The organism is Roseovarius sp., assembly GCF_040219995.1.
Classification (GTDB): Bacteria; Pseudomonadota; Alphaproteobacteria; order Rhodobacterales; family Rhodobacteraceae; genus Roseovarius.
The window spans coordinates 1-57,671 of the sequence record NZ_JAVJUC010000017.1 but is presented as its reverse complement, the minus strand read 5'-3'; the positions used below and the strand labels follow the sequence as shown (position 1 = coordinate 57,671).

Here is a 57,671-nt window from a genome sequence, read left to right as displayed (position 1 = left end):
ACGATCAGGATACGGGGGGTGCTGCTCATGCCGCGCTCAAATCCTCCTCGATCCCCTCTTGCGGTATCTCGATCCGGAACATCGCCCCGCCTTCGGCAAGGTTATCGGCGCTGAACCGGCCCTGATGCGCCTTGACGATATTCGCCGAAATCGCAAGGCCCAGCCCCATGCCGCGCCCGCTCTCGCGCGTCGTCACGAACGGCTCCTGCAACTCGTCTAGGCGCGCCTGTCCCAGCCCGTGCCCGGTATCGCGCACCTCGACCCAGCCCGCGCCATCGCCCTGCCCCAGCGTGATGTCGATCCGCCGTTCGGCACAATCCTCCACCGCATCGACGGCATTGCGCAACACATTGGTCAGCACCTGTTCCAACCGCAACTGATTGCCGCGCACCAGCACCGGCTCCTCTGGCGCATCGACCGATGTCGTGGCCCCCACCTTGACGATATTCGGCTCTACCAGCGCCAGCGCCGCCTGCACCACCGCCCCCAGATCGACCGGCCCGAACTCCTCCCGATCATTTCGTGCAAAGAACTTCAACTGCCGCGTGATCCCCTCCATCCGGTCCACGATCCCGGTGATCCTCGGGATGATCCGCGCCGCAGGTTGCCCGCCGATCTCGGCCGCTGTCAGATGGTTGCGCATCGCTGCGATCGGCTGCCCCAATTCATGCGTGACAGACGCCGCCAATTGCCCGAGTGCCGCCAGTCGGCTCGCGCGCTCCAACTCGTCCTGCGTCCGCTTCAACCGGCGCTCAGCGGTGCGGCGCTCCTCGATCTCCACTGCCAGCCGTTCATTGGCCTCGCGCAGCTGCGCCTCTTCCGCTTCGGACCGGCGCAAGGCCGCCCCGATGCGCTGTGTCCGCCGCACCTGCGACACCAGAAACCCCGCGCCTGCAAGGATCATCACCAGCCCGGTCAACAGCCAGCTGCGCGTCACCGCCGCGCTGTCATCCGCAAAGTAATGCAACACCCAGTCATGCGGCGCGACCGAGGCTGCGAGGTGAATCCGCTCCGTCCCGTCGATCATCGCCCGCGCAGCGTCCACGGGCTGCCAGTCCAGCGGCGCAAGATCCTGCCCCGGAAACTGCCGGTCCTGCGCGATCCGGGCCCGCTGATCGGCGCTCAGATCCGCAAGGCTGCGATACCGCCAGTCCGGGTCCGAGGACAACAGCACCACACCATCCCGATTGGCCAGCAAGACCTGCTCCCCTGCGCGCCGCCATGACTCCTCCAGATCGGTGAGATCGAGCTTGATCGCAATCACCCCGGCCAGCCCGCCCTCCGAATCGCGCACCGCGTCGGCGATGAAATAGCCGGGCAATCCCGTGGTTGCACCGATGCCGTAGAACCGCCCCTGCAGACCGGCACGCGCCGCCTGAAAATAGGGGCGAAAGGAATAATCCTGCCCCACGAAGGTGCCCGGTCGCCCGGCGTTCGAGGCGGCAATCGTCATCCCGTCAGGTCGCATCAGATAAATCGCATCCAGCCCCGACTGTGCCGCAAACGCTGCCAGCCTGCGATCCAGCCGCCCGGTCGACCCACCCGTCGCGGTGTCGATCACATGACTGTCGCGCGCCAGCACATAGGTCAGGTGCGAAAACCGCTCCAGTTCCGACCGCACCGTGCTGTGATACAGCGACAACCGCCCGCGCGCCTTGGCCTCTTCCTCGGATTGGAAAAAGCTGAGCGAGAGCCAGAACACGCCGATCATCACGCAAAGCGCGGTCACGGCGGCAAGGGCGGTGGTGGTCAGTCGCATGGGAAACAGGTATCGGTATCTTTGCGGGTTCACGCAAGCGAAAGCATGGCCCGGACGCGCAACGCCGGAGGAGCAATGACCGACCATCTGACACGCGCCCTGAAAAACGCCCGCATCGTTCCGGTGATCCGCCACGACGACACGGCCATCGCCGAAACCGCCTGTCACCTGCTCGCCCAAGAAGGCGCGCGCGCCCTCGAAATCACCATGACCGTGCCCGACGCAAGCGGGCTCTTGCAGCGCCTAGGCGCGGCATATCCCAAGGTCATTCTCGGGGCGGGCACCGTTCTTGATGCCGCACAGGCGCAGACGGCCATCGCCTCGGGCGCGCAATTCGTCGTCTCGCCCTGTTGGTGCGACACGGTGGCAGCAGCCTGTCGCGCCGCACAAATCCCCTATCTGCCCGGCGCCATGACACCCGGCGAAGTGCTCCATCACGCGCAGGCGGGTGCGCGTGTGGTCAAGGTCTTTCCCGCCGATGCCGCAGGCGGGCCCGGGTTTCTCAAGGCGCTTCGGGCGGTTTTTCCGGACATCGCGCTCATGCCCACCGGCGGCATCACACCGGGGAACGCCGCCGACTATCTCGCCGCCGGGGCGCTCTGCGTCGGCATGGGCGGCAACCTGCTGCCCGCCGCCGCCCTTGAGGCGGGCGACGAGGCCACGGCGCGCGATCTCATCCGCGCGGCCTTGAATGGGGCGCGCTGATGGCGGTCGATCTTCTCTGCCTCGGCGAGCCGATCCTCGAATTCAACCAGCAGCCCGACGGGCGCTATTTGCCGGGCCATGGCGGCGACACCTCGAATTGCGCCATCGCCGCCGCGCGGCAGGGCGCGCATGTGGGCTATCTCACCCATGTCGGGGCCGATGCCTTTGGCCGCTCCTTCATCGACCTGTGGCAGGCCGAAGGCGTGGACACCACCACCGTGCGCGCGGTCGAGGGCGGCCAGACCGGTATCTATTTCGTCACTCACGGGGCGGACGGGCACGAGTTCAGCTATTTTCGGGACGGGTCTGCCGCCAGCCGCATGACCCCCGCAGACCTGCCTCGCGCCGCTCTTGAGACCGCGCAAATCCTGCATGTCTCGGGCATCAGCCAGGCCATATCCCAAAGCGCCGCCGATACCGTATTCGCCGCGATGGAGATCGTGCGCGCGGCGGGCGGGCGCGTGTCCTATGACAGCAACCTGCGGCTCAAGCTCTGGCCGCTCGACCGCGCCCGGGCGATCATCCATGCAGGCATGGCAATGGCCGATATCGCCCTGCCGGGGCTCGAGGATGCCGAGGCGCTGACCGGGCTCACCGACCCCGACAGGATCGCCGATTTTTACCTCGGGCTCGGGGCAGGGATCGTCGCACTGACACTCGGGGCCGAGGGCACGTTGGTGGCCACCCCTGAAAAACGGAGGCGCGTGCCGGGACGACCGGTTTCCGTTGTAGACGCCACCGGCGCAGGCGACACGTTCGACGGCGCATTTCTGGCGCGGATCATCGCCGGGGACGATCCCTTCACCGCCGCCGCCTATGCCAACGCAGCGGCGTCTATCGCAGTGCAGGGCTACGGTGCCGTTGCCCCGATCCCCAGGCGTGCGGACGTGGAGGCGTTTCTTGCCACGCCCTAGGTGGCGAGTTCCGAAATGCGGGGCGAAGGAGCGTGAGTGACCTGAAGTGGACCTTTGGTGTCGACGAGATGAGTCGCGCGGTGCCCGGCCGCCGGGTGGGCGCAGCAACCTTGGTGGACCGCACTTTATGCCAGCCAAACACCTCCGCGTTTTCAATGGCTTGAAACGTTGCAAAAGCGCCCGCCCGAGGGGGCGGTCGGGCGCGGCGCGGCGGTGCCTGCGGCACCTCGATTCCGCGCATTGGCCCTAGATGTCAACGGCAGCTCCAGACAAAAACCCGCATATCCTCTGATCCCAAAATCACCCCACAGGCCGGTCATCCTCGATATACGCCCGCACATTCTCCTCAAAGCTGCCATCCGCCTCCAGCCCCAGCGCAAGCGCCCGGTCGGCATGGATATCGAACCGCCATCCCCCCACGATCCGCCGCACCGCCTCTTCCGGCTGCCAGGTGATCAGCGTCGCAGGCTGCGGCCCGGCCACGGCCGTCATCGCGTCGATCATCTGCCGGATCGACAGGGTCCGCCCGGGCATCTGCAGGATGCGGTTGCCCCCCAGATCCCCGGCGGAAATCTCCGCCACCCGGATCAGGTTCTCGACGCATTTGCGCGGGCTCAGATAATAGTGCTGGAAATCCTCATCCACCGGGCAATTGGCCGTCTGACCATTGAGCGGCTCGCGCAGGATCGACGACATGAAACTCGATGCCGCACGATTCGGCTTGCCCGGGCGGATCGAGATCGTCGGCAGCCGCACACCACGCCCGTCGATATAACCCTTGCGCGCATAATCGTTGACCAGCAACTCCCCCACCGCCTTCTGCGTGCCATAGGAGTTCTGCGGATTGAGCAGCGACACCTCGGTGATCGGGTCCGGCACCTCGCCACCATAAACCGCCAGCGACGAGGTGAAGACCAGCAGCGGCACCGTGGCCAGCGCCCGGCACCGCTCCAATATGTTGAGCGTGCCATGCAGGTTGATCTGCATCCCGTCCTCGAACGCCTCCTCGGCATGCGAGGACACCACAGCGGCGAGGTGATAGATCACCTCCGTCTCACCGGTGATAACCCGCGCCACCGAGGCCGGATCGGTGATGTCACACTGCACCGTATCCACCGGCACCGCGGCCCCCTCGATCCCCGCCGGATCGGTTACATCCGCAAAGGTGATGCGACGTACCGGCTGACCATTCAGCCTGCCCCGCGCAACCAGCGCACGCGCCAACTTTTGCCCCAGAAACCCGGCCCCGCCGATGATGACGATATTCATACCTGTCTTCCCCCTCGCGTGGCCCCGACCGGGCCGATTATTGCCTTGCGTCCCGGTATATCAGCCATGATGCTCGCCACAAGCAGCCCACCCGCCGGAGGAGAGCATGACCAAACCGCCAAAATCAGGGCGTTTCCGCTCGCAGGAATGGTTCGACAATCCCGACAACCCGGGCATGACCGCGCTCTATCTCGAACGCTATCAGAACCAGACCTTCACCCGCGAAGAACTCCAGAGCGGCCGCCCCGTCATCGGCATCGCCAACACCGGCTCCGATCTTGCCCCCTGCAACAAGATCCACATCTTTCTGATGGACCGGATCAAGGCCGGCATCCGCGACGCGGGCGGCATCCCGATGGAATTTCCGGTGCATCCGATTCAGGAAACCGGCAAGCGCCCCACCGCGGCGCTCGACCGCAACCTTGCCTATCTCGGCCTCGTTGAGGTGCTGCACGGCTATCCCATCGACGGGGTCGTGCTGACCACCGGCTGCGACAAGACCACGCCCGCGCAACTCATGGGCGCGGCAACGGTCGACATTCCGGCGATCGCCCTCAATGGCGGGCCAATGCTCGACGGCTGGTACAAGGGCCAGCGCGCAGGCTCCGGCACCGTGATCTGGGAGGCCCGCCGCCTGCTCGCCGAAGGCCGCATCGACTACGAAGAGTTCATGGAGCGCGCCTGCGCCTCGGCCCCCTCGCTGGGCCATTGCAATACCATGGGCACCGCCTCGACGATGAACGCCATGGCCGAGGCCCTCGGCATGACACTGACCGGTGCTGCGGCAATCCCCGCCCCGTTCCGCGAGCGCATGGAAATGGCCTATGCCACCGGGCGGCGCATCGTCGACATGGTGTTTGAGGATCTCAAACCCTCAGACATCCTGACGCGCAAGGCGTTCGAGAACGCGATCAGAACCAACACCGCCATCGGGGGATCGACCAACGCGCCGCCGCACCTTCAGGCCATCGCGCGCCATGCGGGCGTGGCGCTCCACATCACCGATTGGCAGACCATCGGCTTCGACGAACCGCTTCTCGTCAACATGCAGCCCGCCGGAGAGTATCTTGGCGAAAGCTTCCACCGCGCGGGCGGCGTGCCTGCGGTGATGGCCGAACTCATGAAGGCCGGGCGCCTGCACGCCGACGTGATGACCGCCACGGGCAAGACCATGGGCGACAACCTCGCCGGTCGCGACAGCCACGACCATGATGTGATCCGCCCCTATGACCGGCCCTTGCGCGCAAAGGCGGGCTTTCTCGTCCTCTCCGGCAACCTCTTCGACTCCGCGCTGATGAAAACCTCCGTGATCTCAGATGCGTTCCGCGAGCGGTTCCTCTCCACCCCCGGTGCCGAGGGGATATTCGAGGCCCGCGCCGTGGTCTTCGAGGGGCCAGAGGATTACCACGCCCGCATCAATGACCCGGACCTCGCCATCGACGAGCACACGATCCTTTTCATCCGTAATGTCGGCTGCGTCGGCTATCCGGGTTCTGCCGAAGTGGTGAACATGCAGCCCCCCGATGACCTGCTGCGCGCAGGCGTGCGGCACCTGCCCACGGTGGGCGACGGGCGGCAATCGGGCACTTCCGAAAGCCCGTCGATCCTGAACGCCTCTCCCGAATCAGTGGTCGGCGGCGGGCTCGCCTACCTGCAAACCGGCGATCGGGTGCGGCTCGATCTCAACACCGCCTCGATGGACGCGCTGGTAGAGCCGGAGGAATGGGCGCAGCGCCAGGCCGACTGGTCCGCCCCTGACCTGGAAAACCAGACCCCGTGGCAGGAGATATATCGCCGACATGTCGGGCAATTGTCAGATGGGGGCTGTCTTGAACTGGCAACTGCCTATCAGCGCGTCGCACGCAACCTGCCGCGCGACAATCACTGATCAGCGCAACAGCGCCTCGATGCGCCCGGTGATTTCCTGCGACGTCGGGCGCGCAACCGACCCCCATGTGCCCGTGACCTCGCCATCAGGGCCGATCAGCACCTTGTTGAAGTTCCACGCAGGCGCGAACCCGGCCTCGTCGGCAAGCGAGGCGTAAAACGGATGCGCCCGCGACCCCTTGACCGGAGTGATCGTGGTCATCGGGATATCGAGCCCGAAATTGACTTCGCAGAACTCCTTGACCTCGGCCTCGCTCGACAATTCCTGCCGGAAATCGTCAGAGGGCACCGCCAGAACCACCAGCCCCCGGTCGCGGTATTTGTCGTAGAGCGCCTGCAACCCGTCATATTGGTGCGTGAAACCACAGCGCGAGGCAGTATTGACCACCAGCACCGGCTGCCCCCGCCAATCGCTGAGCCGGATTTCTCCCCCGTCGATATTTCCGAACGGCGCGTCGAGATCGAGCGCAGCGGCAGGAAGAGCGAAAAAGGCGGCGAAAAAAGCGATGATCAGGCGCATGTCAATCCTCCGGAAAGTTACTTGATTTACGGCGCAATCGGGGCGGTGGATCACTCTGCCCCGCTATTCCATTTTTCGGCCCGCGCCCCATCTGTTATCCTGAAGCATAGCACAGGAGGCGTGAGACGTGACCGAATACCGCAAAGACCCCGACAGGATCGCCGCCCTCTCACCCGAAGAATACCGGGTGACCCAGAAGAACGGCACCGAACGCCCCGGCACTGGCGAATATCTCAACAACAAGGAGCCGGGCATCTACGTCGACATCGTCAGCGGCGAGCCGCTCTTCGCCAGTTCCGACAAATACGAATCCGGCTGCGGCTGGCCAAGTTTCACCAAGCCGATTGAGCCTGCCCATGTGGCTGAAATCAAGGATTTCACCATGGGCATGATCCGCACCGAGGTGCGCAGCCGCGACGGCGACAGCCACTTGGGCCATGTCTTTCCCGACGGCCCCCGCGACCGGGGCGGCTTGCGCTATTGCATCAACTCGGCAAGCCTGCGATTCATTCATCGCGACGACATGGAAGCGCAGGGATATGGCGCGTATCTCGATCAGGTGGAGGATGTGACATGAGCGAACGTGCAGTTCTGGCCGGTGGCTGTTTCTGGGGCATGCAGGATCTCATCCGCAAGCTGCCCGGCGTGATCTCGACTCGGGTGGGCTATACCGGCGGCGATGTGCCGAATGCCACCTATCGCAATCACGGCACCCATGCGGAAGGCATCGAGATCATCTTTGACCCTGCGAAGATCAGCTATCGCCGCATCCTCGAGGTGTTCTTCCAGATCCATGACCCGACCACCCTCTATCGACAGGGCAATGACGTGGGGATGAGCTATCGCTCGGCGATTTACTACTGCTCCGAAGAACAGAAGGCCGAGGCGCTGCGCACCATCGCCGATGTCGAGGCCAGCGGCCTCTGGCCCGGCAAGGTCGTGACCGAGGTCGAACCGGTCGGTGACTTCTGGGAGGCGGAGCCCGAGCATCAGGATTACCTCAAGCGCTTCCCGCAGGGCTATACCTGCCACTTCCCGCGCGCCGATTGGGTCTTGCCCCGCAAGGAGGCGGATACGGACGCCTGAACATGGCACCTCCGGACCGCGCCCGCCCCCTCACCGGGATCGCGCTCAAGATCACGTCGGTCACGCTCTTCATCACCATGGCCTCGCTGATCAAGGCAACGTCGGGGCACGTTCCCCCCGGCGAGGCGGTGTTCTTCCGCTCGTTCTTCGCCATCCCGGTGATCCTCGTCTGGCTCATGCTGCGCGGCGACCTGCGCACCGGTCTCAGGGTCCAATCGCCGCTAAACCATTTCTGGCGTGGCTTTGTCGGCACGGCGGCCATGGGGCTGGGCTTTGCCGCGCTCGGCCTGCTGCCGCTGCCCGAGGTCACGGCCCTGGGCTATGCCGCCCCCTTGCTGGTCGTGGTCTTCGCGGCGATGTTCCTCAACGAAAAGGTCGGCTTCTTTCGGATCGGCGCGGTCGGCCTCGGTCTTGCGGGCGTATTGATCGTGCTTGCCCCGCGCCTCACAGCCCTCAGCGGCCCGACCGTCGAGACGATGCAGGCCGTGGGCGCGATGCTCGCCCTCACCGGCGCGATTTGCGCAGCACTGGCGCAAATCTACGTGCGCAAACTGGTGCAGACCGAAGAGACCAGCGCCATCGTCTTCTACTTCTCCGTAACCTCCACGTTGCTCTCCTTTCTGACTATCCCCTTCGGCTGGGTCCTGCCCTCCGGCCCGGAATTCGGCCTTCTGATCCTCGCCGGGCTTCTGGGCGGGCTAGGGCAGATTTTCCTCACCTCCTCCTACCGCTTCGCCGATGCCAGCGTGGTGGCCCCGTTCGATTACGCCTCGATCCTCCTTGCGCTCGGAATCGGCTATTTCATCTTCGACGAGGTGCCCACCAGCGCCATGCTCACCGGCGCGTCGCTGGTCATTCTGGCCGGGATCATCATCATCTGGCGCGAACATCAGCTTGGGATCAGACGCAATAGGGCAAGGTCTGCGCGGACGCCTGAATAGGGTAGGGATTGGTCTGGAGCAGTCGTTGCCGTTATGCCCCTGCGCGGAATCAAGGGCGAAGCCCGCCGCGCATCGCCGGGCCGCCCCCCCGGCACGGCGATTTGGCTACAACCTGCTCTGCGCTCTGATGTTTTTCGGCTTTGGCGGATATAAAGCGCTAAACAACTGAGGTAGGATCGCCGCACCGCGGCCCGTCGATGCGCGGCTCACTGCAATGTCGCCTCAAGGCCAAAACACCCCGCCTACCCCCCGGTCAACGTCGCCAATGCATATGGCGGCCAGAGCATCGCCCGGCGCAGCCGCCCCAAAGGCCAACGCCCCGGCGGCTTGCGCAGGATCTCCGGATAAAGACGCCCCGGCACCCGGTCCATCGCCAGATCGGCCAGCAGCGCCCCGGCATAACTCCCCATCGCCACCCCATTGCCATGATAACTCAGCCCGGTGAACGCCCCCGGCATATCCGGGATCGGCCCGGCATAGGGCGTAAGATCCGGCGACAACGACAACAGCCCATTCCAGCTATGCGACGTCTCGACATGCCGCCACGCCGGAAACATCCGCTCGAAATGCGCCCTTATCGTCCGATCCATACGCGCATCGAACCGAGCCGAGGAAAACAGCCCGCCGCGCATGCCGAACAGCATCCGGTTATCGGGCATCAACCGGAAATAATGCAGGAAAAACCGGTCGTCATAACACATCTGTCGCGTGGTCCAGCCTTGCGCGCTGAGTTCATCATCACTCATCACCCGCGTCACGATCACGTTCGATTGCGTCGGCAGATAGCGCGCCCGCATCCATCCCGGCAGGTCATCCGACGAATAGCCATTGGTCGCCACGATCAGCCGCCGCGCGGTGACCTGCGCCTGCGGCGTGGTCAGGTGAAACACCCCATCCCGCCGGATCGCACTCACCGGGGACTGGCCATGAACACGCGCCCCGGCGCGCACCGCCGCCTCCGCCAACCCCAGCGTATATTTCATCGGGTTGAGCGCCACGCCGACGGGCGTGGTGAGTGCCGCGTGAAACGGGCCTTTCATGCCCATCTGCGCCAGTTCAGAGCCTGAGATGAACTCCGGCGCCACGCCGTAATCCGCCTCGATCTGCGCAGCCCGCGCGGCAAACCCCGCAACCGCGCGCGGCGTATGCGCCAGCAGCGTCTCACCCTCGGAATGCAGATCGGCCTGTATCCCATGCCGCGCAATCAGATCACGGGCAAACCGCGCCGCCTCCACCTCAGCGCGCCGATACTCGCGCCGCGCCGCCTCACCATGGGTCTTGCGCAGAATCGTGTCCGACGCGGCAGAGCCGCCCAGACAGCAGAACCCGCCATTGCGCCCCGAGGCGCCCCAACCAGGCACCTGCGCCTCGAACACCCGCACATCCTGACCGGCCTCGGCCAGATGCAGTGCCGCCGACAGCCCGGTGAACCCCGCGCCAATCACAGCCACATCGCAGGTGATCCGCCCCTGCGCCGCCGGGTAATCGCGCGGCACCACGGTGGTCGGCCAATAACAGCCCGCACGCGGCCCCTCGCCATAGGCATGCGCCGGATAGATGCGGCTCATGCGTGAACGGCGGCGCGTTCGTCGGCCTGTTGGCGCAGGCTCGCACGCTTGGTGATCAGCGACGCGGTGATCACCCCGACCGCAACGATCCCGATCATGATGGTCGAGAGCGCGTTGATCTCAGGGCTGACCCCCAGCCGGATCGACGACCAGATCTTGATCGGCAGCGTCGTGGCCGACGGCCCGGCAGTAAAGGACGCGATCACCAGATCGTCAAGCGACAGCGTGAACGCCAGCAGCCAGCCGGAAATCACCGCAGGCGCGATGATCGGTAGGGTCACAAGGCGGAACGCATCGAAATGCGAGCACCCCAGATCAAGCGCCGCTTCTTCCAGCGACCGATCAAAGGTCACCAGCCGCGACGACACCACCACCGACACGAAACACATCGAAAAGGTGGTATGCGCGAGGATGATGGTGAAAATCCCCCGGTCCAGCCCGATCCCGATAAACAGCAATAGCAGCGATAGACCGGTGATCACCTCGGGCATCACCAGCGGCGCATAGATCATGCCGGAAAACAGCGTGCGCCCATAAAACCGCCCCGCCCGCACCAGCACCGATGCGGCCATCGTGCCCAGCACCGTGGCGACGGTAGACGACACCACCGCCACCTGAAGCGTCACCCAGGCCGCGTCAAGAAACGCGTCGTTCTGGATCAGGGTGCCATACCACTTGGTCGAAAACCCGGCCCAGACCGTCACCAGCTTTGATTCGTTGAAGCTGTAGACGATGAGGATGAGCATCGGCAGGTAAAGAAAGGCAAAGCCGAGCGTGAGCGAGGTGGCGTTGAACCATGTCAGACGTCTCATGCGCACACCCTCGGATGACCGATTTCTTCAAAAGAAATCGGATCGAAATCTTTGCAAGATTTCGTCAACAAGCGTCGCGTCATCCTTCGGCCTCCCGCTGTTTCTGCTCGTTGCGCTGAAACAGCACGATGGGAATGATCAGGATCAGCAGCAGCACCACCGCCACCGCACTCGCCACCGGCCAGTCGCGGTTGTTGAAGAACTCTTCCCACAGCACCTTGCCGATCATCAGCGTCTGCGACCCGCCCAAGAGCGAGGGGATCACGAATTCACCGATGGTCGGGATGAAGACCAGGAAACAGCCCGCGATGATGCCGGTTTTCGACAGCGGTACGGTGATCAGCCAGAACGCCTTGATCCGCGAACAGCCCAGATCCTCGGCCGCTTCCAGCAGGGATCCGTCCATCCGCTCCAACGCCGAATAGATCGGCAGGATCATGAAGGGCAGGTAGGTGTAGACGATGCCGATATAGACCGCCACGGGCGTGTTTAGGATCGTCAGAGGCTCCGAAATCAGCCCCATGCCAAGCAAAAGCTGGTTCAGATAGCCCTCGGTCGACAGGATCCCCATCCACGAATAGACCCGGATCAGGAACGAGGTCCAGAATGGCAGGATCACCAGCATCATCAGCGTCGGGCGCCAGTGATCGGGCGCGTTGGCCATGCCATAGGCGATCGGATAGCCCACCAGAAGCGTGCAGACCGTGGCTATGAACGCGATCTTGAGCGACGAGAGATAAGCTTTCCAGTACAGATCGTCGGTGGTCAGGAACACGAAGTTCTCGAAATCCAGCCCGGCGAAGAAATCGCGGATGCCCCGCCATCCCTCCGAGAAATCGAGCGTCGGCGTATAGGGCGGAATGGCCAGTGCGATATCCGACAGTGATATCTTGAGCACGATTATGAACGGCACAAGAAAGAGCGCCAGCAGCCAAAGATACGGCAATAGGATGAGGGCCGCGCGTCTCATTCGCTCAGCACCACACCGGCGGTGCCGCGGAAACTGATCCAGACCTCATCTTCCCAGGTGATATCGCGCTGGGCAACACGGCGGGTATTGGCCAACTGCGCCTTGACCATCGTGCCATTGGCCAGTTCGACGTGATAGGTCGACAGGTTGCCCAGATAGGCGATGTCTATCACCTTGCCCTTAAGGGCGTTGGCCGCCTCGGGCCGATCCTTGGAAATACCCAGCTTTTCGGGACGCAGCGCCAGCGTCACGCGCTGCCCGGCCAGTGCCGGATCACCGTTGCTGGCAATGATCGGCGGCTGCCCCTCAGCCCAGTGAATGGTGATACCGCCCGGCGCGGCGACATCGGTCTGCGTCACGGATGCAGCGGCGGCCTTGCTCTCCTCGGGCGTCGGCGGCGGCAGTTGCTTGGGGGCATCCTCACGCGGCCCGAGAATATACTTGAACAGCTTGTCATGCAGCCACTTACCGCGCTCGTTCGGCTGCGGCGCGCGGCGTGCGGGTTCTGCGGCGGGGGCCTCGGGCTCTTGTACGGTCGGTGCTTCCGGCGCTGCGGGCGCAGCGGCGGCACCACCCTCACGCGCCTCGGCCATCCCGTCGATCAGGTTCACATCGCCGATGAAATCCGCAACGTAGCGCGAGGCCGGGGCCTCGTAGATCACCTGCGGCGTGTCGGCCTGAATGATCTTGCCGTTGTCCATCACCGCGACACGGCTCGCCACCGTCATCGCCTCTTCCTGATCGTGGGTGACGATGACAAAGGTGGTGCCGGTCTTTTCCTGAATATCCATCAATTCGAACTGCGTCGCCTGCCGCAGCTTGGCGTCGAGCGCGCCTAGCGGCTCATCCAGCAACAACAGCTTCGGCGCCTTTGCGAGGCTGCGCGCCAGCGCCACCCGCTGCCGCTGCCCGCCGGAAATCTGATGCGGCTTGCGGCGTGCGAATTGCTCCAGCCGCGTCAGCTTGAGCATCTCCTCGACCCGCGCCGCAATCTCGTCCTTCGACTTGCCGTCACGCTTCAGCCCAAACGCAATATTGTCCCACACCGACAGATGCGGGAACAGCGCGTAGGACTGGAACATCATGTTCACCGCCCGCTTGTTAGGCGGAAACGGCGCGATATCCTGCCCGCCCAGCAGGATCGTGCCCTCGGTCGGTTTCTCGAACCCGGCCAGCATCCGCATCATCGTCGTCTTGCCACAGCCCGACGGACCCAAAAGAGCAAAAAACTCTTTCTCGTAGATGTCAAAGCTCTGATTGTCGATCGCGGTGAATTCGCCGAATCGCTTGGTGACATTCTTGAACTGAATCAGAGGCTTCGCGTCCGGATCGTTCCACGGCTCGAATACGGTTTGTGACATGCCTGTCCCCGGCTGGATTGAGAAAACCCGCGCAAGGGCTGGCCTCGCGCGGGTCGGTCATGTCGTCCGATCAGGTGCCGGACTTGATCTTGGTCCACAGACGGGTCACCGTCCGCTGCACCCGCGCATCATAGGGCTTCTTGATGTAGGTATTGTCGAGCGCTTCTTCCGAGGGATAAATCGCCGGATCGGTGATCACGTCCTCATTGAGATATTCCTGCGACGCCTTGTTACCGTTGGCGTAATAGACATAGTTCGACGCCGCGGCCATGTTCTGCGCATCCATGATGAAATTCAGGAACTTGTGCGCGCCGTCGGGATTGGGCGCATCAACCGGAATCGCCATCATGTCAAACCACATCACGGCCCCCTCCTTGGGGGCGTTATAGGCGATCTCAACGCCGTTATCGGCCTCATCGGCCCGGTCGCGCGCCTGCAACACGTCGCCCGACCAACCGACCGCAACACAGATATCACCATTGGCCAGCCCGTTGATATATTCCGAGCTGTGGAACTTCTGCACATAGGGGCGGACCGACATCAAAAGCTCGCCCGCCTTCTCCAGCTCGTCGGCGTCGGTGCTGTTGGGATCGAAACCGAGATAGGTAAGCGCGGCAGGTATCACCTCATCCGGCGCATCGAGGAAATGCACCCCGCATTCGGCCAGCTTTTCCATGTTCTCAGGCTCAAAGATCAGCGCAAGACTGTCAATCGGCGCATCCGCACCCAAGGCCTCCTCGACCTTGCCGGTGTTCACACCAAGCCCGGTCGTGCCCCACATGTAGTTGATCGCATAATCGCTGATCTTCACGTCGGACCCATAGCCTTTGAGGCGCTCTTTGATCACATCCCACAGGTTGTCGGAGTTGGGCAGCTTGTCATAGTCGAGCTTTTGGAACGCACCCGCCTGAATCTGCCGCAGCAGGAAACTGCCAGTTGGGACAACCACATCATATCCTGAGCCGCCTGCCAGCATCTTCGTCTCGAGCAATTCGTTGCTGTCGAACACGTCATAGGTCAGGTCCAGCCCGGTTTCCTCTTCGAACTGTGTCAGCAGGTCTTCGTCGATGTAATCGGACCAGTTATAGACACGGACCTCCTGCGCAGAGGCGGCGGACGCCGCAAGCGCAAGCGTCGCAGTGGTGGTCAGCATGAGGTTTCGCATTATCTTCTCCCGTTGGTTTCGGCATGTTCTCTGCCTTGGCATGGATTTGATCAAAAAATACCACGCCTGGCAATATGGTAATGTTTTCACGCAGCCGCTAAACTCGCAAGGTCAGAGATTGAAAGCCTTGCCCGGGATGCCCCTTCCATGCCCAAAGCCGCACAGAAATTCAGCACCAACACCATTCCCGAACCGCGCCTGCCCGCGCATGAGCTGATATACCGTCAACTGCGCGCGCTCGTGCTCTTCGGCGATCTGGCGCCCGGTCAGGCGGTGACCATTCAGGGCCTCAGCGAACGGCTCGGCGCGGGCATGACCCCGGTGCGCGAGGCGATCCGCCGCCTGATCGCCGAGGGGGCCCTGGAATTCCAGGGCAACAGGCGGGTCAGCGTGCCGCTGCTATCGGCCGATAACATCAGCGAATTAATATATGCACGTCAATGGCTTGACCCCTATCTGACCACCCGCGCAACTGAGCGGGCCACGGGCGATGACCTCGCCGACCTGACCGCACTCGATACCGAACTGGATCGGGCGATCTCGCATGGCGATCTGCGCGGCTACCTGGAATTGAACTACCGCTTTCACAAGCGGCTTTACGACCTGGCCGAGGCCTCAATTCTCGCCGATGTGGCAGATGGGCTATGGCTGCGCTTCGGCCCGTCCCTGCGGGTGGTCTGCGGACGCATGGGAACGCAGAACCTGCCGGACAAACACAAGGACATGCTGGCCGCGATGCGCGCGGGCGATGCCGAGGCCGCAGCACGCGCAATCCGCGAAGATGTCGTGCAGGGAATGGAGCAAGTGCGCCAATCCATCGCCCCGCAGGCGCATGCACACTGATTCGATTGACAGCGGATAATTTGATCATATTCTGGTGAAAACGCCCGCGCACCCGCGCCGGGCCACCCATTCGCGAGAGGTATTGCCATGAGCACGATCACCAACCACATGCCCACAGCCGAGCTTCAGGCGCTGGATGCCGCGCATCACATGCACCCCTTCACCCATGGCGACGGCCTCAACGCCAAAGGTGCGCGGATCATCACCCGCGCCCGCGGCGTCACCCTGACTGACAGCGAAGGTAACGAGATTCTCGACGCGATGGGCGGGCTCTGGTGTGTAAATATCGGCTACGGACGCGAGGAACTGGCCGATGTCGCAGCGCGCCAGATGCGCGAACTGCCCTATTACAACACCTTCTTCCAGACCAGCCACGTGCCCGCCATCGCCCTCTCGGCCAAGCTGGCGGAGCTGGCACCGGGGGATCTCAACCACATCTTCTACGCGGGGTCCGGCTCCGAGGCGAACGACACAAATATCCGCATGGTGCGCACCTATTGGGCCCAGATGGGCGAGCCCGAACGCACCGTCATCATCAGCCGCAAGAACGCCTATCACGGCTCCTCGGTCGGCAGCGGCAGCCTCGGTGGCATGACCGGCATGCACGCGCAGGGCGGCATGCCGATCCCCGACATTCACCATATCGACCAGCCCAACTGGTATGCCGAAGGCGGCGACACCAACCCCGAGGAGTTCGGTCTGGAACGCGCCCGCCAGCTTGAGGCCAAGATCGAGGAGCTGGGCGCGCACCGCGTCGCCGCCTTCATCGCCGAGCCGGTGCAGGGCGCGGGCGGTGTGATCGTGCCGCCCGACAGCTACTGGCCGGAAATCCAGCGGATTTGCGACAAATACGGCATCCTGCTCATCGCCGACGAGGTGATCTGCGGATTCGGTCGCACCGGCAACTGGTTTGGCAGCCAGACCTACAATATCCGCCCCGACATCATGACCATCGCCAAGGGGCTCTCCTCTGGCTACGCGCCCATCGGCGGCTCGATCGTCTCGGACAAGGTGGCACAGGTGATGAACGCCTGCGAGTTCAACCACGGCTACACCTATTCGGGGCACCCCGTGTCCTGCGCCGTGGCGCTGGAAAACCTGCGCATCCTCGAAGAGGAAAAGATCGTCGAGCGCGTGGCGAGAGACACCGGTCCCTACCTGCAGGACAAATGGCGCGGGCTTGCCGACCACCCGCTGGTAGGCGAGGCCCGAATCGTCGGCATGATGGGCTCCATCGCGCTCACCCCGCACAAGGAAAGCCGGGCCAAATTCGCCTCCGACCCGGGCACCGCCGGCTACATCTGCCGCGAGCGCTGTTTCGCCAACAATCTGGTGATGCGCCATGTCGGCGACCGGATGATCATCTCGCCGCCCCTGGTGATTTCCAAATCCGAAATCGACACCCTGATCGAACGGGCATGGATGTCGCTCGATCAGGCCGAACAGGCGATTCGCGCGGAAGGGTTGATGCAGTCGGCGGCGTGATTGCACGCCACCGACGCGATACGGACGTAATACCGACGCGAAACTGACGTAACGTCACATGCTTTTTGGGCACAAAGGTAAGGTTTTCCATACGGGACAAACGCCCCGTTTTTCCCCATGACTAACACGTCCGTCAGGATAGTGTGTTGCGTGTAAACGAGTTCCTGAGTGCGCGGTTTTTCGTAAAGTAAGTTAACGAGGTGCGCCATCACTCACGGCTGTGCGTGCCAGTAGGCCCCGGTGGAAACACCGGGGCTCTTGGTTGTCAGCACATCGGAAAAACACTGTCCCGGCCGCTCAGACCGGCAAGGCCGTGGTCGAAAAAACCGTGCGCAATGCAAAGCTTGACTGCATCTTGGCAACCCCCGGCAGCCGTGTCAGGTATTGGCGATGGATGCGCGCAAAGTCCTCGGTGTCCTCGGCGACGATCTTGAGAATGTAGTCCGCCGCCCCCGCCGTCAGGTGACATTCCAGAACATCCGGCACCCGCGCCACCGCCTTCTCGAACGCCTCCAGAACCTCATCCGCCTGCGTGCTCAGCGTGATCTCGACGAATATGGTCGCAGGCACCCCCATCTTGCGCACATCCAGCAGCGCGACATAGCCCTTGATATACCCATCCGCCTCCAGCCGCTGCACCCGCCTGTGACACGCCGAAGCCGAAAGATTGACCTCCTCTGCGAGGTCCGCATTGGAGATACGGCCGCGCCGCTGAAGCACCTGCAACAAGCGCCGATCTGTCAGATCCAGGGACATACGCACAAGACCTTTCGAAGCAAATGCAATTCCAGTGAACATTATTCACAAAAAGGCCGTCTGGACGAGGGAAATTTCAACCGCCTTGCACGCCATTTGCGGCATTCTCCGGCCAAGTCAATCGGAGGAGAATCCAGACATGAAAATCGGCTGCCCCACGGAAATCAAACCCCAGGAATTTCGCGTCGGCATGACACCCAATGCCGCGCAGGAAGCCGTGAGCCATGGTCACGAGGTGATCATTCAGGCAGGCGCGGGCATCGGCGCAGGCTTTGACGACGCCGCCTATGAGGCCACGGGCGCCACCATCATCGACACCGCCGCCGAGGTGTTCGCGACCGCCGACATGATCGTCAAGGTCAAGGAGCCGCAGGCCGCCGAGCGCAAGATGCTGCGCGAGGGGCAGCTGCTCTTCACCTATCTCCATCTGGCCCCCGATGAAGCCCAGACGCGCGACCTGCTGGCGTCGGGATGCACCGCCATCGCCTATGAAACGGTGACGGACCGCTCCGGCGGCCTGCCGTTGCTCGCGCCGATGTCCGAGGTTGCCGGCCGTCTCGCCCCGCAGGTCGGGGCATGGACCCTTCAAAAGACCAATGGCGGCCGCGGTATGCTGATGGGCGGTGTGCCGGGCGTCGGTCCGGCCCGCGTCATCGTCATCGGCGGCGGCGTCGTCGGCCCCCAAGACCCCCGCATCGCCGCAGGCATGGGCGCCGAGGTAACCGTGCTTGACCGCTCGCTGCCGCGCCTGCGCTATCTCGATGACGTGTTCGGCGGCACCTTCAGGACCGGCTACTCTTCTGCCGGCCTGCTGGACGAATTGCTGCCCCAGGCCGATATGGTGATCGGCGCGGTGCTCATTCCCGGGGCCGCCGCACCCAAGCTGGTGCGCCGCGATCAATTCGGGATGATGAAACCGGGCGCGGTGCTGGTGGATGTGGCGATTGATCAGGGCGGCTGTTTCGAGACCTCCAAGGCAACCACACATCAGGATCCGATCTACGAGGTGGACGGGATCATGCATTACTGCGTGGCCAACATGCCCGGTGCCGTGGCGCGCACCTCGACGCTGGCGCTTGGCAACGCGACCATGCCCTTCATGCTGGCGCTCGCCGACAAGGGTTGGAAACGGGCCTGCGCCGAGGATCGGCACCTTCTCGATGGCCTCAACGTGCATGCCGGTCAGCTGACCTATGCCGCCGTGGGCGAAGCGCTCGGGATCGAGACCGTTCATCCCGAATCGCTGCTCTGAGCGATATCCGCGCCCCCGGCCCGTCCGGGCCGGGGGCGCAAACAGACTATCCATGTCGCAAATGATGCTGGACCGAGGGGCCTCTGTAGACTAGCGTTTTCTGAAAAACGCCAACAGGGGGCGCTAAATGGCCATGTTCATCCTGCGCAGGCTCGGGGTTATGATCCTGACTGCGCTATGCCTGACGTTTGTCGTCTTTTTCCTGACGAATCTCTATCCCAATCTCGAAAAACTGGCCAAGACGCAGGGCAATTTCCGCATGACGGATGAGGAGGTTGCCAGCTATCTCGGGCGCAACGGCTATCTGGAGCCGCTGCCGGTCAAATACGGGCAATGGATGGGCGTGCTGCCCGGCTGGACCACCCAAGCCGAGGACGGCACCCTGCGCGGGCGCTGCATCGGCCCCGACACGCCAGCCGAAGAGGCCCCCCGTTTCTGCGGCATCCTTCAGGGCGATTGGGGCTATTCCACCGTGTTCAAAAAGGACGTGGGCGAGATCATCGGCGAAAAACTGGCGCTGACCGGACGGCTGATGTTCTGGGTGATGCTCTTGATGGTGCCCTCGGCTCTGATCCTGGGTGTCATGGCGGGGATGCGCGAAGGCTCGCGCACCGACCGGACGCTCTCGACATTCGCGATCACCACCACGGCGACGCCGGAATATGTCTCGGGGGTGCTGTTCATCGCGGTCTTTGCCAGTACCGCCGTGGGGCTGAAATGGTTCAAGGGCACGGCCACAAGCGCGATGGAAAACCCGACCTTCGAAAATTTCTTTCTGCCGGTGCTGACCATCGCGCTCTACGGCATGGGCTATATCGCCCGGATGACCCGCGCCTCGATGGCCGAGGTGATGACCGCGCAATACATCCGCACCGCCCGGCTCAAGGGCGTGAGTTTTCCCAATATCGTGATGAAACACGCGTTGCGCAACGCGCTCATCGCACCCTTCACGGTGATCATGCTGCAATTCCCGTGGCTCTTGAACGGCGTCGTGATCGTCGAGACGCTGTTCAACTACAAGGGCTTCGGCTGGACCCTGGTGCAGGCGGCAAGCAACAACGACATCGAATTGCTGCTGGCGGTGTCAGTCGTGTCGGTGATCGTCGTGCTGGTGACGCAGCTCATCTCGGATATCGGCTATGTCTATCTCAACCCCCGGATCAGCGTGACATGAGCGCCCGTTTTCCCCCACCGACCGCGTCATTGTCCGGCTTGACCGGACACTCTGCGCTGCGGTTCGCGGCCGGGGCGGAGATGCCCCGGTCAGGCCGGGGCATGACGGCGGGATGCGGGGCTGCACAGGACAAAACAGGAAGGACAGCGCCATGGAACTGTTGAGTTGGGGCGAGATCATCCTTCGGATACTGGCGCAGTTCACGCCCGTCTGGATCGCGCTCATCGCCACCTTTGCCCTGTCGATCACCTTCAAGCGGCGGCTCGGGCTCTATGGCAAACTCTTTGACAGTCCCATCGGCATGGCCGGCTTTGCCCTCGTGATGTTCTGGGTGTTCACCGGCATCCTCGGTGGCGCGTTCGATCTGATCACCACGCATGACGTGCTCGACCAATCGGCCTCGATGAAGAACAAGGTCCCCGGCACGCCCTATACCAAGCTGATGGGCGAGGTCGCACCGGACGCCTACCCCTATTACCTGCTGGGCGGCGACAATCTGGGACGCGACGTGTTCAGCCGGATGGTCGTGGGCGCATGGGAGGTGATCAAGATCGCGCCTTTCGCCAGCCTCTTCGCCTTCATGGTGGGCATCACGCTCGGCCTGCCGGCGGGCTATTACGGCGGCAAGCTCGACACCTTCCTGTCCTTCCTCGCCAACCTGATCCTCGCCTTCCCGGTGATCCTGCTCTTCTACCTGCTGGTCACGCCCGAGATCGTTCTGACCGGCATCCCGGTCTATATGGCCGCCGTCCTCTTCATCTTTCCCATCATCTTTCTCGTACTCCTGTGGAACTCGCGCTTTCACACGCAGCCCCCGACGCGCAACCTGTATGTCGGCGTGACGCTGGTGGTCGGGCTCTGGCTCTATGCAGGGATCGCGTGGAATGCAGACCCGCTCGGCCTCGTGAGCTTTCCACCCAACCTGCTGGTGGTCTTCGTCGCAGTGGTCTTCGTCAACTCGCCCACCGTGTTCCGCATCGTGCGCGGCCTCACCATGGACATCAAGACACGCGACTATGTCGCCGCAGCGCAGACCCGTGGCGAGGGGCCGTGGTATATCATGCTGTGGGAAATCCTGCCCAACGTGCGCGGGCCGCTCCTGGTCGATTTCTGCCTGCGCATCGGCTATACCACGATCCTGCTCGGCACGCTCGGCTTCTTCGGCCTCGGCCTCAGCCCCGAGAGCCCCGATTGGGGCAGCACGATCAACGAGGGGCGCAAGCTCTTGTCGATGTATCTCCACCCCGCCCTGCCGCCCGCCTTCGCGCTCCTGAGCCTCGTTCTGGGGCTCAACCTGCTGGCCGACGGCCTGCGCGAAGAGAGCCTGCGGGATTGAGTATTTATGGAAAGATGAAGGAGATGGACATGGCCAAGCCGGACTATGACGGACCGATCCTCGAGATCGAGAACCTGTCGATTTCCTTTTTCACCCGCCTGCGCGAAATCCCGGCGGTGATGGATTTCTCGGTCGCCGTGCAGCCGGGCGAGGCGGTGGGGCTGGTCGGCGAATCCGGCTGCGGCAAATCCACCGTGGCGCTTGGCGTGATGCAGGATCTGGGCGTGAACGGGCGCATCGTCGGCGGCTCGGTCCGCTTCAAGGGTCAGGACCTGAGCAAGATGAGCGCCGCCGAGTTGCGCCATATCCGCGGCAACGAGATCGCGATGATCTACCAGGAGCCGATGGCGTCGCTGAACCCCGCCATGAAGGTCGGCCGTCAACTGATCGAAGTGCCGATGATCCACGAGGGAATTTCCGAGAAAGACGCCTGGGCGCGCGCACTCGAGGTAGTGAACGACGTCAAGCTGCCCGATCCAGAACGGATCATGAAAAGCTATCCGCATCAGCTCTCAGGGGGTCAACAGCAGCGCATCGTGATCGCAATGGCGCTGATGTCGAAGCCGTCGCTGCTCATCCTCGACGAACCGACGACCGCGCTCGACGTGACAGTCGAGGCGGCAGTGGTGGAACTGGTCAAGGATCTGGGGCGCAAATACGGCACCTCGATGCTGTTCATCAGCCACAATCTCGGGCTGGTGCTGGAAACCTGCGACCGTATCTGCGTGATGTATTCCGGCGAGGCGGTCGAGACCGGCAGCATCAAGGACGTGTTCGACAAGATGCAGCACCCCTACACGCAGGCGCTCTTTCGCTCGATCCCCCTGCCCGGCGCGAACAAGAACAGCCGTCCGCTCAAGGCCATTCCCGGCAACTTTCCCCTGCCGCACGAGCGGCCACAGGGGTGCAATTTCGGGCCGCGCTGCGACTATTTCCAAAGCGGGCAATGCGATGCCGGTGACATCCCCATGGCGGTGATCGAGGGCGACGACCGCCATTTCACCCGCTGCCTGCGCTACCGCGACATCGACTGGCACGCCCCCATAGAGGCAATGGCGCAGCACGAGGCAGGCGAGCCGGGCCAGGTCGTGCTCAAGATGGACAAGCTCAAGAAATATTATGAGGTGGCGGCCAACGCGCTCTTCGGCGGCGGCGGCGCGAAAAAGGTGGTGAAGGCCAACGAGACGCTGAGCTTTGAGGCGCGCGAGAGCGAGACATTGGCGATTGTTGGCGAATCGGGCTGCGGCAAATCCACCTTCGCCAAGGTGCTGATGGGGCTGGAGACGGCGACCGAGGGGCAGATCCTGCTAGACAACCGCAATATCGAGGACATCCCCATCGAAAAGCGCGACACGCAGACCGTGGCCGATGTGCAGATGGTGTTCCAGAACCCGTTTGACACGCTGAACCCGTCGATGACCGTGGGCCGCCAGATCATTCGCGCGCTCGAGGTGTTCGGCATCGGGGCCACGGATCAGGAGCGCCGCGACGAGATGCTGCGCTTGCTCGATCTGGTCAAGCTACCGCGTGAATTCGCCGACCGTATGCCCCGGCAGCTCTCGGGTGGGCAGAAACAACGCGTCGGTATCGCCCGCGCCTTCGCAGGCGGCGCACGGATCGTGGTGGCGGATGAGCCCGTCTCGGCGCTCGACGTGAGTGTGCAGGCGGCGGTGACGGATCTCCTGATGGAGATCCAGCGCAAGCAGAAGACAACGCTCTTGTTCATCTCGCACGATCTCAGCATCGTGCGCTATCTCAGCGACCGGGTGATGGTGATGTATCTCGGCCATGTGGTGGAACTGGGCACCACCGATCAGGTCTTCTCGCCCCCCTATCATCCCTATACCGAGGCGCTCCTGTCGGCGGTGCCGATCGCCGATACCAGCGTCGAGAAGCGCCATATCGTGCTTGAGGGGGATGTGCCTTCGGCGATGAACCCGCCGCCCGGTTGCCCGTTCCAGACGCGCTGCCGCTGGAAATCCGAGGTGCCGAACGGGCTCTGCGAGAAAGAGGTGCCGCCGGTACGCGACCTCGCCCCCGGCCACCAACTCAAATGTCACCTGTCGCAAGAGATGCTCGACCGGATGGAGCCGGTGATCAAGATCGCGGCGGAATGAACGGGGCGGCGTTGGCCGCCCCTGTCGAGGTTACCGTGCCGCGATCATCTCGGCCTGTTTGACGATTACCTCGGCCTGCTTGATCGAGGCGATGTCCACCAGACGGCCCTTGTAGGTCGTGGCCCCCTCACCGCGTGCGGTCGCCTCTTCCATCGCCTGAAGGATCTCACGCGCTTCCGCGACCGCCTCGTCGGAGGGGGTGAATATCTCGTTGGCGAGCGCGATCTGCTTGGGGTGGATCGCCCATTTGCCAACCATCCCGAGCGTGGCCGAGCGGCGCGCCTGCGCGCGAAAGCCCTCGTCATCCGAGAAATCTCCGAACGGGCCATCGACCGGCAAGAGGCCATGCGTGCGGCAGGCGGCAACGATGGCGGTTTGCGCCCAATGCCACGGGTCCGACCAGTATTTCGCGCCGTCATGCAGCATGTAGTAATTCTCCTGCGTGCCGCCGATGCCGGTGGTGGACATGCCCATCGAGGCCGCGAAATCGGCGGCCCCGAGGCTCATCGCCTGCATGCGGGGGCTGGCGGCGGCGATCTCCTCGACATGGGCGATGCCGGCGGCGGATTCGATGATCACCTCGAAACCGATCCGCTTTTTGCGCCCCTTTGCGGCCTCGATTGCGGTGACGAGCGCATCAACGGCATAGATATCCCCGCCGCATCCCACCTTGGGGATCATGATCTGATCGAGCCGGTCACCGGCCTGTTCCAGAAGGTCCACCACGTCGCGATACCAGAACGGGGAATCGAGGCTGTTGATGCGCACCGAGAGAGTTTTCTTGCCCCAGTCTACGCTGTTGATCGCCTCAATCGTATTCTTGCGCGCCACCTCCTTGTCGGTGGGGGCCACGGAATCCTCAAGGTCAATATTGATCACGTCCGCAGCACTTGCCGCCATTTTCTCGAACAGCTTGGTGTTGGAGCCGGGGCCGAACAGCTGGCAGCGGTTCGGACGGGCAGGGGGCGGCGGTTGCAGGCGAAAGCTCATCTTGGGGTCGCTCCGTTGGTTAAGGAAATTGCGTGAACGTCGCGGGTTTGGGTATGAAATTGCGTGCAGCTCTGCAAGCGGCTTTTCCGTCGCGGATCACGCTGGCCAGGCTTGGGCACGGGTCGCAGAAAATTCGGGCGAGTGGATAATTCGCGACAGGATCATGCGATATTTCTGCCTTTCGCATTGAAATGCGTATGAAATCGCGTTTGAGTCATCGCAAATTCTCCTGAATTCCGAACGCTTGGAGCACCTCCCATGATCGAGACCCCCTATCTGTTGTTCCTGGGCGATGCGCCCGACATGCTGGCCGCCAAGGTGGCCATCGGTATTCGCGACTGGCGCCCCGAGAATGCCCTGGGGCAGTTCCGGCTGCCCGGCTGCGGGGCCGATCTGGGTCTGACCGACATGACGCTGGAGGAGGCGAAAGTCGCTGGCGTACGCACCCTCGTCATCGGCGTCGCCAATCGCGGCGGCATCATCAGCCCGGAATGGAAGAAAGTGCTGGTGGCCGCGCTTGAGGAGGGCTTCGATCTCGCCTCCGGTTTGCACAACCTGCTGCGCGACGAGCCGGACCTTAAGGCCGTGGCCGAGGCGACCGGGTGCACCCTGCATGATGTGCGGGTGCCGTCGGTGAAATACCCGATCGCGGATGGCACCAAACGCAGCGGCAAGCGGTGTCTGGCCGTGGGCACCGATTGCTCGGTCGGCAAGATGTATACCGCCATGGCGATGGAGCGCGAGATGCACGCGCGCGGCATGAAGGCAACCTTTCGCGCCACCGGGCAGACCGGCATCCTGATCACCGGAGACGGTGTGCCGCTCGACGCTGTGGTCGCCGATTTCATGGCCGGGTCGGTAGAATGGCTGACACCCGACAACGACCCCGATCACTGGGACCTGATCGAGGGGCAAGGCAGCCTCTTTCATGTGTCCTTCTCGGGGGTGACCATGGCGCTCATCCATGGCGGGCAGCCCGACGCGCTGATCCTCAGCCATGAGCCGACACGCGCCCATATGCGCGGCTTGCCGGGATACTCGCTGCCCACGCTGGAGCAGTTGCGCGACACCGCGCTGCCGCTGGCGCGGATCGCCAATCCGGCCTGTCAGGTGGTTGGCGTGTCGGTCAACACGCAGCACATGAACGAGGCCGAGGCGCGCGCCTATCTGGACAAGGTCGAGACCGATATGGGGCTGCCCGCGACCGACCCGTATCGGTTCGGCTCGGGCAAGCTGGTCGAGGCGCTCGCCGCGATTTGATCCGACAGGACCGCGCGAGGCATATGGCGGATGCCTCCGGCGGGAGGATTTCTGGAAAGATGAAAGGGGGCCGCGTGGAGATTTCAGTGACGCGCGACGTATTCCGGTTGGCGCAGGTGTTCACCATCAGCCGGGGCTCGCGGACCGAGGCGCAGGTCTTGACCGTGCGGATCAGAGCGGGCGGGGTGACTGGGCGGGGCGAATGCGTGCCCTACGCGCGCTATGGCGAGACGCTGGAAAGCGTCACAACGCAGATCGAGGGGCTGCCGAGCGATCTGACGCGCGATGCGCTCTATGACCTGCTGCCTGCCGGTGCGGCGCGCAATGCGGTGGATTGTGCCCTCTGGGACCTGGAGGCGAAAACAAGCGGGGGCCGGGTCTGGGATCTGGCCGGGCTACCCGAACCGGGGCCGGAGATTACCGCCTATACCCTGTCGCTGGATACGCCCGAAGCGATGGAAGCGCAGGCGGCACAACATGCGCATAGACCGCTTCTGAAGATCAAGCTGGGCACGCCCGATGACATGCCCCGGCTGGAGGCGGTGCGGCGGGGAGCCCCGCAGGCCAAGATCATCATCGACGCCAATGAGGGCTGGAGTGCGGAAGTCTATGCCGATCTCGCACCGCATTTGGTGCGGCTTGGCGTGGCGCTGGTCGAACAGCCATTGCCCACGGGCGAGGATGAGGCGCTGATAGGCATGGCGCGCCCGGTGCCGGTCTGTGCTGATGAGTCGTGCCATGATCGGGCAAGCCTGCCCGCGCTCAAGGGCAAGTATGACGTGGTCAACATCAAGCTGGACAAGACCGGCGGGCTGACCGAGGCGCTGCGGCTGCGCGATGCAGCGCGCACGGAGGGTTACGGAATCATGGTGGGATGCATGGTCGGAAGCTCTCTAGCCATGGCCCCGGCGGTGCTGGTGGCGCAGGGTGCGATGGTGACGGACCTTGACGGCCCGCTTCTCTTGGCCGAAGACCGGGAGAACGCTTTGACTTTTGATGACGCCGGGGTGCATCCGCCCGAGGCCGCTTTGTGGGGGTAGGACCATGCGCACTGTCTATGTAAACGGCGAGTATCTGCCGGAGACCGAGGCCACCGTGTCGATTTTCGACCGGGGTTTCTTGATGGCCGATGGCGTCTATGAAGTGACGAGCGTGCTCGGCGGCAAGCTGATTGATTTCGCGGGTCATCTGGCGCGGCTGGAGCGGTCGCTATCGGAGCTCGACATGAAGAAACCCGCCGCCTTTGTCGATCTGCTGGAGATTCACCGTGAACTGGTGCGCGTCAATGCCATCGAAGACGGGCTGGTCTACCTTCAGGTCACACGCGGCAGCGATGGCGACCGCGATTTCGTCTTTCCCGATGCGGAGACGACCGAGCCGACGCTGGTGCTGTTTACCCAGTCGAAGCCTGGTCTCGCGGATAATCCGGAGGCAAAAAAAGGCATCAAGATCATCAGCATAGAGGATATCCGCTGGGGCCGTCGCGATATAAAGACCGTGCAGCTGCTCTATCCGTCGATGGGCAAGATGATGGCCAAGAAGGCCGGATGCGATGACGCCTGGATGATCGAGGACGGGCATGTGACCGAAGGCACGTCGAACAACGCCTATATCGTCAAGGGCAACCGGATCATCACCCGGCATCTGTCGAATGACATCCTGCACGGGATCACCCGCGCCGCCGTACTGCGTTTTGCCCGCGAGGCGCAGATGGAGGTGGAAGAGCGCAGTTTCACCATCGACGAGGCGCGGGCGGCGGATGAGGCCTTTGTGACTTCGGCAAGCGCCTTTGTGATGCCGGTGGTGGAGATCGACGGGGCCACCCTGGGCGACGGCACGCCGGGGCGCGTGGCAACGCGGCTGCGGGAGATATACCTCGACGAGAGCCGCAAGACAGCCGTGTGAGCGGGCGGCAGTTTTAGAGGTCTGGGCGTGAGCGTGATAAGTTAACCGTATCCTCATTCACGCACATGAACTGGGCGCATTCGAGGAATTGAGCGTTCGGCGCGCAGGTGCCATTTTGGGAGCGTCAAGCAAAGGACGCCACCATGACCCCTGTTCACCCCGCCACCCGTATCGGCCATGTGCACCTCAGGGTCTCGGATCTGGAGCGCGCCATCGCATTCTATTCCGGCGTGCTCGGTTTCGAGATCACGCAATATTATTCCGGCGGTCAGGCGGCGTTCCTGTCGGCCGGGGGCTATCACCATCATATCGGGCTCAACACCTGGGAGAGCCTCGGCGCCACGCCGCCGCCCAAAGGGCATACCGGGCTATTCCACACAGCGTTCCTCTACCCCGACCGGGCCGCATTGGCCGATGCGCTGCGGCGTTTGGTCGAGGCCAGTATCGAGATCGAGGGCGCGGCGGATCACGGCGTGAGCGAGGCGATCTATGTCTCCGACCCGGATCGCAATGGCGTGGAGCTATATGTCGACAAGCCGGAGGCGGAATGGCCGCGCGACGCGAGCGGAAACCTTGCCATGGTCAACAAGCCGCTCGATCTCGAACGCCTGCTGGCCGAGGCCCCGGCGCGGGACTGATCGCTCTGGACCCTCTGGCAAGTCCGGCCTAGGGTCTGGCCGAGACGAGGCAGGGAGGAACGACATGCCAACCGGGACAAACATCCGAACCTTTTTCGACGGCCATTGGCATGATGGCGATATCGCCGTGATGAAGGCCGCCGATCACGGCATGTGGCTGGGCAGCAACGTGTTTGACGGCGCGCGCTACGCGCACGGGCTGATCCCCGATCTCGACAAGCATTGCGCGCGGGTCAATGCGTCGGCTGCGGCGCTGATGGTGACGCCGACGGTAAGCACCGAGGACATGGTCGAGATCGTGCGCGAGGGGCTGCGCGCCTATCCCGAGGACGTGGCAGTCTATATCCGCCCGATGTATTGGGCAATCGACGGGGGTATGGCGGCGATCGTGCCCAAGGAGGGCGGCAATACCGGCTTTGCCATCAGTCTCGAGGAAATCCCGATGGCACCTCCCGGCTTTACCACCACGCTGAGCCGCACCCGGTTTCGCCGCCCCGTGATGGAGGATGCGGTAGTCAATGCCAAGGCGGCCTGTCTCTACCCGAACAATGCCCGCATGCTCGCAGAGGCGCGGTCGCGCGGGTTCGGCAATGCGCTGGTCGCCGATGCCCTAGGCAACGTTGCAGAGGCGGCGACGGCGAATGTCTTTGCCGTGCGCGATGGCGAGGTGTTCACGCCGGTGCCGAATGGCACTTTTCTGGCCGGGATCACCCGGGCACGGCATATCGCCAACATGCGCGCCGAGGGCATGATGGTGCATGAATGCGTGATGAGCTTTGCCGATTTCGAGGCGGCGGACGAGGTGTTCCTGTCGGGCAACATGATGAAGGTCACGCCGGTCTCGGCCTTTGAAGAGCGGCAGTATCAGCCCGGCCCGGTGACCGAACGGGTGCGCGAGATGTATTGGGACTGGGCGCAATCGGATGGCTCACGGATCACCTGAGCGACGCAGTCAAAGCGACGCAAGAAGTGCATCCACCTTTTCCTTATAGACCTTGACCTCTGCGGGAATCGACGCAACGCGGGGGGCAGCGCCTGCCGTGCTGCTGCGGCCACGCATCTTGCGATCCGACCAGTTCCGCAGATCGGCGATGGTCTTGCCACGCAGGAAGGGATTCGCGTTGACCACAGCACCGCCCATGACCGCGAGCACGGTCTGGCCCGGCTCTGAACTGAGCGCGATATGCGCGCCCTCGGGCCCAAGGAAATGCGCGAGATAGAGCCTGCCAGAGGTGATTTGATGCCCACGGGCGCGCAGATACGCCTCGTTCTCCCGGGCGAGGTTGCGGACCATTTCACGGCTGAGTGCCGGATCGGTGCGCAGAGCAAGCAATTGCGCTCGGTTCATCTCTGCCATCAGATCGGGCCGGTAACTACGCATCATACGCAACCAGGTGCTCTCGATGAACTGGCCGAGGCCCGTGGCGGTCGAAAGCGGGTTTTTGGCATCGGCGCGTCCGGCGCTCTCGACCTGGATGATGCGGTTGACCAGAGCCTCTACCGCCTGTGTGCCACCACCACCGCCCTGCCCAAGCGGATCAACCGGTTTGCCGTTCACCCAAAGCTCGAAATGCAGATGCGGCCCGGTGGATCGGCCGGTGGTGCCGACATAGCCGATCACTTCGCCCGCCTGCACATTCTGGCCTGCGCGGGCCTCAGGAGCAAAGCGGCTCATATGGGCATAGCGGGTCTGGCTGCCATCGGGATGGTCGATGTAGAGCGTGTTGCCATAACCGCCCGCGACCCCGGCAAAGGCGACACGCCCGGCGGCGGCAGCCTGAATCGGGGTGCCAGTAGGTGCCGCCCAATCGACGCCGTTGTGATTGCGCAGCTGTTTCAGAATCGGGTGATGGCGCGGCCCGAAGCCCGAGGTACGCGTGCCGCTGACCGGGACGACAAGCCCGCCGCGCAATGTCCCGCCGCCACCCCCGCCCGGCGCGTTGAAATCGAAGCAACTGAACCCGTCGCTGGAAGACTTTGCCAAAACGTAGCAGGGCATGTCGCCCGCCTCACTCTCGATGGCAGCATAAAGAATGCGGCCAAGCCCCTGCCCGATATGGCCTGGCTCGGTGGCGTAGAGCACAGTGAGTTCATCACCCTCGGCGGCAAACCGATCCAGATCATAACGCTGCGCAAGCATCACGATCAGTTCGCCCACCTCGGAGGTCGGTAGCCCGTTTCGGATCGCGGCACTGTAGACCGCATCGAGCAAACGCAGATCAGTCTGTGCGATATCGGCGCTGCGGATCAAGTCGCCGGAACGGCTGAGCAGATCACTTCCGATCCAGGGGTCGGCCGCGTTCTCGAAGCGGCCGGGGCGAACCTGAGCAAGGCTGCCGATATAGCTGTCAGGACCGTACAGCGACATTTGCAGCAGGTGCAGCCCGTCGAGATCACGATTGACCCGTAAGGCGACGGTGCTGGCGACCCTCATCGGGCCGGACTGGCCCAGCAAACGCACTGCGGCAGTGGCGATCCGGGCAACCGCGTCATCGGGAAACTGGCTGTCTGCGAGGACATCGGCAAGGGTCCGGTCGGATTGCAGGACAACGACGATATCCTCGAAGAGCGGCAGGCGCTGGCTTTCGCGCAGGGCGAGAACGATGCTGGTGGTGTTCTCGATCCGGGTTTCGACATATTCGACGGAATCCTGCTCCGGGCTGTTACCATCGGCCCCGGCGCTTATCAGGCTGCCCCAACTGCCATCTTCGCCGCTTACGCTGACAAGACGGCCTTCACCCGCATCATTCATGGTTGGGGCGGGCGCGCGGTCACTGTCGAGGGCAGCCATCCCCTGGCTGCGGCGCGCCTGGAAATATGCGAAATCCTCGCGGCTTGAAGGGAGCGTCGTTACCAACCTTTTCTGCGTGACGAGGAGCGTGTCACGCAACGCGCCGATCCGCTCTGGCCCGGGAGGACCGACGCGGCGGATGTCGAACCCATCCGGCCCCGGCATACGACGTATTTCGGCAGACGCATCGCCGCCAAAGCGCAGGATCATCGGATCACGGCGCAGGTCGATGAAGGACGACGCGGCGGCGCTGACTGCTGGTTCGCTGCCAGCGTCGGTCTGGACCATGACGAAATCATCAAGCTCGTCGCCTGCATCCGCGACCGCCGGGGTCTCGGTGCTGGCCTCTTGCGGGGGGGTATCGCGCACCCCGCCTGGCCAGAGCAGGACTGTAAGGCCGGAGGCGACAACAAGGACAGCGAGACCACCGAGCAGCCTGCGCAGAAGACGCTGCTGTCGGCGCTTGCGGGCCTGGGCCCCGCTTTGCCGAAAGGAAGGATCGACTTCAAAACCCACGTCCTGTAACCCCAATCAGCGGAAAACGCCCATCGTCGTGCCACCGATGGCCGGGCTATTGGTTGCAGGTTGTTGCGGAGCCGGTTGCGCCGCGCGCGGCGCCGGCTGGCTGCGTGCCGCCGGAGCAGAACGCGCGGGGCTAGAGCGGCGCGCAGCGGGGGCGGGGCTGGGGCTCGCGGCCGCAACCACCGGGCAGGCGATGTCATCCTGCCGGATGATCTGACGAAAAAGGCCGGGTTCAGGTTCCAGTGTCTCGGCGGAGGCTCCATCGATCTCGTCGAAATAGCGGCGCACAGAATTGCGCGAGCCGTTGCCCCATACACCGTCGATCCCGGCGGTATAGCAGCCCATGCGCGCCAGCTCCTCTTGCAACGCACGAGCCAGCAGGGGACCGGGCGGGTCAAACGCCCCGGAAGCGACCAGGGTCTCGAAGAGGGCAGGATCTTCAGCACGCAGCTGCCGCCGTGCGTCGATATCATCATAGGTGATTTCGTTCGACGTGATCTCGCCCGGCGTTTCATCGGCGGGACTAAAACTGGCCTCGGTCTGATCGGGGATCAGCCCGACAATAACCGACGGTTCTGGCAGGCCCGCCGCCACGGCGCGCGCCGCAAGCTGAGTATCAGGCGTCGGCGCAAAGACCAGAACCTGATTGCTGGACCGGCGCGCAGGCGCCGTTTGCGCCACGTTGCGCACCACCTCCGGGCTGGAATTTTCACGGACCGGCGCGACGGTCTCGGCATTGAGGGCGGGCTCAGCAGGCAGAAGCGAAATGATCGGTGAGTTATCCGCTGAGGGTGCGGGCTCGGGTGGCGCGCCATGCCACGTGGCATCCTCTGGCGCAGGACCCACCCAGAAACCGTCGAGCAAAGCCTTTAAATCAGTCGAGGCCCCATCATCGGCTAGCCCCGCGATCAGCCTGTCGCTGAGCCGCGCACCTGCTTCGGGACATGGCTGACCAGCGACTGCGGTTAGGGCCAGCGAAAGCCCGTCTGGCACGGTTTCGACCGTGCCGGTGGGATCGGTTACACGATGTGCGCAATTTTCTAGCAGGACGATCACTTGTGCCTCGTCTCCAATATCACGAGCAATGCCGTCTAGCGCCAGCGACGGACTGCTTGATCCACCGCTTGAACGTAGGCGGGGAGCCTCATCAGGGGCGCCAAGCGATCCGGCATAATAGATCAGAACCCGGCCCGGCCCGCGCATTGCCTCGAACGTGGCTTCAAGATCAGAAAGCGGCGCATCGCGCAGAAGCAGGGTCTCGGTCAACCCCGATGCGCGCAAGGCGTTGGCGGCGTGATAGGCATCAGCAAAGGCAGTGGTCGCATTCGCGCCGGGCGTGCCGATCACCAGCGCGCGCATGTCCTGCGCCGCCAGCGGTACCGTCCCCCAGAGGCAGGCTCCGGCGACGGCAATCCCCTGTGCCACACGGGCGATCAAGCTATGCTTAGCGTGAGGCACGCAATCCTCCAGAACAAGATATCCAATGCATGTTGCCTTGTCTTGCCCCTGTCAGTCTAGGGCGGATAGACGAAAAGCGTCCAGCGTTCGGTGCGCAGGGTGTCCACCTCGTGGAAACGCGCCTCCAGATAGCCACGCACAAGGCACTCCGTTTCGCCCCGGATACGAAACCGCTCCGGAGCGACGCACATCGGCGTTGCCCCTGAGACGATGGTCTTGCCAAAGACGTCTTGGGCAAAAACGTAGACGTAGCGGGCTGTCAGCACCTCGTCGATGACATTGGCACATTGATTCGGACCGATGGTCCACCAGCCACTGGTTTCGAAGGTTTCGCGTTGATACTGGCCGATTGCCACATTTATGACATCAAATGTCTGGTTGCAGACGGCGAATTGCGCCTGTGCTCCTGTCGATGTGAACAGGGCCGTCATAAGGCTAAGAACAGGGATTTTACGGTGCAATTCCATACTATTACGTATCACGAATATCCGAAGCTGGCATGAGGTTAGTACAGAGACCAATGGTCAGCCAGTGTGTTTTCAGCCACAGATTGCAACCGGATCAGCGGAATTCCCCCTTGTAGATGACTACCGGACCGATATTTGCTATATTATACAGACTGGGGGCGTTGAAACTGAGGTAAGATATGTTTCGCACAGCGATCATCTCAGGAGCCCTGATTGGGTTCACGTCCGTGGGCGGCATTGCCATTTCGGCAGTCCACGGTGCTACGTTCGAGGCAGAGATTGCCCCGACGCAAGTTATCGTGAGCCAAGCACAGAAGGCCCCTGCACATCCCGAGCAGAGTGACGTCGTGACACTTGTGGCAGAGGTTTCCGAACCTCGCGTCGAATCGACTGTAACTTTCGAAACAACGGCACGGCCCGACATTGCGACTGCAACGCTGCGACCGCGTGCGCGCCCGATGGGCCTCAGTTCCGGTCTGGAAGAGATCCAGATTGCGGATAACAGTCAGTCTCGCGCAACCTACGTTCCGATCAGCAAGCCGGACCCCAAGCCGACGTTTCTGCTGGGCGTTTATCGCTGAGCCTTTTCCAAGGCACCTCTGAAAGACATAAAGACAGGGTTGCCCTTGGAGAAAGGGGCAACTTACCGGGAATTCCCGGTTGACACATGCAGGGCTTTCCCCCCCAATTGAATGGTATAGGCGATCTTCAATTGGTGGGCTTTCATGTCTTTCTTTGCACATTCCAAGCTATTTTTCTGCGCTCTGACTGTAGCTGTCTCATCGACGGCGGCGGTCGCGCAAACCAGTAATGATACTGCTACATTCAATGTCGAGCTGAATTCGGCGGCAGAGACAGAGGACGGCAGTTGTCGCCTGACCTATGTTGCCACCAACCAATCGAACATTGCGCTGGACCGCGCCGCCTTTGAGGTGGCTGTGTTCGACATCGAAGGGATCGTGTCCCGGCTATTAGTGCTGGAATTCGGGCAATTGATCGAGGGCAAGACCAAGATCCTGCGGTTCGACCTGTCAGGTACGCCCTGCGGGGCGATTTCGCGTATCGTTGTGAATGACGTAGCCGCATGCACCCCCGCCGGGGGCGGTGAGGATGCGCCTATCTGCCTGTCCGGTCTGACCGCGAGCTCGCGCACCGCGATCCAGTTCGGCATCTGAGGCCGGACCAGATTAAGCAGCGTGGAAAGCCTGTGATGTCAGCGTATCCAAACGGAGTCGCCCGATGAATCTCGATGCCATTCAACTCGACCTGTTCGATCCGGCGACGCTCGTCGTTTTTGCAGCGCTTGCAGTGATGTCCTTCATCGCCGTGACGGTGGCGGTTTTCAAACTGGTGCAGTTCGCCCGAATGGGCGTTGGCAAGCGCGCGAAAGCCGAGAAAATCCTCGATGTTTGGCTGAGTGGCAATGCCACCGAAGCGATGCAGATGGCAGCAGGTCGAAAATCGGTGCTGAGTCGCATCCTTCAGGCAGTGTTCTCGGGATTGCAGGCCCGCCCCGGAGAGCCCGCATTTGCCGAGGAACTGGCGCGGCAGACTGCGATCATCGAGCTTTCGTCGATGACGGATCGTCTGCGTCTGCTGGATATGGTGGTGCAATCCGCTCCGATGCTGGGTCTGCTCGGCACCGTGATCGGCATGATCGATGCGTTCAGCGTGCTGTCACTTGCCGACGGGGCTGCGGATCCGGCGCTTCTGGCCTCGGGCATATGGACCGCGCTAACCACGACCGCCGTTGGCCTTGCCGTGGCGCTCGTGGCGTTCTTCATAGCCACGTGGTTTGAATCGCGGATCGACCGCGAGCGTAATGTGATCGAGGCGCTTATTTCAGCCGCGATCCATGGCCGGGTCGATCCCACCACACGCGGTATCTGAGGCCGATGGGATGACCAGCCTGTCGCGTCTCGATCTTCCGGTCAGGCGGCGCAGCTACCGGTTTGCGCTGACGCCTTTGGCGGATGCGATGTTCCAGTTGCTAATCTTTTTCATGCTGTCATCGAGCCTTGCACCCTATTCGCTGATCACGCTCAAAGGCGGCGCAGCCGTCGCGGAGCAGAGCGGAACGGGGCTTGGCGATGCCGGAGAAGCCCCGCAGCCGCAAGCCCCTGCGGATGTCGCGCTATGGACACTTGAGGCGGATGCAATCTTTATCGGCGGGCAGCGGTTCGGGTTCGACGCGCTCGATGATCTGGCCGAGGCGCTCGGGACACAGGATAGCCCCGCAAGTGTCCTGTTGCTCTTGCGGTCGAGCGCGCGAGTGCAGGATATGGCAACCGTTCTGGCGCGACTGCGCCAGGCTGATGTCACATCCGTTCGTATAGCCACTGAGGCAGAGTAGAGCCATGCGCCGGATTCTTCCCTCTCAGGAACGGCGTATCCAGCTCGACGTGTCACTGGCCATCGTAAATATCGTTCTGTTGCTGATCTTCTTTTTTCTTGCCACCGGCTCGCTCATGAATGCGCCCACCTACGGGGTAGATCTGTCGCAGACCGAGGAATTGCCAATCGAGATCTTGCCCAAGCCGATCCTGATCCTCGATCGCGCCGGGCAGATGTCACTGGATGGCCTGCCGATCGACGGAGACGCATTGGCCACGGCAATCGACGGGGCGCCGTTGCTACATGTGCTGATAGACAAGGTGGCCCCGGCGCAAGGCCTGGTGGATCTGCTGACCCGACCAGAGCTGGAGGCGACGGAGGTCAAGCTGGTGACGATCCGTACGCGGAGCGTAGAGCCATGAGCTTTCTGCCCTATACGCAGGCTGGCTGGGGCGGATGGGTCTCGGCGATGGGGGTTTCGTCAGTAGCGCATGGCGCGTTTGTGTTGGCGCTGATGTCAGGGTTGAATGATCTGAACCGACCCACCCCGGAAGACCCGCGCCGCCCTGACTTCGTGATCACACTGGACCGTCTGGATTCCGATACATTGGCCGGAATCGCGGAGCGCGAAGGAGCCCCCGGTGCCGAGGCGGAAAAGCCGTCTGAGACGCTGGAACCGACACCGGCGGAAGACCCCGAAAGCCTCACCTCGGCACCCGCCGCCGAACCCGAAACGGTAGAGCCCGAAGCCCCCACGCCGGTCGAACCGGAACCCGAGGAGATTGCCGGAGATCAGGCCGACGCCGTCGAGCCGGTCGTGCCAGAAACCGCAGATGCCGCTGAAGCCCTGACGCCTGAGACGATCGCCCCGGATAACCTCGAGCCTTCCATCACACCGGATATGGAGACCGATCTGGCGGAAACAGTGACGGCCTTGCCCGTTGAAAGCAGCCCGATCATCGCCGAAACCATCGCGTCGGGTACGCCCGGGGCCGAGACCGCGACGGCCTTGCCGGTTGCTCCCGAGGCACAAAGCCTGAGCGGGGTCAGCACCCTGGACGGCGGCAACGAGGTGCAGACGATTTCGGTGGAAAGCGTGCGCTCAGCCGCGCTTGCACCACCGCCTGCGGCCCCGCAACCATCACCGCCCCCCGCGCCGCCGGCCTCGGCGCAGGATCTGGCGATCGGTGACCTGATGCGGGTCATTCGTGCGGCACCCCCCAAGAACTGTCTGATTGCCCTGCCCCGTCGCGACGGGGCCGATGCAGTTGGCCTTGCGCTCCTCTCGGCAGAGGATAGCGCGATGAGTACCTATGCCGAGCACGTGCTGACGGGAGAGAACGCCGAACTGCGACAGACGCGCACCCTCGTTGATCCACGGCAATGCCCGGCGCTTGATTTCATCCGACAAAACAAGGACTATCCGGCCACACGGCTCGGACTGCGGATCGACAACCGAGAACTACCGAGTGGCGGGCGGTTGACCGGTATCCTTCGCGGCACAAGCGGGCGATATGTGACCCTTCTTCTGGTAGACAATAACGGTGTGGTGCAGGATCTGCAGCGGTTTCTGTCTTTTTCGGGCAACTTTACAAGGTTCGACGTGCCGGTCACCTTGGCCGGTCCGGTCCGTGACACCGGGCAGTTGCTGATCGCTCTGGCCACGCGCCGTTCACCCACGCAGATCAAGGAGCGCGCCGGACAATTGGCTGAGGACGTGTTCGCAGACCTTCGTGACGATCTGGAAAGCGACGCGGCACTGGCGGTCAGCACGTTTGATCTCCGTTAAGCGAGCAAGAATTATTCTGACGCGGTACCCGACTGCGACTCGGACGTGCCTTCGGCAGGGGTCGGGCGCAGTTCGAGATGCACGAGATCGGCACTCACATAGCCCCCGCGCTCAGAAATTTCTGTCAGAACCTTTGGCAATAGCTGCCCGGCATCTGCTCCGGCACGCGCCGCAGCGACGCTGACCAGAGGCTCGGTGGTGGCGACGAGCAAGATAAGCTGTGGCACAGGATCGCGCCCTGTATTCAGCGTCAGGCCAAATCGCATGGTCCGCCTGCCCCCCGCTGACTCCGACAGCCGGTCGGTGAGGTTGTAAACTTGGCCCTGTGGCGAAATCAGAACCGCCCAAAGGCTGTCAGCGCCACCATCACGTATGTCGGCCGCGACGGATTCGCCGCTATAGAGACTGTCGGTGCCAAAAGAGATCTGCACCGGGCGATCAGTGCGACCCTGCAGCGCACGCGCAAAATCCAGCACGGGGCACTGCGCCTCACTGACCCGTTGCGACATGATTGCGGGGCGCGCGCCAAAAGCTTCTTCGTAGGAGACGGGCAGGCCCGCAAAACCATCGCCCCCCGGCGAGATGGCGGCGAGCATCCCGGCATTCGGCCCCGACGGCACGCGCGAGACGTAGGAGCACTCACCAATGTCGAATTCTGCCAGAAAGCCCTCTCGGGTGGAGGTGTTTCGTGACGGCAGCCCGCCCGAGGAGGACACGCTAGCGCCGCCACCCGTTGCGGGTGTTGTCGATGTGGTCGCTGTCACGCCGGGGATCATGTCCTGCGTCCAGGCAAAATAACCCACACCGCCAAGCACCAGCACGAAAGCAAGCGCCAGAAGCGTCAGCACGCGCGCGCCGCCACCGGGTTGCTCGGGCTCTGGCAGGGCCTCGGGGGGCATGGTTGACTGCCGAGGAAAGGGCGGCATCGTGCCCCCTGTCATGCCGGGTGAGATTGAGGTCGGGGGTACGGCGAGCCCGGCATTCGTCACGACGCCAGGAGGCGTCATCAAACCCGGCGGCAGTGACATGCCTTCGCAGTACTTGGGCGGGATCAGAGCCGGATTTTCCAGCATGTCGCGCACCAGCTGCATGTCGGCGGGCCGGTCCGTCGGGTCCGGTTCCAGCATATGCGACAACAGAGGTCGGAACTCTGCCGGAACATCAGACAGATCGGGGATACTCTGGCGTGACTGCACCGCTTCGACGATGGAGCTGCCCATATCGAGCGGCTTGCCGATCAAGGCCGCACACATCAAAAGAGCAAGTCCGTAGACATCGGTCTGTGGTCCGATTTCGCCACCATAATGACCCAGTTGTTCGGGCGAGACGTATTTGAACTTGCCTGCGAACTGCCCGGCCATCGTGCTTTCCTTGACCACGTTCGACTTGGCGATGCCAAAGTCGATCAGCACCGCCTCGGAGACGAGACCATCTGGCAGCATCACGTTGTCAGGTGACAGATCGCGGTGGATCACCTCCTGCATATGCGCCTTGCGCAAGCCGCGTGCGAGACGATCCAGAAGTGTGCGCCCGGCGGCAGGCGAAATCGGGCCGTGCGCCTCTGTGTGATCCGAGAGCGGCACACCGCTGATAAACTCCATGATCAGACAATAGCGGTCAATCTCGCGGTCATGCACGTAGTTGTAATAACGCACGATGGCTTCATCGCTCAGCTGCCGCAGGGTGCGGGCCTCTCGTTTGAACATCAGGCCTGCTTTTTCATCCTCGGCCAGTTCGGGAAGAATCACCTTGATCGCGACCGGATCACCTGTACCAAGCTCGACGCCGCGATAGACCTCGCCCATGCCTCCGGACTTGAGCACCTCCTTGATCTCGTAATTGTTGTTGATCAGGGTGCCTACGCCCACCTCGATACGGGTAGTGGTGGTGGTTCCGGGAAGAATTGCGGCTGTTTTGGGTTGTGGCAGCGGGGGCAGGTCAGTGGCCTCTCCGCCTTCATCACGAGAGGTTGGCGGGGTGGTCGCTATCCGCGTGGCCTCACTCTCGGCGGCGGGGTCTTGCGGAGGCTTCTTCGGTGGCGTTGACAGCGGCGCAAGACGCGTGACGTCATCGTCATGGGTATCCTGTGGGCTGTCCGGTTCAGGCGGGGTCGGCGCATTTTCCTCGGCGGGGGGCGTGTCGTCGGCATCGGATGACGCGGGGGGCACAGGCAACGGGCCGCCGATGCGCGTCTTGTCATCATCGTCGTCATCATTGTCGTTGCCGGAAGCCATCATGCCAGTTGATCCATGCCGTCCATCATCTCGTCATCCTCAATCGGAGGCGGTGGCAGGCAGTTTACCACAATGGCGGTGACGTTGTCCTTGGCACCACGCGCGAGCGTTTCCTGAATCAGGGCGTCACAGGCCGATTGTGCATCATGTATCCGAAGAAAACTGGCGATCTCGGAATCATGGATATGTTCGGTAAGCCCGTCGGAGCATAACAGAAACCTGTCACCGACCTGTGCAACGCCTGTGACGATATCGCAATTCGGCTGTTCGCTGACACCTATGGCCTGCGTGATGACATTTTTGCGTGGCCAGTTCTCGGCTTCGTCCTCTGTGATAGACCCGGCATCTAGCAACGCGCGCACCTCAGTGTGATCGCGGCTTTGCTGAACGAGGTGCCCGTCACGAAACAGGTAGACGCGGCTGTCACCCGACCAGACACAGGCGTAGTCCGACCCATGGATAAGCAGAGCAACGACGGTCGCGCCTATGGTTCCGCGATCCAACGCCTCGGCATGTTCGAGAATCGTCTCGTTCGCGCGCACCAGCCGTTCACCGAATCGCGCATGCAGATCGTCGGCAGAACCGGGCATGCCGATGGAATACAGTTCCTTCACGATGGTCTGACTGGCAAAATCCCCGGCGGCATGTCCCCCCATCCCATCAGCCACCACCCAAAGACCGGATTCAGGCCGCGACAGAAAGCTGTCTTCATTCACAGTCCGGCGGCATCCCACATCGGTAGCCTGACCGGTTTCGAAGGTGAAATACTCGTTGCCGATCATTCGCCTGTCCCCTCGTTCCCCGTGCCCTCGGCGGGCACCCCTCCCAATAACCAGCCAAGCGCCTCCGGGCCGGGCAGTCCCTGTTGCCCGAGCCATGCCGCCGCGCGCCCCGGCGTCGCGGGGGCCCACCAGTAGGATCGTGCGGTCATCGCGCGCTCCGAATCCACCGGCCCGGCAGAGCGCAGCAATGCACCGAGATCGCCCTCGGGGTGATGCGCCCAGATGATCGGGCCCTGTGTCAGATCATCTGGGGTTTCCTCTGGCAGTTCCAGCGCGAGACCGTCGATCAGGGCCGCGGCTCCGCTGCCTGGCACCATCGCGGCGACATGCGCCGACATCTGCTCATAAATAGTCTGGTCGGGATCAAGCAGCGGCGACGGGATCGCCGCACCCTCGGCCGCGAGGATCAGCGGGTAGCGCCGTCCCACCTTGTCCCGCGATGGCAGAAAAAGCCCCGTAACGGTACGCCCCAGCACTGCGCGTCCGATCCAGAACCGCAATCCCTGCGCATTATCCCAGAATGCTGGCCATGCGTCTTCTCCCAGGCTCTCGCGAAGGGTGCTCAGGGTCTGATCAATCCAGCCTGTGAGCGGGGTCGTCACCTCTTGATCGAGACCATGACCGATGAAATCTCCATACCCGGGGTGTTTTCCTGCAAGACCGATTCGCACTGGCATTGCCTGTCACTCCAGACTGAGCGGGCAGGAGAATTCCGCAAGTTCGCGCATCAGGAAAGGCACGGCAGGGCTGTCGAATTCAAGCCAGTAGGTGATCGTGCGACCACCGATTTCATGGGTCACGTTGACCACGTTACCACTCACCCGGGTGCGCCCGCGCTGAAGGAAGGTCGCGATATCCCAGCGACCATCGCTGATCCGCAGGACATTCGCGCGCCCTTCCGTCTGGGGGAAAAGCTCTACCGAGACGCCGGAGCTCTGCCCCGGCCATTCAAGGGCGGCGGGGCTGCTGTCCGGCTGTGTGCGCACGGATTTTCCATTCACACTGAGCACTGCAAGCTCCACCGTCGGACTAGATGACACATGCGTCACCGACATGTTGACATTGGGCTCGGGGCTGCCCGACGCGAAAAACGCAAGGCGGATTTTCTGGGCCCGCTCGAACTGCTTGAGCGCAGCAGGAGAGAGACGTTGACCGATCGCGCTGTCCGGGGCCGGTTGCAGCCCATCAGCAGTACGGATCACATGCGGCTGGAGATAATTGGAATAGAATGTGTCCATCCGGCCATTGGGTCCGAAGAACTGGCCAAAGAGGCTGGGTGCGAGGTGCCGACCATTTCCGAAAGGAAACAGCGGGTCGATGAACTCACGACAGAACTGGGCCACATCCTCATTCAGGGCGCGGGTCAGCTGCGACATGGTGGCATCCTGCGCGACGGTGCGGAACTCGGCCTCGATATCGTTGAGCAGCCGGGCGAGCGGGTCTGGCAGGGCGGTATTGTTGCGAGTGAGGTCTGAGAGGAACTGCTGCAGCATCTTCTCATCCATCGGTGTCGGTGCGCGTGCGGCCTGACGGCGGTTCTCACGCAATTGTCCGAGGTTGTTCAGGATGACATCGACGGGTCGCGCGCCGATGTCGCCCTTGAGAAGCACATGCCAAAGCTCGAAATCCTCGGTAATGCGTTCCACCTGGCGGCGCTGGCTGTCCTCGGCGAGCGCGCTGCCGCCGCCAGCACGGGCCTGCGACTTGCCACCGCTATTAACGGAATCGAGCACAACACGCTGAAACACGCCTGAGCGGCTGTAGATGCGCTTGAACACTGCGTCACCCATGCTGGCCCCTAGATCACCGCTGGCGATGCTCTCGGCCGAGAACTCGGTATTCTCGATCTGCTCGAAGAGTCGAACGAGGCGGGTCTCTTCTTCGATTGCCTCGACCAGTTCAAGAAGCGGTGAGCCGACCGGCGAGGCGGCGGCGGCAAGGGTTTCGTATTCCGGGGGATCGACCGACATCGGCGCGACGGTAATCCGCGCGAGCATGTCCCGCCATGCCTGCTGGAAGTCGAGGCGATATTGCCGGTGCAGATCGCGTTCGAGCGTGCCGAGTTGCTGTTCGTAATTCACGCGTTCGGCATCAGGGCCGAGCACCCAACGGTCTTCCCGCAGGCGGTCGCGAGCGCGCGCCAGTTCCTCGAGGAAAAAGCCCCAATATCCCTCGAACGTGTAGAGCCCCGGCACGCCCACATCCTCGAGCGCGCTGCCGTCAGTTGTCGCAAGCACAGTCGCAACCCGGCCGGACAGGCGCTCTACGAGGTTGAAATCAGGCACACCGGACGTGACGGCGCGATCGGTTATGGCGCTATAGGCCTGATCCGCTAGCGGCAGATCAACGATGGCCCCGCGCGCCCGGTCGACGATGGCGCTGTCGATGGTCAGGATCGGGCTGCGATCATCGTCGAGTTCCAGCATCGCCGCAAGATGCGCGTTGAGTTGGTCGCGTTGCACCTGCTGACCGATGCTGGAGAACTCAGTGCCCCACACCTCTTCGAAAAAGGCCTTGATTGATTCATCGTCACCGCGCCCCTCCTGCTGACCCCCGAGCAGGAGATACACCTTGAGCGCACGGTAGACCCCGGCGGTATCGTCATCAGCGACCCGCTGCGGAATGGCGTTTTCCAGATGGAGGATCATACGCGGACGCATCATCTGTTCGAGCGCGTCGGAATAGGCGGCATTGGCTGCAAGCGACATCTCGCCATGCTGGCTGAGCCCAAAGCCCTGCCAGAGCGAGCGCGGTTGAGCGGCACCGTAATCGCGGGTCATCAGCCGAAGTTGTTGCAGGTGGCGTAGGACAGGTGACATGTCGCTGTCGTCGATCAACTGCCGGTCAATCTCGTTGCGGGCCGTATCGGCATATTGCGCGGCAGCCGCCTCGGCCGTATTGACCAGCGTTGCGTTCTGCCAGAAACTGTAGGCAAACGCCCCCATCGCACCAAGCGTCGCCAGCCCGATGAACGAGAGAGCCACGGCGCGCATCACCATAGCACGGCGCACCGCGCGCTTGTCATGAGAGACCCAGTCGCGTTCGGCGAAGATGACCTTGCGCAGCAGGTCATGTAGGAAATAGCTCTTGCCACGACCTGACATGAAGGCTGGCTGAAAACCGGCCTCTTCGCCGGCATTGCGCGACATTGCCCCCAGGACCTGATCAATCGGCGTGCCTTCCTGCGTTCCGGAAGTGAAGTAGAAACCGCGCAGGATCGCGTTGGTCTTGTAGCGTGTAGGCTCGAACACGCGGCGCAGGAACTCCGCGACATTGTCGCGCAGCATCGCCATCTGCCCGGGCAAACCGAAGACCGCGATGCGAGAGACACTGTCCGGCTCTTCGACCAGCCGGTCGATCAGCTCGTCCGAGAGGCGGCTGACCAATGCGTCAAATTCGGCGGGCACCTCCTTGTAGGTCTCGGCGCTGCGGTCCTTGGTCTGGAACGTGGTTCCCCAGACAGCTTTGCGGCGCGACAGACTGAAGGTCGAGAAATACTCACGAAAGCCCGAGATGAGATCAGCCTTGGTAAAGAGCACATAGACGGGAAAATCGATCTTGAGGGTCTCGTGCAACTCTCCAAGACGCTCGCGCACGACAGCAGCCTGTTCGGCCAGTTGCGCGGCATCGGATTGCATCATGTCCTCGGTGGAAAACGCAAGGATCACGCCGTTGACCGGCTGGTTGGCGCGGCCCCGCTTGAGGATGTCGAGAAAGGCGGTCCAGCTGGCACGGTCGGCCTCGGCATCGCTGTCCTGCGTAGTGTAGCGTCCAGCGGTATCGATCAGCACCGCCTCTTCGGCGAACCACCAGTCACAATTGCGCGTGCCGCCAAAGCCCTGACCGGCATCGGGAAGATCGTCGAGACCAGGGAATTCCAGGCCAGAATTGCGCAGCGCCGTCGTCTTGCCCGCGCCCGGAGGACCAATGATGATGTACCACGGCAGATCGTAGAGATAGGTCTTGCCCCCGGCCTTCTTGAGCTTGGTGAGAGCCTCTTCCATACGCTCGGCCAACACCTTGCCGTCGCCGACCGGTTCCGGGATGAGGTTTTCCTCAAGCGCCTGCGCCGCCTTGCGCCGCTTGCGCCAACGCAGGAAATAAACCAGCCCGATCACGAAGAGGATCGCACCAATCACACCGCCGCGCGTCCAGGGGCTGATGAGCGGGGCCCAGCCGGTCATCGGGAAGCCAAACCATATCGCTGCAAAGATGCACAGCACGCCAAGCACGATCAGCGGCACCCTTAGCCAACGGGATTTCAGGACGCGCCCGATAGGCGGCACGGGGATCACACCGAAAAGCCTCATAGCGTGTCCTCTCGCGGGATCATGATCTCGACACGACGATTAAGCGCGCGGCCTTCGCGCGTACCGTTGTCGGCAATCGGCTCGACCGCTCCCTTGCCCTCCACGGCGAGGCGATCAGGGCTCTGGAGATATTGCCCAAGGTGGTCGGCCACGGTGCGCGCGCGCGCGACCGAAAGCTCTTCGTTAGATTTGTAGCGCCCGCGCCCCGAGACCGGCACGCTGTCAGTGTGGCCAACGACCCGGATCGCTCCCTGTTCGTTTTCCAGCGTCCGGGCGATGGAGGATGCAAGTGTCGCGAATTCGCTCTCAAGCTCGGCAGAGCCGGAACCGAACCGCAGATAATCACCGACACGAACGAAGATGAAGGCATTGTTGCGGTCCACCTCGACCGCGCCAGAGGCGATCTCGTTCGCCAGACCCTCGCGGATGCGCTCAAGCTGGCTCGATTCCGGCGCAATATAGGGCTTGGTCACCGGCTCTGTGCGTTCGATGACGATATCAGGATTGACAGGATGTAGTGCCAGAATGCTTTCGCGCACCTCGGCGCTCTGACGCGTGAGAAGGGTGGTGAGCGTGGCGAAGAGCGCCACAACCATCATAGCCGCAACCGCCCCCACGACCCAGACCGGAGTACCGCCATAACGTCGCCCGCCACCCATTGGTACGGCGGTCCACTTCACCGATATGTCATCATCGGGTCGACCCTGAACACGGCGCAGAGTTTCGTAAAGGGCGTTGCGGATGCGTGCCAGATCGACCGATCCGTTGGGGGCCGTGCGATACTGCCCCTCAAAGCCGAGCGATAGGCAGACCAGCATCAACTCCAGAAGGTAGAAGCGTTGCGCGGGGGCGCGCATCGCCTCGTCAAGTTTCTGGAAGAACCCGACACCGGATGAGCGTTCGCCAAAGAAACGCGCGACCATGGAGTATTGCAGCCATGTTCCCTTGTCCGCGCCGGGAAGGTTCTGGACGATATCGTCTGCCGTTGCCGAGAGGCTGTACTTGGCGTCACTGGCATCCTGCGGGCTGACCCCTGACTGAAGCGCGGCGCGCTCGAATTCGTCGATCTCACGGGTGACGTGGTCGATCAGGGGACCGCTTTGCAACTCCACCAGCCCGGTGCGCAGACGCCCCAGAAGGATTAGGAGGTTGGCTGCGGCAGCAAGCAGCGGATTGGAAGGCCCCCCCTTTCCGAGCCCGGTTCCCCGGAGAGCGTCGTGAAGCGCGATGCGCGGTTGCACTTGCGGCGTCGGCGCGGCCTGATTGCTGGGAATGTCGGGAAACATGCCGGGCCCCGTTCCAGCTTGGCCAAGGTTCTGGGGCCGATACTGCTGGGGATGATGCTGCGCGGGGGGGGGCTGATAGGACTGTTCGGGAATGTGGGAGGGCGGCGGCTGGTATGGTGGGGTCTGTGGCGCAAGCGCCCCGCCCAGCCAGGTGTCGTCCTTTCCGGGATTGTGCTGCGGGGTCCAGCCCGTGGGCTGTGGTGGCGGTGAGGGTTGTTGCGGGGGGGAGGCGGGGAATTGGCCCGGCGCGCCCGGCGCGATACGCGGCCCTCCCTGCGGTGGCAGGGGTGCACCAAAAACGGTCTTTCCTGCATTCTGACCAGAACTGCTGCCCGGGGCAGGCCGGGGCGATGCGGCAGGTGGCAGTTTCTGCCCAAAGACCGTCTTGTCGTCGTCGTCACCCGCCATCACAACGTCTCCGGTATCGCCCAAAGCTCCAGCTTCAGGTCGGGCCAGTTGCCAGCGAAATGCATGCCAATCGCCGGGGCGGTTGAAAATTCACTCCAGAAGCCGGTGGACTTGTCGAGCATGAAATAGACATTCGAGGCGACAACGCGGATCTGCCGGGGCGGGTTGGGCAGGTGCACGAGCCCCACCCCGGGCAGGTTGTTGTTGATAATCTCTTTCATCCGGGTGCTAGGCCCAACTTTGCACAGCTGCGGGAACTGCTGTTGCACCTGCGTGAGCGGCAGGCCGGAGCTGACCTCAATGACGAAGGTGGCCTGGCTGAAGAGATTGCGATCATTGACCAGCGCGGCGTAGCTGTTGGCGCTGACCTCCTTGAGCGGCAGATGCACCGCGCGGCCGACATCGCGCATCAACAGGCGCTGGATATCCTGCACCACGGGGGTGAAACAGCCCTTGGCGTCTCCGTGATCGTAGGGTTTGTAATCAGCCACGTGCCGCTCGCCCTGATCAAATGTGGACAGCTCCCCGGCAAGACCGATCAGTTTCTCGAACAGGCGTTCAGGATGGACCGCGCCCTGTGCCATCAGGTGGCGCAGGACCGGTAATTCGCGATTGAGTACCATCAGCATCAGATAATCGCTGGCCTGCATGCCACCGCCAGAATAGGGGTCGGACGCATAGCGTGACAGGCGATCGAGCTTGGCCTCTATCCAGCCGATCACGCGTGAGAGATAGCCCTCATAGGCCGGGTGGACCGCCAGAACGAGCCCAGCTGGCGGCACCGTCTGATCTATGCTGACAACGCCGTCCCGCACCTCCGAAATGCGACCAAGCGGAATATTCTGGTAGCCGGGCTTGGGTGACTTTCGCAGGGCAAGTTCCAGGCGCGGATGGGCGACCTCTATGGTCTGTTCGCTGCGACCGGCCGAAGCGTTGTCGGCGATCTGCTCGGCGTCGAGGACATAACGTGTGGCAGCATCCGAGCCGCTCATCGAGATATCCTGCCCATTCACCGCGACATCGGGCAGGGTCAGCCAGATCATGAGATCAGCGGCATCCTCTTCAACCGGGATCGGTGTCGGCAGTGGCACCGTGCCCGGGGCATCGAAGGGCAAACCGTCGGGCATGATCCCTGCAACCGAGCGCAGGCCGAGCCGCCCCTGCTGAGCGAGATCGCGATCAAAAACAAGCTCTGCCACACCCCAAGGATAAGGAGTGATGATACCGGTGCGCGCCTGAATCAGTTTCTCGAGATAACGGTCAGATTGTTGCAGATGTTGTGGCTGCAGGAACAGCCCTTCTTTCCAAGCGACTTTGCTGAACCATGACATCTGATCTGAACAACTCTCGAAATAAATGCGCGGCTTTATCCATTACGGACAGCCGCAGCCCGCGTAGCGCAATTCTGAAACGGAAAAGGGGCGCGGTCAAGCGCGCCCCTCGATCATGGCTCAGAACTGGAGGCGCGCCTGTGCGGTCAAGCCCCAACTGTCGATGTCGTCACCGGAGCGCCCGTCAAGACGTATGCTCGCGTTGAACTGACGTCCCGGGATCGATCCGGTGCTGTCGAGCAGACGCGAGAAGTTCACGCCGACGCTCAGTTCGCCAAAGGTGCCGAGATTGGACGATGTGCTCGTGGAGCGGCTACCTCCGGCCGCGATCAATGTCGATTCAATGTCCGGGGCGAAATCGTGATAAACGGTGCCCGTCACGAAATAGTTGAATGCCCCGCGACCATCGGCTTGGATTTGGGTCTTGGCCAGCGTCGCGCCGACGAAACCGATCTCGGTTGTCGAGTCTTCGATTTTCAGCACCGAGTCATCCGTGGTGATGGGCGTGCCGTCGTCGAACAGGACATCTTCGGTTTCAGTCCAGGTGTAGGAGAAACCTGCCGTTGGAATGAAATTAAGGCGCTGTTCCTCACTGATTGGGACCACATAGCTTACAGAGCCACTCAGCGTATAGGCTTCGGATTCGAATTTCTGATCCGACAGGCCCAGTCCGCCACCGGGGACCGCCGCCGGGTTCGAGAGGTCAAACTCGGTGTTCTCGGCTCGGAACTGAAGGTCTGCGAAAAAGCGATCGCGCGCCGCACCGACATAGATGCCACTGTAGATTTGACGGAAGTCGGTTTTGACGAAGCTGTCGATCCGGCTGGTATCCAGCAGACCGGTCGCCGGATTGAACTCAAAGACCGGCTGCGACGTGTCGCCGTGGTTGATCCCCGCGATACCGCCAAAGCTGAGGTCCCAGCCGTTATAATGACCGTCGAAGCAAGCGAAATCGCCACCCACCTGGAAACCGTAGTAATCCGCTGACACTTCGCTTCCAAAGCTTCCGATATTCGTCTCGATGGTTCCGGTGACATCCGCCGTGCCGCCGACAACCCGGCCCCAGATGCCGTGCCCGCATGGATTCTGCCCCTCGCCCACGGCAAGGCCCGCGACGAACGGGCTGGAGGGCCGGTTGATCACCCCACCGATCAGCGATTGCGTCAGGCTGACGGTAGAGCTGACGTTGATCCCCGGGTTCGCGGCACTCACGAGTTGATAAGTGTTGGTGGCCGCGTTGTTGTTGACCGCGTAGACGAACGCGCCGGAGGTGGGAAGGCCCTGAGTGGTGAACCCCCCGATTGACCCGGCATCGTATTCGAGCAGGTCAATCGCGGTGATCGAACCGATAGATGCCCCTGCGTTGCTGAATGCGAGCGTAAGCGGCGCGCTAGAGGACACCGTACCATTAACATCCAGGAAATCTGCCGTATCCGTCACACCCGAGAGATCGGCATCGAACCGGAGCGTCCCCGTGAGATCGGCATTGCCGTTGATCGTCAGAATGTCATTTGTCGCACCGTCCTGGAAGGACAGCGTTCCGTCACTGTCCAACCCGCCCGGAACGTTAAGCGTGGCCGCCCCATCAATGGCCAAGGTGCCGGTCGTATTGTTGAGCTGCGCGATGCTCATTGTCGAGCCGGGCCCGAAATTGAGCATACCCGCGTTGTTGAACGTGGTCGCCGTGCCGGAGAAGGTATCCGAACCGCCGATGGTCACGTTGCCGGTGCCGAGGTTGTTGAACACGTCCGCGACGCCGTCGCCGAGGGTGATCGTGTGCCCCCCGCCGTCGCGAGAAAAGATCGTGCCCGCATTCTCGACTGTATCACCGTCGTTGTCGCTGTCGGCATTGAACGCGCCGCTACCGATAAAATCGAAAGAGCCTGTAGCATTGTTGTTGATCGCCCCGGCATCCACCACCGTGCCACCGTCGTTGACCACGATCGCGGCGTTGTTGCTCAGCGTGTTACCGGTACCGATCAGCGACGCCCCGGTCCCCACCGAGATCTGGCCGCCGTTATTGTTGATCGTCACCGCGCTGAGCGTGGCATTGTCGCGAATGACCGTGGTGCCGGTATTCGTGTAGATACCGCTTCCGGCAAGCGTCAGGCTATTCGCGCCACCGTCGAGTACGGTCGTGCTGCCGTCATTGGCTACGTCGCCGGTCACATTGGTCGCGCCGGAGACTTGGAAATTGCCGCCGCCCGAGAGGTTGGTGGTGCTTACGTTCCCGTTTAAGGTACCGCCCTGCGACACAAGAAGGCCGCCACCCGTAGCGACGCTAGTGCCGTTGACCGTTCCCAAAATCTGGCTCACCCCGGTGCTGTCAACCTGTACTTGGCCCGCCGTCGCCGGCACGCCCAGAATACTATTGCCACCCGACGTCGAGAGTACGCCAGTGATCGAACCGTCGGTTACATTCGAGGAACCGCTGGTATTATTCAGGCTTGCAACCGTACCACCCGTTACGTTCACATTGCCGCCTGCATTGGTGATATTGGCCGCTACGCCGGATGTTGCGAGCGTACCGCCATTGACCAGAGCATCACCGATGGTCGCCACGTTGGTCACCGTGCCGCCGCCAACGGTGGTCGTGCCGCTCACCTCGCCGCCGCCGGTCACATCCGATGTGCCACTGGTGTTCGTCAGGCTCATCACCGTGCCGCCGGTGATGTCCACGTCACCGCCCGCGTTCGTCACATTGCCCGCCGTACCCGACGTGTTCAGCGTGCCTCCGTTGACCTGCGCGTCGCCCATCGTCGCCGCGTTCGTCAGCGTGCCGCCATTGACGGTGCTTTCGCCGGTCAGTTCGCCGCCCGCGTTGGTCACCGTGCCACCGTCAACGGTGGTCGTGCCGCTCACCACGCCGCCGCCGGTCACATCCGACGTGCCGCTGGTGTTCGTCAGGCTCGCCACCGCGCCGCCAGTGATGTCCACGTCACCGCCGTCATTCGTGATGTTGCCCGCCGAGACCGATGTGTCCAGCGTTCCGCCGTTGACCTGCGCATCGCCCATCGTCGCCGCGTTCGTCAGCGTGCCGCTATTGACCGTACTGAGGCCTGTCAGCGTGCCGCCCGTGTTCGTCACAATGCCCGCATCCACCCTTGTAGTGCCGTTTACCGTGCCACTGGCGGTGATGTCAGAAGTGCCATCCAAGTTGATGAGGCTGCCTACCGTACCACCCGCAAGATCGAAATCAGCGCTGTTGCGCACCGCGCCGGTCACCGTACCGCCGGTGTTCACGATCAACTGACCGCCGTCCAGGTTGGTCGTATCCCCGGTCAGGGTGCCGTTCACCGTGGCAACCGAGCCGCCCCCGGTGTTCACCAACGTCCCGAGCGAGAGCTCCGAGCCGTCGGCGATGGTCAGTGCCCCGCCGAGGCTGTTGCCGCCGGTGCCGGTCACGGTCATCACCGTGCCAAGCCCGGTGACATCAAGAACAGCCTGGTTGGTCAGGTTGCCGCCAAGCGTCATGCTGCCGGTAACATCAACATTGCCACCATTCCGGTTGATCAGGTTGCCATCCACGTTCCCGGCGAGATCGGCACTGGCATCATCGACCAGCAGATCACCGGTGATGCTGCCGGTGCTGTTGAGATCGATGCCGCCACTGTCGAGCGCATTGGCATTGCCCTGTACCGTGCCGTCGATGGTCGTGAGCGCGCCCGCGTTGCGAGTCGAGAACACGCCGGTGGTGTCAAGCGTCGCACCATCGGCAATGTCAAATGTCCCACCATTGTTCGTGGTACCACCCGTGACCGTGGTCGTCCCGCTGTTCAAGTCAAAGTCGCCGCTATTGGCAATACCGCCTGCTGCGAAATCAGAGCCGATGGCCGCGGTGCCGGTGGGCAGATTGGTCAGCGCGCCGGAGACATTCGCCGTGGCCCCGTCAACGGTGAAATCATTGGTGTTGGTGACATCGCCCGTGACGGTGCCTGACAGGGTCAGCGATCCGGCATTCTCGAGCACTTGACCAGCCCCGAGCGTGATGGCGCCATCGTTGTCGATAGACCCGGTCACACCGGTGGTATCGAGGTCGTTGACATTAAGCGTGCCCCCGGCGCCGACCGTGATCGCGCCGGTGGTGTTATCAATGTTGAGGGTATCGGCGCTCGAAACGCTGCTGCCTGCCGCCACGTCGAACGTGCCGCTGTTGGTCAGGTTGGCGGCACCCGAACCGCTATTGATGTTCACGGTCGTCCCGGCGCCACCGTTGAAATTCATGTCACCGGCATTGGTAATCGCCTCGCCGTCAACGCCGTCGGTATCAACGGTCATCGTGCCATTGCCGTTGAAATTGTAGACGCCGGAAGCAAGGTTGTTGATCGCGCCCGCGTCCTGAACCGTGCCGGTATCGGCAACGTTCGTCACGCCCGCGTTGTTGATCGTGTTGCCTGTGCCGGACAGGGTAGAGCCGACGCCGACATTGATCGTACCGCCGTCGTCATTGGTGATCGAATCAGCCTCAAAAGTAGCGCCATCGCCCACCTCAAGCGTGCTACCAGCCTGGTTCGTGATTGCACCGGTAAAGCCAAGTGTGCCTGCACTCACGGTGGTCGCCCCGGTGTAGGTGTTGGTGCCCGACAAAACCAGGGTGCCGTCCCCAATTTTCTCCAGCGATCGCGCGCCGCCAGTTTCAGAGATCACGCCCGATTGCTCGGCGCTCTCACCGCCATCGACCTCAAGCCGCGTGTCGTTGCTGCTGAGGTTGATCGGGCTCGCGGAGTTCACGCCATCGGCAAAGCTGAGCGTGGAGCCGGTCGTTGTGATGGTTCCGGTTCCGGCTGCCGTATCGCTACCAAGGCGGAACGTGCCGCCCTCCACCGTCACACCGCCGGAGAAGGTGTTGGCACCGGCCAGTTCCACCGTGCCCGCGCCGTCGATGGTCAGGCTGCCCGCATTGCCGCCATTGCCGGTGTCGTCGGCAATGCTGTCCGCGATGCTCAGCGTCTCGCCCGCGCCGGGTGCAAGGGTAACGCCAGAGTTCTGAAGGAAAAGACCCGAACCAGCGGCAGACCCATTCTGTCCGCCTGAGTTACCCGCGCCCGACGTGACAGACCCGCCCGAGGCAGTGCTACTTCCGGAGATTGTAACGGATGCACCATCCTGCACGAAAACCGCGCCACCAAAGCCAGCACCGCCACCACCGCCGAGACCACTGTCGCCGTTCCCGCCGCCGAAACCTCCAGTACCGTTGTCGCCTCCACCGCCGCCACCAAACCCGCCATCACCGCCGCCACCGCCGCCACCGCCGCCAAATCCACCTGCGCCGCCGTTGCTGATGTCACCCCCCCCACCACCACCGCCGCCATAACCGCCAGCGGCACCAGCCTGCAGGTCAGCGCCGCCACCACCGCCCGAGAGATCGCCTCCGGCCGTCGGGCCAACGCCGCTAACAATTCCACCTGAACCGCCGTTCGGGCCGCCGCCCGCGCCACCGTTATCAGTGCTTGTATCGGCACCGTCGGCAAATGCACCGCCGCCGCCGCCGCCGCCCCAGTCCGCCGGACTACCTATTGAACTTCCCCCGTCACCACCGAGGCCGCCGCCACCGCCGCTTCCAACATCTGCGACTCCGATGTCGCCACCATCACCCCCTTGCGCAGCGTTATTCGAGAACGAAACACCATCAACTACAACTGTCGGGGCGGTGTCCCCGCGCACGAAAAGAGCACCACCCGCCCCCATACCGCCACCGCCAGCACCGTTGTCCAGAGCATCGGCCAGCCCACCATCACCACCCTGCGCCAGCCCGTCTTCCAGCGTGCCATTCTGAATCGTTGCGGTTCCGGAGTTGACAAAGAAAATGCGATTGGTACCCCCGCCAGAGACGGTGTTGCCACCCAGATCAACAGTCAAACCATCGGCATCTTCGAGCACCGGCAATGAGCCCGTGAGGGTGATGTTCCCGGTCACGTTGATAGTGTCTGTCTCGGCATTGCCGTTGGCTGTGGTGATGGCGTTGGCTAGATCAGCCTCGTTTCCAACGGTGAATGTCGCGGCATGCGCGCGCGGCGTGCCAATGGCGAGGGCCGCAACAAGCGCGGTGCTGCTGAGCAAGGCGAGACGCAAGGCCGGACGTAACGCCACCCATTGCACCGGAAAAGAGTTGAAATGACGAGCGGGGGCACGAGTGACAGTCATCAGTGTATCCTAGAGAAATTTTATAGCTTAGAATTATGGAAATGCTGCGAAATCTTGCGCGCTAACGCAAGGTAAAACGCACTTGCTCATCTGAAATTTGGTCTGTGGCGTTGTAAAGTTACAAAGGCATTTGGGCGACTACACCTGGCTCAAATCAACCCCTGAGTGTATGCTCCTCTTCACAACAACCTTGAGTGCCGTAGCGCGGTCCCCGCAGCATCGGCATAAGCGATCAATGCGCCTCGGCCCAGTTCGTCCCCTGACCTGCATCCACGACTAGCGGCACGTCGAGATGCATCGCCGGGTCGGCGGCACCCTGCATTACGCCACGGGCCACGTCGATCAGGCGGTCGATGCTGTCTTCAGCCACCTCGAAGATCAGTTCGTCATGCACCTGTAGCAGCATCTTGCAGGGCAGGCCCTCGATCGCGTCTGGCATGCGGATCATGGCGCGGCGAATGATGTCGGCTGCGGTGCCCTGGATCGGTGCGTTGATCGCGGCACGGCGGGCAAAGCCTGCGCGCGGACCCTTGGCCGAGATCTCGGGGGTATGGATCTTGCGGCCGAACAGGGTCTCTACATGCCCGTGTTCCTTGGCGAAGGAGACGGTCTTGTCCATGTAATCCTTAATGCCGGGGAAGCGTTCGAAATACCGGTCGATGAAACCCTGCGCCTCGGATCTAGGGATGCGCAGGTTCCGCGCGAGGCCAAAGCCGGAAATGCCATAGATCACCCCGAAATTGATCGCCTTGGCCTGACGGCGCACCTCGGGTGTCATCTCGTCCATCGGCACGTTGAACATCTCGCTTGCTGTCATGGCGTGGATGTCCTGGCCGTCGCGGAACGCCTGTTTCAGGCTGTCGATCTGCGCCACATGAGCGAGGATGCGCAGCTCGATCTGGCTATAATCGAGACTGACAAGGCGACTGCCCGGCTCGGCGACGAACGCCTCACGAATGCGGCGGCCTTCCTCCGAGCGTACGGGGATATTCTGCAGGTTCGGGTCGGTCGAGGCGAGCCGCCCCGTATTGGCCCCGGTCTGCACGTAAGATGTATGCACACGGTCGGTCTCGGGGTCGATGTGATCCTGCAACGCATCCGTGTAGGTCGATTTGAGTTTCGAGAGTTGCCGCCAGTCAAGCACGCGAGCAGGCAGTTCGTGCTCCGTCGCCAGATCCTCCAGCACATCCGCGCCAGTGGCATAGGCCCCGGTCTTGCCCTTCTTGCCGCCGTCGAGGCCCATTTCATCAAACAGGATCTCACCCAACTGCTTGGGCGAGCCGACATTGAAGCTACGCCCGGCCAGTTCGTGGATCTCAGACTCTAATCCGGCCATTTTCTGGGCGAACTTGCCCGACATGGCGCGCAGCGTCTCGCGGTCGACCTTGACACCGTACCGCTCCATCCGGGCAAGGACCGGAACAAGCGGGCGTTCGAGCGTTTCATAGACCGTTGTGACGCGGGCGCGGTGCAACTGCGGCTTGAAGACATGCCACAGGCGCAGGGTGATGTCGGCATCCTCGGCGGCGTATTTCACCGCCTCGTCAAGCGGCACACGGTCGAATGTGATCGCGGATTTACCCGAGCCCAAAAGCGATTTGATCGGAATCGGATCGTGGCTGAGGTAGCGCTCCGACAGCGTGTCCATGCCATGCCCGTGCTCGCCCGCGTGCAGCGCATAGGACATCAGCATGGTGTCATCGATGGGGGCAATGGCGATGCCATGCCCCGCGAGGATCTTGGCGTCGTATTTCATGTTCTGCCCGATCTTGAGGATCGCGTCATCCTCGAGCACCGGTTTCAGCGCGTCCAGCACGTCCTGCATTGGCAGTTGCCCGTCAGCCGGCGTATCGGAGCCGAAGAGATCATCCGACGCACCGTCCTTGTGCCCAAGCGGGATGTAGCAGGCAGTGCCAGGTGCCGTGGCGAGCGATATACCCACCAGATCAGCCTGCATTTCATTGAGCGAGGTGGTTTCGGTGTCGATAGCGACAAAGCCCTGCGCGCGGATCGCGGCGATCCAGACCTCCAGCTTTGCCATATCGCTGATGCGTGTGTAGGCGTCAGGCTCAATTGCAGGCCAATCGGGGGCTTTTGGCGCGTCCTCTGCTGCCTGTGCAGTGGGTTCGGGGATCACCGGCGCATCCTTGCCCAGTGCGTCCGCAATCCGCTTGGAGAGCGTGCGAAACTCCATTTCGGCCAGAAACCCGAGGAGGGTGTCGGGATCGGGGTCGCGCACCTCGAGATCATCCAGCGTGAAATCGAGCGGCGTGTTGCAGTCTAGCTGCACAAGCCGCTTCGACATCTCGATCTGCTCGCGCTTGGCGATCAGGGTCTCGCGGCGCTTGGGCTGCGTGATCTCCTCGGCGCGGTCGAGGAGCTCTTCGAGAGAGCCGAATTCATTGATCAGAAGGGCCGCCGTCTTGATCCCGATTCCGGGCGCGCCGGGGATGTTGTCAACACTGTCACCGGCCAGGGCCTGCACATCGACCACCTGCGCCGGGTCCACCCCGAATTTCTCGCGCACGCCGTCCACGTCGATGCGGCGGTTCTTCATCACGTCGAGCATCTCGACGCCGTCGCCGACCAGCTGCATCAGGTCCTTGTCGGAACTGATGATCGTCACCCGCCCGCCCAGATCGCGTGCCTGACAGGCCAGCGTGGCGATGATGTCATCGGCCTCATAGCCCTCGATTTCCTCGCAGGCGATGTTGAAGGCGCGGGTGGCGTCTCGCGTCAGCGGGATTTGCGGGCGCAGATCCTCGGGCATCGCCTCGCGATTGGCCTTGTAGGCGTCGTAGAGGTCGTTGCGGAACGTGTGGCTGCCCTTGTCGAAGATCACCGCCACATGGGTCGGGGCATCATGGCCATTGTTACCCTCGACATAGCGTTGCAGCATGTTGCAAAAGCCCGACACCGCCCCGATCGGCAACCCGTCGGATTTCCGCGTCAGCGGCGGCAGGGCGTGATAGGCGCGAACGATGAAGGCCGAGCCGTCGATCAGATGACGCTGCCAGCCTTTTCCGAATCCGGTGCTCATGTCGCGCCCCCTCACTTGACCCTGCCGGGCTTGTTTGCCACGAAGCCGCCCAAGGTGCCAGC

45 protein-coding genes (1 of these 45 running past the window's edge) are annotated in these 57,671 nt (G+C 62.7%); 23 read left to right on the top strand and 22 right to left on the bottom strand.

Annotated elements, in window-relative coordinates; genetic code table 11:
• A protein-coding gene (locus RID11_RS10090; protein ID WP_350138460.1) for a sigma-54-dependent transcriptional regulator crosses the window boundary here: on the bottom strand, nt 1-29 show its 5' end (the start). 1,306 nt of this gene lie to the left of the window's left edge; the window shows 29 of its 1,335 coding nt (coding positions 1-29); it begins with the start codon at nt 27-29; the stop codon falls past the left edge of the window.
• Nucleotides 26-1,759 carry a sensor histidine kinase gene (locus tag RID11_RS10085; protein WP_350138458.1) on the bottom strand — a complete coding sequence of 578 codons (1,734 nt, stop codon included), beginning with the start codon at nt 1,757-1,759 and terminating at the stop codon, nt 26-28. The genes RID11_RS10090 and RID11_RS10085 overlap by 4 nt, the downstream gene beginning before the upstream one ends.
• Nucleotides 1,760-1,834: 75 nt before the next feature.
• Between RID11_RS10085 and RID11_RS10080 the strand changes: the two genes are divergently transcribed.
• Both RID11_RS10080 and RID11_RS10075 read left to right on the top strand, forming a co-directional pair.
• Nucleotides 1,835-2,464 carry a bifunctional 4-hydroxy-2-oxoglutarate aldolase/2-dehydro-3-deoxy-phosphogluconate aldolase gene (locus RID11_RS10080; RefSeq protein ID WP_350138455.1) on the top strand — a complete coding sequence of 210 codons (630 nt, stop codon included), beginning with the start codon at nt 1,835-1,837 and terminating at the stop codon, nt 2,462-2,464.
• Complete coding sequence (locus RID11_RS10075) at nt 2,464-3,378, top strand: sugar kinase (RefSeq protein ID WP_350138453.1); 915 nt, start codon at nt 2,464-2,466, stop codon at nt 3,376-3,378. The genes RID11_RS10080 and RID11_RS10075 overlap by 1 nt, the downstream gene beginning before the upstream one ends.
• A 300-nt stretch (nt 3,379-3,678) precedes the next feature.
• On the opposite strand, the gene denD is transcribed toward RID11_RS10075, so the two are convergent.
• Nucleotides 3,679-4,647 carry a D-erythronate dehydrogenase gene (denD, locus tag RID11_RS10070; protein WP_350138449.1) on the bottom strand — a complete coding sequence of 323 codons (969 nt, stop codon included), beginning with the start codon at nt 4,645-4,647 and terminating at the stop codon, nt 3,679-3,681.
• A 106-nt stretch (nt 4,648-4,753) separates the two neighbouring features.
• On the opposite strand from denD, the gene RID11_RS10065 reads away from it, so the two are divergent.
• On the top strand, nt 4,754-6,535 hold the full coding sequence (locus RID11_RS10065; RefSeq protein ID WP_350138447.1) for an IlvD/Edd family dehydratase: 1,782 nt from the start codon (nt 4,754-4,756) through the stop codon (nt 6,533-6,535).
• Here the strand turns inward: RID11_RS10065 and RID11_RS10060 are convergent, their stop codons facing one another.
• Nucleotides 6,536-7,054, bottom strand: a complete 519-nt coding sequence (locus RID11_RS10060; RefSeq protein ID WP_350138444.1) for a glutathione peroxidase — start codon at nt 7,052-7,054, stop codon at nt 6,536-6,538. It abuts the gene before it with no gap.
• A gap of 127 nt (nt 7,055-7,181) precedes the next feature.
• On the opposite strand from RID11_RS10060, the gene msrB reads away from it, so the two are divergent.
• The 3 genes from msrB to RID11_RS10045 are packed head-to-tail and all read left to right on the top strand — an operon-like array spanning nt 7,182 to nt 9,081.
• The gene (gene msrB, locus RID11_RS10055) at nt 7,182-7,631 is read left to right on the top strand and encodes a peptide-methionine (R)-S-oxide reductase MsrB (protein WP_350138442.1); all 450 of its coding nucleotides are present in this window, start codon (nt 7,182-7,184) and stop codon (nt 7,629-7,631) included.
• Nucleotides 7,628-8,140 (top strand): peptide-methionine (S)-S-oxide reductase MsrA, encoded by a 513-nt coding sequence (gene msrA, locus RID11_RS10050; RefSeq protein ID WP_350138438.1) that lies wholly within the window; start codon nt 7,628-7,630, stop codon nt 8,138-8,140. The genes msrB and msrA overlap by 4 nt, the downstream gene beginning before the upstream one ends.
• A 2-nt stretch (nt 8,141-8,142) precedes the next feature.
• Nucleotides 8,143-9,081, top strand: coding sequence for a DMT family transporter (locus RID11_RS10045; RefSeq protein ID WP_350138434.1), 939 nt, complete (start codon nt 8,143-8,145; stop codon nt 9,079-9,081).
• Nucleotides 9,082-9,323: 242 nt separating this feature from the next.
• On the opposite strand, the gene RID11_RS10040 is transcribed toward RID11_RS10045, so the two are convergent.
• From RID11_RS10040 to RID11_RS10020, 5 genes are all read right to left on the bottom strand, one after another.
• Nucleotides 9,324-10,649 carry an NAD(P)/FAD-dependent oxidoreductase gene (locus RID11_RS10040; RefSeq protein ID WP_350138432.1) on the bottom strand — a complete coding sequence of 442 codons (1,326 nt, stop codon included), beginning with the start codon at nt 10,647-10,649 and terminating at the stop codon, nt 9,324-9,326.
• Nucleotides 10,646-11,461 (bottom strand): ABC transporter permease, encoded by an 816-nt coding sequence (locus tag RID11_RS10035; protein ID WP_350138430.1) that lies wholly within the window; start codon nt 11,459-11,461, stop codon nt 10,646-10,648. Before RID11_RS10035 ends, RID11_RS10040 begins: the two co-directional genes overlap by 4 nt.
• 79 nt (nt 11,462-11,540) lie before the next feature.
• Nucleotides 11,541-12,431 carry an ABC transporter permease subunit gene (locus RID11_RS10030; RefSeq protein ID WP_350138426.1) on the bottom strand — a complete coding sequence of 297 codons (891 nt, stop codon included), beginning with the start codon at nt 12,429-12,431 and terminating at the stop codon, nt 11,541-11,543.
• Nucleotides 12,428-13,792: an ABC transporter ATP-binding protein gene (locus RID11_RS10025; protein ID WP_350138423.1), complete on the bottom strand. Its 1,365-nt coding sequence runs from the start codon at nt 13,790-13,792 to the stop codon at nt 12,428-12,430. Before RID11_RS10025 ends, RID11_RS10030 begins: the two co-directional genes overlap by 4 nt.
• Before the next feature lie 70 nt (nt 13,793-13,862).
• The gene (locus RID11_RS10020) at nt 13,863-14,945 is read right to left on the bottom strand and encodes a polyamine ABC transporter substrate-binding protein (RefSeq protein ID WP_350138421.1); all 1,083 of its coding nucleotides are present in this window, start codon (nt 14,943-14,945) and stop codon (nt 13,863-13,865) included.
• 159 nt (nt 14,946-15,104) lie between these two features.
• Between RID11_RS10020 and RID11_RS10015 the strand changes: the two genes are divergently transcribed.
• Together RID11_RS10015 and RID11_RS10010 are read left to right on the top strand one after the other, a co-directional pair.
• Nucleotides 15,105-15,800 (top strand): GntR family transcriptional regulator, encoded by a 696-nt coding sequence (locus tag RID11_RS10015; RefSeq protein WP_350138418.1) that lies wholly within the window; start codon nt 15,105-15,107, stop codon nt 15,798-15,800.
• A gap of 87 nt (nt 15,801-15,887) precedes the next feature.
• Entirely contained in the window at nt 15,888-17,285 is a 1,398-nt protein-coding gene (locus RID11_RS10010; protein WP_350138416.1) for an aspartate aminotransferase family protein, read from the top strand.
• A gap of 297 nt (nt 17,286-17,582) precedes the next feature.
• Here the strand turns inward: RID11_RS10010 and RID11_RS10005 are convergent, their stop codons facing one another.
• Nucleotides 17,583-18,041: an Lrp/AsnC family transcriptional regulator gene (locus RID11_RS10005; protein ID WP_350138414.1), complete on the bottom strand. Its 459-nt coding sequence runs from the start codon at nt 18,039-18,041 to the stop codon at nt 17,583-17,585.
• Nucleotides 18,042-18,180: 139 nt separating this feature from the next.
• Here RID11_RS10005 and ald point away from each other — a divergent pair, with 139 nt between their 5' ends.
• The 4 genes from ald to RID11_RS09985 all read left to right on the top strand — a co-directional run bounded on the left by ald (nt 18,181) and on the right by RID11_RS09985 (nt 23,920).
• Nucleotides 18,181-19,293 (top strand): alanine dehydrogenase, encoded by a 1,113-nt coding sequence (gene ald, locus RID11_RS10000; RefSeq protein WP_350138411.1) that lies wholly within the window; start codon nt 18,181-18,183, stop codon nt 19,291-19,293.
• Between the two features lie 127 nt (nt 19,294-19,420).
• Nucleotides 19,421-20,467: an ABC transporter permease gene (locus RID11_RS09995; protein WP_350138408.1), complete on the top strand. Its 1,047-nt coding sequence runs from the start codon at nt 19,421-19,423 to the stop codon at nt 20,465-20,467.
• A gap of 151 nt (nt 20,468-20,618) precedes the next feature.
• Nucleotides 20,619-21,803 carry an ABC transporter permease gene (locus RID11_RS09990; RefSeq protein WP_350138406.1) on the top strand — a complete coding sequence of 395 codons (1,185 nt, stop codon included), beginning with the start codon at nt 20,619-20,621 and terminating at the stop codon, nt 21,801-21,803.
• A gap of 23 nt (nt 21,804-21,826) precedes the next feature.
• Entirely contained in the window at nt 21,827-23,920 is a 2,094-nt protein-coding gene (locus RID11_RS09985; RefSeq protein WP_502949351.1) for a dipeptide ABC transporter ATP-binding protein, read from the top strand.
• Between the two features lie 30 nt (nt 23,921-23,950).
• On the opposite strand, the gene RID11_RS09980 is transcribed toward RID11_RS09985, so the two are convergent.
• Nucleotides 23,951-24,910 carry an L-malyl-CoA/beta-methylmalyl-CoA lyase gene (locus tag RID11_RS09980; protein WP_350138402.1) on the bottom strand — a complete coding sequence of 320 codons (960 nt, stop codon included), beginning with the start codon at nt 24,908-24,910 and terminating at the stop codon, nt 23,951-23,953.
• Between the two features lie 258 nt (nt 24,911-25,168).
• Here RID11_RS09980 and dgcN point away from each other — a divergent pair, with 258 nt between their 5' ends.
• The 5 genes from dgcN to RID11_RS09955 all read left to right on the top strand — a co-directional run bounded on the left by dgcN (nt 25,169) and on the right by RID11_RS09955 (nt 29,656).
• On the top strand, nt 25,169-26,170 hold the full coding sequence (dgcN, locus tag RID11_RS09975; RefSeq protein ID WP_350138400.1) for an N-acetyltransferase DgcN: 1,002 nt from the start codon (nt 25,169-25,171) through the stop codon (nt 26,168-26,170).
• Nucleotides 26,171-26,244: 74 nt separating this feature from the next.
• Nucleotides 26,245-27,210: an N-acetyl-D-Glu racemase DgcA gene (dgcA, locus tag RID11_RS09970; protein ID WP_350138719.1), complete on the top strand. Its 966-nt coding sequence runs from the start codon at nt 26,245-26,247 to the stop codon at nt 27,208-27,210.
• A gap of 4 nt (nt 27,211-27,214) precedes the next feature.
• Nucleotides 27,215-28,075 (top strand): D-amino-acid transaminase, encoded by an 861-nt coding sequence (locus tag RID11_RS09965; RefSeq protein ID WP_350138398.1) that lies wholly within the window; start codon nt 27,215-27,217, stop codon nt 28,073-28,075.
• Nucleotides 28,076-28,218: 143 nt separating this feature from the next.
• Complete coding sequence (locus RID11_RS09960) at nt 28,219-28,713, top strand: VOC family protein (protein WP_350138394.1); 495 nt, start codon at nt 28,219-28,221, stop codon at nt 28,711-28,713.
• A 64-nt stretch (nt 28,714-28,777) separates the two neighbouring features.
• Entirely contained in the window at nt 28,778-29,656 is an 879-nt protein-coding gene (locus RID11_RS09955) for a branched-chain amino acid aminotransferase (RefSeq protein ID WP_350138392.1), read from the top strand.
• A 9-nt stretch (nt 29,657-29,665) separates the two neighbouring features.
• On the opposite strand, the gene RID11_RS09950 is transcribed toward RID11_RS09955, so the two are convergent.
• The 3 genes from RID11_RS09950 to RID11_RS09940 form a co-directional block, all read right to left on the bottom strand.
• Nucleotides 29,666-31,873, bottom strand: a complete 2,208-nt coding sequence (locus RID11_RS09950) for a peptidoglycan DD-metalloendopeptidase family protein (RefSeq protein WP_350138390.1) — start codon at nt 31,871-31,873, stop codon at nt 29,666-29,668.
• Between the two features lie 162 nt (nt 31,874-32,035).
• A complete protein-coding gene (locus RID11_RS09945) occupies nt 32,036-33,451 on the bottom strand; it encodes a hypothetical protein (protein WP_350138388.1) in 1,416 nt (471 codons plus the stop codon).
• An 89-nt stretch (nt 33,452-33,540) separates the two neighbouring features.
• Nucleotides 33,541-33,915: a DUF1036 domain-containing protein gene (locus tag RID11_RS09940; protein ID WP_350138385.1), complete on the bottom strand. Its 375-nt coding sequence runs from the start codon at nt 33,913-33,915 to the stop codon at nt 33,541-33,543.
• 215 nt (nt 33,916-34,130) lie between these two features.
• On the opposite strand from RID11_RS09940, the gene RID11_RS09935 reads away from it, so the two are divergent.
• The 6 genes from RID11_RS09935 to RID11_RS09910 all read left to right on the top strand — a co-directional run bounded on the left by RID11_RS09935 (nt 34,131) and on the right by RID11_RS09910 (nt 38,074).
• On the top strand, nt 34,131-34,532 hold the full coding sequence (locus RID11_RS09935; protein ID WP_350138381.1) for a hypothetical protein: 402 nt from the start codon (nt 34,131-34,133) through the stop codon (nt 34,530-34,532).
• 144 nt (nt 34,533-34,676) lie between these two features.
• A complete protein-coding gene (locus RID11_RS09930; protein WP_350138379.1) occupies nt 34,677-35,126 on the top strand; it encodes a hypothetical protein in 450 nt (149 codons plus the stop codon).
• Between the two features lie 64 nt (nt 35,127-35,190).
• Complete coding sequence (locus tag RID11_RS09925) at nt 35,191-35,841, top strand: MotA/TolQ/ExbB proton channel family protein (RefSeq protein ID WP_350138376.1); 651 nt, start codon at nt 35,191-35,193, stop codon at nt 35,839-35,841.
• The gene (locus tag RID11_RS09920; RefSeq protein WP_350138374.1) at nt 35,807-36,304 is read left to right on the top strand and encodes an ExbD/TolR family protein; all 498 of its coding nucleotides are present in this window, start codon (nt 35,807-35,809) and stop codon (nt 36,302-36,304) included. The genes RID11_RS09925 and RID11_RS09920 overlap by 35 nt, the downstream gene beginning before the upstream one ends.
• Before the next feature lie 4 nt (nt 36,305-36,308).
• Complete coding sequence (locus RID11_RS09915) at nt 36,309-36,707, top strand: ExbD/TolR family protein (RefSeq protein ID WP_350138372.1); 399 nt, start codon at nt 36,309-36,311, stop codon at nt 36,705-36,707.
• Nucleotides 36,704-38,074 carry a serine/threonine protein kinase gene (locus RID11_RS09910; protein WP_350138370.1) on the top strand — a complete coding sequence of 457 codons (1,371 nt, stop codon included), beginning with the start codon at nt 36,704-36,706 and terminating at the stop codon, nt 38,072-38,074. The genes RID11_RS09915 and RID11_RS09910 overlap by 4 nt, the downstream gene beginning before the upstream one ends.
• An 11-nt stretch (nt 38,075-38,085) precedes the next feature.
• Here the strand turns inward: RID11_RS09910 and RID11_RS09905 are convergent, their stop codons facing one another.
• From RID11_RS09905 to polA, 8 genes are all read right to left on the bottom strand, one after another.
• Entirely contained in the window at nt 38,086-40,311 is a 2,226-nt protein-coding gene (locus RID11_RS09905) for a serine/threonine protein kinase (protein WP_350138367.1), read from the bottom strand.
• Complete coding sequence (locus tag RID11_RS09900) at nt 40,308-41,090, bottom strand: PP2C family protein-serine/threonine phosphatase (protein WP_350138364.1); 783 nt, start codon at nt 41,088-41,090, stop codon at nt 40,308-40,310. Before RID11_RS09900 ends, RID11_RS09905 begins: the two co-directional genes overlap by 4 nt.
• Nucleotides 41,087-41,767 (bottom strand): type VI secretion system-associated protein TagF, encoded by a 681-nt coding sequence (gene tagF, locus RID11_RS09895; RefSeq protein ID WP_350138361.1) that lies wholly within the window; start codon nt 41,765-41,767, stop codon nt 41,087-41,089. Before tagF ends, RID11_RS09900 begins: the two co-directional genes overlap by 4 nt.
• Nucleotides 41,768-41,773: 6 nt before the next feature.
• Entirely contained in the window at nt 41,774-45,400 is a 3,627-nt protein-coding gene (gene tssM, locus RID11_RS09890; RefSeq protein WP_350138359.1) for a type VI secretion system membrane subunit TssM, read from the bottom strand.
• Nucleotides 45,397-46,686 (bottom strand): type IVB secretion system protein IcmH/DotU, encoded by a 1,290-nt coding sequence (gene icmH / locus RID11_RS09885; protein WP_350138355.1) that lies wholly within the window; start codon nt 46,684-46,686, stop codon nt 45,397-45,399. Before icmH ends, tssM begins: the two co-directional genes overlap by 4 nt.
• Before the next feature lie 407 nt (nt 46,687-47,093).
• Nucleotides 47,094-48,425 carry a type VI secretion system baseplate subunit TssK gene (gene tssK / locus RID11_RS09880; RefSeq protein ID WP_350138353.1) on the bottom strand — a complete coding sequence of 444 codons (1,332 nt, stop codon included), beginning with the start codon at nt 48,423-48,425 and terminating at the stop codon, nt 47,094-47,096.
• 120 nt (nt 48,426-48,545) lie between these two features.
• Complete coding sequence (locus RID11_RS09875) at nt 48,546-54,569, bottom strand: hypothetical protein (RefSeq protein ID WP_350138350.1); 6,024 nt, start codon at nt 54,567-54,569, stop codon at nt 48,546-48,548.
• A gap of 232 nt (nt 54,570-54,801) precedes the next feature.
• Complete coding sequence (polA, locus tag RID11_RS09870; RefSeq protein ID WP_350138347.1) at nt 54,802-57,609, bottom strand: DNA polymerase I; 2,808 nt, start codon at nt 57,607-57,609, stop codon at nt 54,802-54,804.
• Between the last annotated feature and the right edge of the window lie 62 nt (nt 57,610-57,671).

Coding starts and splice junctions, on each gene's coding strand:
- RID11_RS10010 (WP_350138416.1), top strand. CDS start 15,888: ATGAGCACGATCACCAACCACATGCCCACAGCCGAGCTTCAGGCGCTG.
- RID11_RS09985 (WP_502949351.1), top strand. CDS start 21,827: ATGGACATGGCCAAGCCGGACTATGACGGACCGATCCTCGAGATCGAG.
- RID11_RS09990 (WP_350138406.1), top strand. CDS start 20,619: ATGGAACTGTTGAGTTGGGGCGAGATCATCCTTCGGATACTGGCGCAG.
- RID11_RS10020 (WP_350138421.1), bottom strand. CDS start 14,945: ATGCTGACCACCACTGCGACGCTTGCGCTTGCGGCGTCCGCCGCCTCT.
- RID11_RS10075 (WP_350138453.1), top strand. CDS start 2,464: ATGGCGGTCGATCTTCTCTGCCTCGGCGAGCCGATCCTCGAATTCAAC.
- RID11_RS09875 (WP_350138350.1), bottom strand. CDS start 54,569: ATGACTGTCACTCGTGCCCCCGCTCGTCATTTCAACTCTTTTCCGGTG.
- RID11_RS09940 (WP_350138385.1), bottom strand. CDS start 33,915: ATGACGGCCCTGTTCACATCGACAGGAGCACAGGCGCAATTCGCCGTC.
- RID11_RS09960 (WP_350138394.1), top strand. CDS start 28,219: ATGACCCCTGTTCACCCCGCCACCCGTATCGGCCATGTGCACCTCAGG.
- RID11_RS10005 (WP_350138414.1), bottom strand. CDS start 18,041: ATGTCCCTGGATCTGACAGATCGGCGCTTGTTGCAGGTGCTTCAGCGG.
- dgcN (WP_350138400.1), top strand. CDS start 25,169: ATGATCGAGACCCCCTATCTGTTGTTCCTGGGCGATGCGCCCGACATG.
- RID11_RS09910 (WP_350138370.1), top strand. CDS start 36,704: ATGAGCTTTCTGCCCTATACGCAGGCTGGCTGGGGCGGATGGGTCTCG.
- RID11_RS09935 (WP_350138381.1), top strand. CDS start 34,131: ATGTTTCGCACAGCGATCATCTCAGGAGCCCTGATTGGGTTCACGTCC.
- tagF (WP_350138361.1), bottom strand. CDS start 41,767: ATGCCAGTGCGAATCGGTCTTGCAGGAAAACACCCCGGGTATGGAGAT.
- RID11_RS09920 (WP_350138374.1), top strand. CDS start 35,807: ATGGCCGGGTCGATCCCACCACACGCGGTATCTGAGGCCGATGGGATG.
- RID11_RS10015 (WP_350138418.1), top strand. CDS start 15,105: ATGCCCAAAGCCGCACAGAAATTCAGCACCAACACCATTCCCGAACCG.
- tssM (WP_350138359.1), bottom strand. CDS start 45,400: ATGAGGCTTTTCGGTGTGATCCCCGTGCCGCCTATCGGGCGCGTCCTG.
- RID11_RS10045 (WP_350138434.1), top strand. CDS start 8,143: ATGGCACCTCCGGACCGCGCCCGCCCCCTCACCGGGATCGCGCTCAAG.
- RID11_RS10060 (WP_350138444.1), bottom strand. CDS start 7,054: ATGCGCCTGATCATCGCTTTTTTCGCCGCCTTTTTCGCTCTTCCTGCC.
- tssK (WP_350138353.1), bottom strand. CDS start 48,425: ATGTCATGGTTCAGCAAAGTCGCTTGGAAAGAAGGGCTGTTCCTGCAG.
- RID11_RS10030 (WP_350138426.1), bottom strand. CDS start 12,431: ATGAGACGCGCGGCCCTCATCCTATTGCCGTATCTTTGGCTGCTGGCG.
- icmH (WP_350138355.1), bottom strand. CDS start 46,686: ATGTTTCCCGACATTCCCAGCAATCAGGCCGCGCCGACGCCGCAAGTG.
- RID11_RS10040 (WP_350138432.1), bottom strand. CDS start 10,649: ATGAGCCGCATCTATCCGGCGCATGCCTATGGCGAGGGGCCGCGTGCG.
- RID11_RS09925 (WP_350138376.1), top strand. CDS start 35,191: ATGAATCTCGATGCCATTCAACTCGACCTGTTCGATCCGGCGACGCTC.
- RID11_RS10025 (WP_350138423.1), bottom strand. CDS start 13,792: ATGTCACAAACCGTATTCGAGCCGTGGAACGATCCGGACGCGAAGCCT.
- RID11_RS09955 (WP_350138392.1), top strand. CDS start 28,778: ATGCCAACCGGGACAAACATCCGAACCTTTTTCGACGGCCATTGGCAT.
- RID11_RS09965 (WP_350138398.1), top strand. CDS start 27,215: ATGCGCACTGTCTATGTAAACGGCGAGTATCTGCCGGAGACCGAGGCC.
- RID11_RS09980 (WP_350138402.1), bottom strand. CDS start 24,910: ATGAGCTTTCGCCTGCAACCGCCGCCCCCTGCCCGTCCGAACCGCTGC.
- RID11_RS09930 (WP_350138379.1), top strand. CDS start 34,677: ATGTCTTTCTTTGCACATTCCAAGCTATTTTTCTGCGCTCTGACTGTA.
- polA (WP_350138347.1), bottom strand. CDS start 57,609: ATGAGCACCGGATTCGGAAAAGGCTGGCAGCGTCATCTGATCGACGGC.
- RID11_RS09995 (WP_350138408.1), top strand. CDS start 19,421: ATGGCCATGTTCATCCTGCGCAGGCTCGGGGTTATGATCCTGACTGCG.
- RID11_RS10065 (WP_350138447.1), top strand. CDS start 4,754: ATGACCAAACCGCCAAAATCAGGGCGTTTCCGCTCGCAGGAATGGTTC.
- RID11_RS10085 (WP_350138458.1), bottom strand. CDS start 1,759: ATGCGACTGACCACCACCGCCCTTGCCGCCGTGACCGCGCTTTGCGTG.
- RID11_RS09900 (WP_350138364.1), bottom strand. CDS start 41,090: ATGATCGGCAACGAGTATTTCACCTTCGAAACCGGTCAGGCTACCGAT.
- RID11_RS10080 (WP_350138455.1), top strand. CDS start 1,835: ATGACCGACCATCTGACACGCGCCCTGAAAAACGCCCGCATCGTTCCG.
- msrA (WP_350138438.1), top strand. CDS start 7,628: ATGAGCGAACGTGCAGTTCTGGCCGGTGGCTGTTTCTGGGGCATGCAG.
- RID11_RS09915 (WP_350138372.1), top strand. CDS start 36,309: ATGCGCCGGATTCTTCCCTCTCAGGAACGGCGTATCCAGCTCGACGTG.
- denD (WP_350138449.1), bottom strand. CDS start 4,647: ATGAATATCGTCATCATCGGCGGGGCCGGGTTTCTGGGGCAAAAGTTG.
- RID11_RS09905 (WP_350138367.1), bottom strand. CDS start 40,311: ATGATGGCTTCCGGCAACGACAATGATGACGACGATGATGACAAGACG.
- ald (WP_350138411.1), top strand. CDS start 18,181: ATGAAAATCGGCTGCCCCACGGAAATCAAACCCCAGGAATTTCGCGTC.
- RID11_RS10035 (WP_350138430.1), bottom strand. CDS start 11,461: ATGAGACGTCTGACATGGTTCAACGCCACCTCGCTCACGCTCGGCTTT.